Raw genomic sequence first — 57,671 nt, 5'->3', positions numbered from 1 at the left:
GCGCGTTTAATAGCTGTTGTTAATTTACGTTGATATTTAGAAGATGTTCCAGTTACACGGCGAGGTAAAATTTTTCCACGCTCAGAAATGAAACGTTTTAAAAGATCAACATCTTTATAGTCGATATGTGTAATGCCGTTCGCTGTAAAATAGCACACTTTACGGCGTTTTGCACGACCTTTACGAGCTCCACCTGCTGCCATTAAAATTCCCTCCTTATGCATGAAAATTTATTTTACTTTTATTCAGCGCTCAACGCTTCTTCTTTTCTTTATTTAGAACGGAAGATCATCGTCTGATATGTCAATTGGTAAACCATCATCTTTAAATGGATCATCATCAATATTGAAATCATTTGGACGTTGATTTGGGCTAGGATTGAAGCCTGAGCCAGATGAACGCTGGCCGCCATAACCCGCTCCAGGACCGTAATTTCCACCGCTTGGAGGTGGACCCCCAAATCCGCCAAATCCATAAGGGTCTGGTGAACCGCCGCCTTGACTTGCACCTTTAGGCTCCAAAAATTGCACGCTTTCTGCCACAACTTCCGTTACATACACTCGACGACCATCTTGTCCATCATAACTGCGGGTTTGCAAACGGCCATCCACTCCAGCTAAGCTGCCTTTTTTCAAATAGTTTGCTACATTCTCAGCTTGACGCCGCCACACTACGCAGTTGATAAAATCAGCCTCCCGTTCACCTTGCTGATTGGTAAATGGACGATTAACAGCGAGTGTAAATTGGGCAACAGCTACTCCATTTGGAGTATAACGCAATTCTGGATCCCTCGTTAACCTGCCTACAAGCACAACGCGGTTCAACATCAGAAACACCCCTTAATGAATATTAAAACAAATCCGTTTCTTACTCTTCTTCACGTACTGCGATATGACGAATGATGTCTTCGCTGATTTTCGCCAAGCGGTCAAATTCATCGATCGCTTGTGGTTTAGCAACAACGTTTACAAGCATATAATATCCTTCACGGAAATCTTTAATTTCGTATGCTAAACGACGTTTGCCCATTTCAGTAAATTTCACGATTTCAGCGCCTTGATCTTTTAAGATATCGTTAAAACGATCAACGACAGCTTTTTTCGTTTCATCATCAACATTAGGGCGAACAATGTACATAATTTCGTACTTGCGCATTCTCTTCACCTCCTCTTGGACTAAACGGCTCCTATTTGTAAAGGAGCAAGGAGCAATCGATTTACATAATTACTCACGAAACAAAATTATAACATGATTGGCAAACCGATGCAAGAAGACAAGCTATTAAGAAGTTCGTAATTTATACATTAAACCTGAAGTGCATAATGTCTCCATCTTGAACGACGTAATCTTTTCCTTCAAGGCGGACTTTTCCTGCTTCACGGGCTGCCTGCATCGATCCTGCTGCCAGTAGATCTTCAAACGAAACCGTCTCAGCACGAATAAAGCCGCGTTCAAAATCACTATGAATAATGCCGGCACATTGTGGTGCTTTCATACCTTTTTTAAATGTCCACGCACGCACTTCTTGTTCACCTGCTGTAAAATAAGTAGCTAATCCAAGCAATGAATAAGCAGCTTTTATTAACTGATCCAAACCAGATTCTTTAATGCCGAGCTCTTCAAGGAACATTTTCTTTTCTTCTCCATCGAGTTCAGCAATTTCTGCTTCAATTTTCGCACAGATGACAATTACTTCTGCATTATCGTTTTTTGCATATTCCCGTACTTGTTGAACATATTCATTGCCAGAAGGATCAACGATATCCTCTTCGCCAACATTGGCAACATATAACATCGGTTTAATCGTTAACAAATGCAAATGTTTCACGATCTTCATCTGTTCTTCTGTAAATTCAATCGTTCTCGCCATTTTCCCTTGCTCGAACGCTTCTTTCAGCTTGACAAGCACTTCATATTCAAGAGCGGCATCTTTATCTTTTTGCTTCGCCAATTTTCCAACGCGGTCGATACGCTTGTCCACTGTTTCAAGATCAGCTAAGATCAACTCTAAATTAATCGTTTCAATATCGGCAATCGGATCAACTTTCCCAGCAACATGGGTAATTTCATCATCAGCAAAACAACGGACAACATGACAAATGGCATCTACTTGACGGATATGTGATAAAAATTTATTTCCTAACCCTTCACCTTTGCTCGCACCTTTTACAATACCGGCAATATCGGTAAACTCAAACGCTGTTGGCACCGTTTTTTTCGGCTTTACTAATTCTGTTAATTTATTTAAACGCTCATCTGGCACTTCCACAATCCCGACATTCGGGTCAATCGTACAAAACGGGTAATTGGCTGATTCTGCCCCCGCTTGTGTAATCGCATTAAAAAGCGTTGACTTCCCGACGTTTGGAAGACCAACGATTCCGGCTGTTAAACCCATGTATTTTTCACTCCTTAAGAAATCAATCGTTCTAACTATTCTTAACAATTATAGAAACTGTCGTGAAAATAAGCAAGCTTAAAAAAGCTGCCCCACATAGATGAGACAGCCAAACTTGCTGCATTTAATTAAACAGAAAATTTACTTCCTAACAGACAATCATTTCGTTTAAAAGAAAGAATGAACATTCAATAAAAAGAAATGCCTTCTTTTTAACCATTATTTTCCTCTTCATGTTTAACAAGAATCTTTTTTAACTTTCGGGTAAATTCTTTTCGGGGTAATAATACACTATGGTTGCACCCTTCACATTTAATGCGTATATCCATCCCAAGACGGATAATTTTCCAACGGTTTGTGCCGCAAGGGTGTTGTTTTTTCATTTCCACTATATCGTATAAACCAAAATTTTTATCAACCATTTTGCTCCCCCTTCACGTATTTCCGAACATTTGACCCCTATTTAAATTTTACTATAGACTTATTATTCCGGCAAATATATTGGAATCAATTGGTTAAAAAGATATCTATTCCTATTTATCAAAATTTTTGTTTGTAATCGGATATAGTAAAAGGGATGCAAGCAAATACAGATTTAACAACCCATATAATGGATAAAGAACAGCAATTAAAGTGGAGAAACCAAATGTCGTAAATGGAACCATGATTAACAAAATTAAAAGCGCTATGCTCCATAATGGAATTTCCATCTTTTTTCGAAAACGGCTTGCTAATCCAACAACTCCTGTGGCAGCCGTTGTATAAATTGCACTCCATAATATGATGGACATAATAACTAAAACCATATTGTGATTGTTTTTTAATATAGCAAATAGTGGGATTTCATAAAGTGCAATATCTGAAGAGATTTCCGTTAATATTTCATTATATATAAATGAAATTCCTCCAAGAATAAGCCCACTGCCAATGCTTGCAATCCATATTTCTCCTTTTCTTTTAATCTCCTTGCCAATAGCGGCTAATACTGCGACGAGCGGCATAATATTTAATGCCGTAAACGTAAAGGCTGCCGGCCAATTGTTTTGTTTTGACCAATCAATATAAAACATTTGGCCATCTTTTATAAAATACGTTAGTAATATTGTGATGAGGCCAATCACAAGCGCTGGTGTTATAAAAGCATTGATTGACACCATTCCTTGGAGATCCCATATAAATAGTAATACTAATAATGCGACCGTAATTGCAATGCCAGCCCAAAACGGCAATGAAAACGCTTCTAGTGTAGCCCCGCCTCCCGCTAACATAACGACTGTCACTGAAAATAAATAGAAAACGAGCATGATATCGTAAATTGCGGCAATTCTTTTTCCTAATACAGTTTCAAGGAGGGGCAAAAAATGTACGGTCTTCTTTTCGTAACTGATTTTCATAATAATATAACAACAGATTGAAAATAATACAGTAAATAAAATAATAGCAAGTCCACTTTCATGGCCAAAAAACTGCCAAATCTCTCTCCCTGAAGCATAACCAGCGCCAATCATTGTCCCCATAATGAGAAACATCCATCTCAATCCGGCCTTCCACATCGTACTACCCCTTTCGAACATAAATTTCGAATTTATATGTATAGGAACTTCATAATTTCCGTATACTGTTACTATTATTAATGAGGAGTGAAACCTATGAATCTTAAACCAAAGTTTTTTGAAAAAAAAGAACCCTCCTCTTACCGTATTTATTATGAAGAGCAAAACGCTCCTTTCTATATAGGAAATCAGTTAGTGAAATTTTTGCCAGAACATTTAACACAACCGCTTGTTATTGCATGTATTGGAACCGATCGTTCCACTGGGGATGCGCTTGGACCAATCACTGGAACTTTGCTTCAAGAAAGAAAACCTTCTCACTTTCATGTATACGGTACTCTGGAGAATCCTATTCACGCTGTTAATCTTGAGGAACAATTGGAAATGATTTATCAACAACACGAAAATCCTTTTATTATCGGAATTGATGCTTGCCTTGGAAAGTTAAAAAGCGTGGGTGATGTAACGATCAATTTTGGAGCTTTAAAACCGGGAGCTGGAGTAAATAAGCAGCTGCCGCCTGTAGGGGATATTCATTTAACAGGTATTGTAAATGTTAGCGGATTTATGGAGTTTTTTGTTTTACAAAATACAAGACTGCACCTTGTCATGAAAATGGCGCAAACGATTGCCAATGGAATTATGGAAGCAGATCAGTTACTTGATGCAAAAAATACGCAAAGATAATTAATGGATCTTTGCGTATTTTTATTTTTTATCGTGTTGAGAAGCAAAATCTTCTTTAAAAAACCATTTATAAAACATTCTTGAGGAGAAATATGTTACAAACAATGTAATGTAACTATAATACCACTTCCACTTTACATACTTGATTAAAGTCGTGTACTTTTCAAGAATAACTTCAATAATGGTAACAATTGCAGTATGAATATTAATGTATAAAAACTTTATTAGTTTGCTCTTGTTTTCCGGATAATAAATATTAAACAGAGCACAAAGGGAAGGATAAAAGAAATACTCAAACGAAAAACTGCCTTTATATGCTTTAGGAAATTCTCTAACAGGATATTTGATAAGACCACTTTCAGCAACAACTAGACCAAACAACCAGGTAATACTTTGCTTATAAAAAAATGTGACAATAGCGTTTCTAATTTTATGAATTGGGACTAATTTGGCGACAAGTAAAGCGCAAAAAAGCCAAATAAACACTAATAAACCTTTGTCTCTAGACATAAAAATCACTCCCCTTTCTACATTAAAATGTCCAAAAAGGGAGATTTAATACTTAGCAGTATGGATGGAAATAAAATTTTACAAAAATAACTGTTGATAAAAGTATTGACCGGTAACAATAACAGCAACAACTAAAATGGCCGGGAGCATATTGGCAACACGAACCCGGGTAATTTCAAGCATGTTCAAGCCAATGGCCAAAATCATAATACCGCCTGCTGCTGTCATTTCCGTAATAAATCCATCCATGATTGGCGCGGGAACCCACTTTTCAATTTGTGTTGCAAATAAAGCGATGAATCCTTGGTAAATCATGACTGGGAAAGCGGAAAATAAAACGCCAATCCCAAATGTTGTCGTAAGGACAATACTAGTAAAACCATCTAACAATGATTTTGTATATAAAACTTGATGATCCCCTCTTAATCCACTGTCAAGCGCACCAATAATAGCCATGGCTCCAATGACAAAAATTAATGTTGCAGACACAAAACCTTTTGCAATACCGCCTTCTTCTTTTGTCCCAATCCGTTTTTCAATCCATAAACCAAGGGCATTTAGTTTCCCATCTAAATCGAATAGTTCTCCAATGATACTGCCAAATAAAAGGCTTAAAATAACGATTAAAAATTGCTCGCTTTTTAGCCCCATTTGAATACCTAAAATTGCTACTGCTAGGCCAATCGATTGCAATACTAATGTTTTTATTTTTTCTGGTATGCGGTGCAAAATTTTTCCGAGAAATGTTCCAACGATAATAGCTACACCATTAACTATTGTCCCCAATAAAACCATGTTTTTCTCTCTCCCTAAACGAAATATGCTGTACGAATCTCCTCTATAGCGCAAACAAATTGTTCGACTTCAGCAATTGTGTTATATATGCCAAAGCTTGCACGGATCGCTCCCCCCGTATGAATCGACCCAATTGATTGATGAGCAAGCGGTGAACAATGAAGCCCTGCTCGAACCGCTATGTTGTAATGTTGGTCTAAAATTAATGCAACCTCTTGGCTATCAATGCCATCTATATTAAAAGAAACTACACCTAGTCTTTTCACGCCTTCATCAGGTCCATAGACGGTTACACCTTCAATTTTTTTCAAACGAGACACACATTCTTCTGCGAGCATTTGTTCATGATGAAAAATTTGCTCAAGTCCAACTTTTTTAATATGAAGTAAGCCTGCCAAAAGACCGGCAATCCCCGGTGTATTTAAAGTTCCGCTCTCAAGTCTTTCAGGATATTCTTCAGGCTGTTCTAACCGTTCGGAAAAATGGCCTGTCCCACCTGTGAAAAGAGGCTTTAAATCGATTTTATTATTAATTAAAAGCGCACCTGTTCCTTGAGGCCCCATTAATCCTTTATGCCCAGGAAAAGCTAATAAGTCAATATTCATATCAGTCATATGAATCGGTAAAATGCCTGCTGTTTGTGATGCATCAACCATAAAAGTGAGCTGATGTTTCTTGCAAATTTCCCCTAGCTTTTCAATCGGAATAATTGCACCCGTCAAGTTGGAACCATGAGTGGCAACGAGCAGTTTCGTCCTCGCGTTTATCGCTTTTTCAACATCTTCTAAATTGATTCTTCCGTTTTGGTCTGGTTGTATGTAAGTAATTTCAACGCCAACTTCACGTTTTAAACGTTCAAGCGGCCGACGCACTGAATTATGTTCGTAAGAAGTTGTAATAATATGATCACCTTGTTCAAAAGATAAACCAAAAATTCCTTGGTTTAATGCAGCTGTTGCATTTTGCGTAAAAATAACTCTGTTAGGGTCCGCAAGGCCAAAAAATTGAGCCAGCTCCCTTCGTGTTTCAAAAATTTTTTTAGCAGCAGCATTGGCTAATTTATGCCCACCTCTACCTGGATTTGCACCATAAACTGTTAACGCTTCAATGACAGCATCGGTCACTTCTTGTGGTTTTGGAAAAGAAGTCGCAGCATGATCAAAATAAATCATTATTGTCCCCCCTATGCTGCAATACTCGTTCTAACGTTTTTTTATAATAAAAACAAATCATCTTCAATTATTAAGAAACGTACAATTATTCTAAAAATTAAAAGCCCATCTTGCAATGATGTTTGGCCAGCATAAGCTCGGATAAACTGGCTTTGCTTAAGCTAAATAACAAAAAATAAAAACCACCGAAACGATGGCTTCATCGATTAATCTTTTTCTAGTATCTCTAAAATACGGTTTAAATCTTCTTCTGAATAAAATTCAATTTCAATTTTCCCTTTATTTTTCGTTCTCTTGATCGCAACTGCCGTTCCAAATCGGTCACGAAGGCGGGATTCTTGTTGTTTAATAAAAATATCTTTTTGTTTGTCTTTCTTTTTTGTTTCACGTGGAACATTTTCATTTAACCGTTGAACGATTTGTTCTACTTGACGAACATTTAAATTTTCTTTTCTTATTTTTTCTACGAGCGGCATCATATGATCTTTATTTTTTAAAGCTAATAATGTCCTCCCGTGACCCATTGTTAGTTCCCCGTTAGAAATTAATGTTTTGATCGGTGCTGGTAATGCTAATAAACGGATATGATTAGCGATATATGGCCGGCTTTTGCCAAGGCGTTTTGCAAGTTCTTCTTGGGTCATATTGAGTTGTTCTAACAATGTTTGATAAGCTTGGGCTTCCTCAATCGGATTTAAATCTTCCCGTTGTAAGTTTTCAATCAATGCAAGCTCCATCATTTGCTGTTCCGTATAATCTTTTACAATAACAGGAATTGTATCAAGTCCTGCTTCTTTAGCAGCCCGAAATCGCCTTTCACCAACAACTATATCATAGCCTTTAATGCTTTTTCTTACGACAATTGGCTGTATGATCCCATGAGTTTTAATCGATTCCTTTAATTCTTTTATTGCATCTGGGTCAAATGTTTTTCGTGGTTGATAAGGATTTGGCCTAACTTCTTTAATTTTGACTTGTTGAACTTTATCTGTTGGATCTAGAATATCTCCAACTTGTTCAGGGAGCAAGGCGCCAATTCCTTTTCCTAATCCTTTCCCTAACCCTTTTCCTAATCCTTTAGCCATTTGCGATCACTTCCTTCGCGAAGTCTAAATATACTTCTGCCCCTCTTGATTTAGGGTCATAAATAATAATCGGTTTTCCATGGCTTGGCGCTTCACTTAAACGAATATTTCGCGGAATGATAGATTGATAGACACGATCTTGAAAATATTTTTTTACTTCATCAATAACTTGAATGCCAAGATTGGTTCTTGCATCAAACATCGTTAACAGAACACCGTCAATTTTTAAAGATTGGTTTAAATGTTTTTGAACGAGTCTAACTGTATTCAATAATTGACTTAGACCTTCGAGAGCGTAATATTCACATTGGACTGGAATAATAACGGAGTCTGCGGCTGTTAATGCATTTATTGTTAATAAACCTAATGAAGGTGGGCAATCAATAATGATGTAGTCATATTCATCTGCAAGTGATTCAAGTGCTCTTTTTAATCTTACTTCCCGCGAAATCGTCGGCACTAATTCGATTTCCGCACCTGCCAGTTGAATCGTTGATGGCATTATGTATAAATTTTCTACATTTGTAGGAAGGACTATTGATTTCGCTTCTTCATCTTCTACTAAAACATTATATATACATTGTTCTACATCTGCTTTTTCGACGCCAACCCCGCTAGTAGCATTTCCTTGTGGGTCTATATCAACAAGCAACACTTTTTTTCCTAAATATGCTAGACAAGCGCTTAAGTTTACGGAAGTTGTCGTTTTTCCAACTCCCCCTTTTTGATTAGCTATCGCAATCGTTTTTCCCATTTTTTTGTCACCTTCTTTCCTTTCTTAAGCGGACAATACAACCAATGACCGTTTAAGAAAGTTTGATGCACATAATTTTTTACACTTTTCTATTTTATCATGAATTCTTCTTTTTTTTGTTTGAAAAGTAAAAAAACCCATCTACTTTTTTTAGATGGGTACATGTTTATTTTTTCGGTATTTTTATCGTAAATTGAATATAATCTTCAAACTCTTCTTCATGGCTATCTATTTTCATGCCTGTACTGGCTACCATATTTAATGATTGCCGAATCGTATTCATAGCGATTCTTGCATCTTTGCTAAATGCTCTACGTTTTGGCTTTGGTTTTTTCGTTTTATTTTCGAGCAATTTGACAACGCGGTCTTCTGTTTGTTTTACATTGAGCTGTCTTTCAATAATCTCTGTGAGTAGTTTTTCTTGCAATTCCGGATCTTTCAGTGGAATAAGCGCTCTTGCGTGTCTTTCTGTTATTTTCTTTTGCAACAAAGCATCTTGAATTGACTCTGGCAGCTTAAGTAAGCGAAGTTTATTAGCAATCGTAGACTGCCCTTTCCCTAACCGTTGTGCCAGCGCTTCTTGTGTCAAATTATGTAATTCTAGCAATCTAGCATAGGCATATGCTTCTTCAAGTGGAGACAACTCTTCGCGTTGCAGGTTTTCAATTAAGGCGACGGAAGCTGTTTCCGTATCGTTAAAATCTTTAATAATGGCCGGAATTGTATCCCAGCCAAGCTTCTTAACCGCACGCCAACGTCTTTCTCCGGCGATAATTTCAAACTTTCCATTCTCAAATTCCCTTACAACAATCGGTTGAATAATCCCATGCGTGCGAATCGTCTGCATTAATTCATCAATTTTTTCATCAACAAAAATTGTCCGTGGTTGAAAACGATTTGGGACAATATCTTGTATAGGAATACGTTTCACTTCTTCGTGATCAGTTATTAATTGTTCTTTTTCATCCAATTCATTTGTCCCCAAATTTTTTTCCCCTAAACCAAAAAAACGTGAAAAAGGGTGTTTCATTTTTCATTACACCGCCTTTTGAAAACTACAAAACAATACAAATGCCATATATTTTATTCTCTATATAAACAACAAATCCTGCAACAAAAAATTGCCAAAAAGTTTATAAAAATGAATGTTTCACGTGGAACATTTTTCTATTCGATCGGGTTCCGATTTGGAGTGCCCGGCTTTCTCGGGTATTTATTTGGTGTTTTCCGCTCTTTCTTAATAATAGCAATATTTCGCTCACTATTTTCTATTGGCAGCTGAAAATGATGAATGTCCAATACAGTACCTCCTAAAATGTCCACCGCTTTTTTTCCGGCTTCCATTTCTTCGGCGAAATTTGCTCCTTTCATTGCGATGAAATAACCACCAACTTTAACTAATGGCAAACATAATTCACTTAATACAGACATCCGGGCGACCGCCCTAGCCATTACGACATCAAATGACTCTCTCATTTTCGGATCTTTCGCAAATGTTTCAGCTCGATCATGATAAAAAGATACGTTTTCCAATTGCAATTTATTAGCCAATTCATTTAAAAACGAAATTCTTTTTTGTAATGAGTCTACGATTGATACAGAAAGATGCGGAAAACAAATTTTCAAAGGGATGCTAGGAAAGCCTGCGCCAGCCCCAACATCACAGAGCCGATAATCTTTCGAAAAATCAAAGTAAAATGCAGCTGTAATTGAATCATAAAAATGTTTTAAATAAACGCCGGGCTCATCTGTAATAGCCGTTAAATTCATTTTCTCGTTCCATTCAACGAGCATGCGATAATAAAGATCGAATTGTTCCAATTGCTTTGAAGTTAATAAAATTCCTTTCTCAGCAAGACTATTTTGAAATAATCCAATATCCATTTCCGATCCCCTTGTATTGAAGTAAATACTGTAGGTTTTTAGGACTGTCCAAAAAACTTTCTAGACAGCCCACTCCCCTAACCTATCAAAAAGAACAAACTAACTCTTGATTCTAGCAATTTTTCCTTGTTCCAAATAAACTAATAAAATTGAAATATCAGCTGGATTTACTCCAGAAATTCTTGATGCTTGTCCAACGGATAGCGGGCGAATTTCCGATAATTTTTGCCGTGCTTCTGTTGCAATACCGGAAATGGCATTGTAGTCGATATCGGCTGGAATTTTTTTATCCTCCATTTTCTTCATCCGCTCGACTTGCTGCAATGATTTTTCAATGTATCCGGAATATTTTATTTGAATTTCAACTTGCTCGGCAACATCTGCACTGACAGGTAATTCCGGAGGTACAATTTTCATTAAATGTTCATAATTAATTTCCGGCCGCTTTAATAAATCAGCTGCTTTTACTGCATCTTTAAGCGGCGTACCGCCGACTTGTTTCAGTAATTCTTGAACTTCCTCCGTCGGCTTGATCGTGATATTTTCTAGTCGATTTTTTTCCATTTCAATTTGTGCTTTTTTATCTAAAAAGCGTTGATAACGTTCTTCAGAAATTAAACCAACTTTATAACCAATTTCCGTTAGACGCAAATCAGCATTATCGTGGCGAAGCAATAATCGATATTCAGCACGTGAAGTTAATAGACGGTAAGGCTCATTCGTTCCTTTTGTAACTAAATCATCAATGAGAACGCCAATATAAGCTTGAGAACGATCAAGAATGACCTGCTCTTTATTAAATATTTTACATGCTGCATTAATACCAGCCATTAATCCTTGAGCTGCTGCTTCTTCATAACCGGAAGTTCCGTTAATTTGGCCAGCGGTATATAAATTTTCAATTAACTTTGTTTCTAATGTTGGCCATAATTGTGTCGGTACAACTGCATCATATTCAATCGCATAACCAGCTCTCATCATCTCAGCATTTTCTAAGCCAATAATTGTTTTAAGCATCTTCGTTTGCACTTCTTCAGGCAAGCTAGTTGAAAAACCTTGAACATATACTTCTTCTGTATTTCTACCTTCTGGCTCTAGGAAAATTTGGTGGCGTGGTTTATCACTAAAACGAACGATTTTATCTTCAATTGACGGACAATAGCGCGGCCCTCTTCCTTCGATCACCCCAGAAAACATTGGAGAACGATGCAAATTATCATTAATAATTTGATGAGTTTCTTGAGTCGTATACGTTAACCAGCAAGGAATTTGGTCGGTAATATATTCAGTCGTTTCATACGAAAATGCCTGCAGTTTTTCGTCCCCAGGCTGAATTTCTGTTTTGCTATAGTCAATCGAATCACTTTTAATTCGAGGTGGTGTACCTGTTTTAAAACGAACGAGCTCAAATCCGAGTTCTTTCAAATGCTTTGATAAATTTAATGAAGGACGTTGATTGTTCGGCCCGCTTTCATAAGCTAGATCACCAATAATAATCCTTCCTCTTAAAAATGTCCCCGTCGTAAGAATAACTGCTTTTGCATAATACATCGCACCAGTTTCAGTAACGACACCTTTACATACGTTATCCTCAACAATGAGTCGATCAACCATCGACTGTCTTAATGTTATATTTTTTTCTTTTTCAAGTGTATGCTTCATTTCCCGTTGATATTGTTGTTTGTCCGCCTGTGCACGTAAAGCACGAACAGCAGGGCCTTTCCCGGTATTTAACATTCGCATTTGAATATGTGTTTTATCAATATTGCGCCCCATTTCACCACCAAGGGCATCTATTTCACGAACAACAATCCCTTTTGCAGGTCCCCCGATGGAAGGATTACAAGGCATAAACGCAACCATATCTAAATTTAATGTTAAGATGAGGGTCTTCGCACCCATCCTAGCTGCAGCAAGACCGGCTTCACATCCAGCATGCCCAGCACCAACAACAATGACATCATATGTACCAGCATGATACTCTACCATTCAAATAAACCTCCTACAAAGCAGCGTAAGCTATTTCCCTAAACAAAACTGTGAAAACAACTGGTTAATTAAACTTTCATGAACCGTATCTCCAATAATTTCACCTAAGATTTCCCAAACACGTGTTAAATCGATTTGAATTAAATCGATTGGTACGTCTGAATGTACCGCTTGAATGACATCATCAATTGCTTTTTTCGCTTGATTTAACAGTGCAATGTGGCGTGTATTAGATACGTACGTAATATCTCCGCCTTCTAGTTTCCCTTTAAAAAATAATGATGAAATGGCTTCTTCCAACTCATCGATTCCTTTTTCTTCTTTTAATGAAGTGGAAATAATCGGATAATCTTTTGCCAATTGTTTCACTTCATCAAGATTCAATCGATTTTCTAAATCGATTTTATTTACGATTACAATTACATCCATGCCAGAAACGGCTTCAAACAGCTTCCTGTCCTCATCTGTTAAAGGTTCAGCATTATTCAACACTAATAAAATTAAATCCGCTTCTTTTAATACTTTTCTAGAACGCTCTACGCCGATTCTTTCAACAATATCTTCCGTTTCCCGAATGCCCGCTGTATCGACAAGGCGAAGCGGAACTCCGCGAACATTTACATATTCTTCTATCACATCGCGAGTCGTCCCCGGAATATCAGTAACAATCGCTTTATTTTCATGAACTAGACTATTTAATAGCGATGACTTTCCTACATTCGGACGGCCAATAATCGCAGTTGATAACCCATCGCGCAAAATTTTTCCTTGTTTGGATGTTGCAAGAAGCTTTTCAATTTCCGTTTTAATTTCCGATGCTTTTTCCAATAATAATTGATGTGTCATTTCTTCAACATCATCATACTCTGGATAATCGATGTTTACTTCTACATGCGCCAATGTTTCGAGGATCGTCTGCCTTAAGTTGCGGATTAATTTGGACAATCTTCCTTCCATTTGTCCCATCGCAACTTTCATGGCTCGGTCCGTTTTCGCTCGAATTAAATCCATCACTGCTTCCGCTTGCGATAAATCGATTCTCCCATTTAAAAAAGCTCGTTTCGTAAACTCCCCTGGTTCTGCCAGACGGACCCCTTCATTTAAAACAAGCTCTAATACTCGATTGACAGATACTAAACCCCCGTGGCAGTTGATTTCCACTACATCCTCTCTCGTGAACGTCTTCGGCGCCTTCAAGACGGAAACCATTACCTCTTCTACTTTCTCATTCGTTTCCGGATCAATAATAAATCCATAATGAATCGTATGGCTTTCTACTTCCTCTAAATTTTTTCCCTTAAAAATCCGGTTCGCCGTTTTTATTGCATCAGAACCGCTGATTCGAACGATCGCAATCGCCCCTTCCCCCATTGGCGTTGAGATCGCTGCAATTGTATCCATTTCAAATGACATTTTCTTTCACCTCACTTATTCACACCTTTTGAATATCCGCATCATCTATTTTTATCCACAGTGGATAACTTTTTTTATTTTAAGCAATACATCTAGTTTAACTTATCCACAATCAAGAGCGCAACTGCAAAACTTTTATTTCAGTGATCAGCCCGACAGAAGTTAATTTAAAATAAATGGTGCAAATCATAAAAGTTTATTTTTGTTTAGAAATCAAAATAAAAAATATAATACCAAAACAACCTAAAAAACAAAAAACATGGCAAAAGCTAGATACAAATTCTAGCCTTGCCATGTTTCATTTTCATTTTATCAATTTTCAAATTTACTCCGGAATGATAATGATATGGCGATTTGGTTCAACACCATCAGAAACAGTTGAAACACCTTCAACTTCGCTTAGAACAGAATGAATAATTTTTCTTTCAAAGGATGGCATTGGTTCAAGCACAACTTTTGTCTTCGTCTTTTTAGCTTTTGCAGCTAGTCTTGTTGCTAAATTTTCCAGCGTCTCACGGCGGCGCATCCGGTAATTTTCCGCATCAACAATAACCGTTATATAATCATTTGAATATTTATTAGCAACAATTTGAACTAAATATTGTAATGCGTTTAATGTCTGTCCGCGCTTACCAATTAACTTTGCGATATCAGCACCGGAAATATTTAACGTTAATTCTTTCCCATTTTCAACTGCTTCAACGTCCGCAGTCACACCCATTTGAGCAATAACATTTTCAAGGTACGTTTTCGCTTCTTCCATCGGGTTAATATTAACTTTAAGTTTCACAATTGCAGGCCTTGAACCAAATACACCAAAAATGCCTTTTTTTCCTTCATCTATAATTGAAACTTCAACTTTTTCCTTCGCAACGTTCAATTCCTTCAAAGCATTTTCAATCGCTTCATCAACTGTTTGTCCAGTACCGGTAGCCGTCAGTTGTTTCACTTTTTTGCTCCCCCTGTTTGATCCGCTTCAGTTTTATTTGGACCTTTAATAAAATATGTCTGAATAATCATGAAAATATTACCTACAACCCAGTATAACGATAATGCTGCAGGGAATGAAATTGCAAAAATAACGATCATAACCGGCATGACATATAGCATCATTTTCATTTGCGGATTGCTTTCCATGCCTTTCATCATTATTTTTTGCTGTAAAAATGTTGTAATACCAGCAATCAAAGGCAAAATATAATATGGGTCGCTATTACCGAGATCGAACCATAAAAAATTATGATTGGCAATTTCTTCTGTTCTCATAATCGCATGGTAAAAACCGATTAAAATAGGCATTTGAATGAGAAGCGGCAAACAACCTGCCAACGGATTTACACCATGCTTTTGAAATAAAGCCATCGTTTCTTGTTGAAGCTTTTGCTGTGTTTTCGGATCTTTCGAAGCATATTTTTGTTGAAGCGCTTTTAATTCTGGTTGAATGGCCTGCATCGCTTTTGAATTTTGCGTTTGTTTAATCATTAAAGGTAAAATTGCCAAGCGAATAATAATTGTAACAATTATAATAGACAGGCCGTAATTTTCCCCAAACATATTCGCCACATAAACAATTAACCATGATAAGGGATATACAAAATATTTATTCCAAATCCCTTCACTCTCAGGAGTGATTGGTTCATTTATTTGGTTACAGCCTGATAGAACTGCAAGTAAAGCCAAGGCCGCTAATAGCGCAAATTTTTTCTTCAAACTCTCTTCCTCCTTCTGGCGCTTTTATGTATTATGTACAGAGTCATTTTACCATGATTTGTTTAACATTTCCTCTGTAAATCGTGTGAACTCATTGATGTTTCTCTTAAATCTTTTGTGTAAAAGCTTTACCTATTTTTAATACATGGATCAAACTTTTTTTCGTTTCATGATAGTCTAAGCCAGCAGCTGGTTTGCGTGCAATAATGATATAATCCATATTCTGTTTTAATACATTTTTCAAATCAATAAACGTTTGTCTTATATATCTTTTGATTTGATTTCTAACAACTGCCTTGCCAATTTTTCTGCTTACTGACAAACCGATCCTCATTTCCTGCTGATCTTCTTTTTCAAGCATATATATGACAAATTGTCGATTGGCTACCGATGTCCCTTTATTAAAAACAGCTTGAAATTCTTCATTCTTTTTAATTCTATTCCGTTTATTCACATACATTCACTCCGGAGAATTGCTTTTCAAACTTTGTCTTTCTATTAAAAAAACCACTGATGTATTCAGTGGCCTAAGCTGATAATACTTTTCTTCCTTTTCGACGGCGACGAGCTAAAACATTACGTCCATTTTTCGTGCTCATGCGCGCGCGAAAACCATGTACCTTTTTATATTTACGTTTATTTGGTTGATAAGTACGTTTCATATATTTGCACCTCCCTGAGGAAAAACTCTTAAAGACAGTCTTTTTAAGTATAAGGCAAAAAAATAAAAATTGTCAATGTCCAGCAAATTTTTCATCTTCATTTTACTTCTGCGATCAAAAAATTTCCCATAAATTTATTTTCAAACAATCATTCATTAATCATTCATAGCCTTACACATGTGGATATTTTTTTTCGACATTTTTTTGCATTATTCACTAGTTATCTACAACCTTTTCACAAAATATAGTGCTGTTGATAACTTGAATCCACAAGGTATGGTGGTTGTGGATAAATCGATAAACCCCGTTGCATTATAAGGTTTTTTTTGATATTATATTTGTGTTTTCCTGTTGTGTATAAAATAATTTATCCACAACTGTGGATAAGGTGTGAATATAAATATTAACAGCTGTGGGAAATATTTTTCACATCTTTGTGCAAAACGTCGATTTATTGTTTTTCTACTATATAATATATTTATCCATATATGTTGTGGAATTAATATTTATACAATGCTATACATTGATCTTATAATTATGCATTAATATTCATTTCATGATAGCCGAGGGTGTACAAAAGCGAATTTGTAAGTTTTTTATGCCCTCCTTCATTTTTTTAGAACTAACAATTTTAAGGAGGGAGCTGGTCTATAATGGAAAATATCTCTGATTTATGGACCAAGGCTTTGGAAGCAATTCAAACAAAATTAAGCAAACCAAGCTTTGAAACTTGGTTAAAATCAACAAAAGCCCACTCACTAACGAACGATACATTAGTGATCACTGCACCAAATGATTTTGCAAGAGATTGGCTTGAATCCCGCTATTCCAAATTAATTGCTGACACAATTTTTGATATTACTGGGGCAGAGCTAGAAATTAAATTTGTAATCCCACAATCTAAGCAAGAAGATGAACTAATTTTTGAAAACAAGTCCAAAAAGAAAAAAACAGAAGAACAATTTGAAGAAATGCCCCAAAGTATGCTGAATCCCAAATATACGTTCGATACGTTTGTCATTGGTGCCGGCAACCGTTTTGCCCATGCTGCTTCATTAGCAGTAGCAGAAGCACCAGCAAAAGCTTATAACCCTTTGTTTATTTACGGAGGGGTCGGACTCGGCAAAACACACCTAATGCATGCCATTGGCCATTATGTACTTGAACATAATCCGAATGCAAAAGTCGTTTACCTTTCATCAGAAAAATTTACCAATGAATTTATTAACTCGATCCGCGACAATAAAGCAATTGATTTTCGCAATAAATATCGTAAAGTCGACGTTTTGCTAATAGATGATATTCAATTTTTGGCCGGAAAAGAATCAACTCAAGAAGAATTTTTCCATACTTTTAATACTCTGCATGAGGAAAGCAAACAAATTGTTATTTCCAGCGACCGCCCTCCGAAAGAAATACCGACGCTTGAAGACCGCTTGCGTTCAAGGTTTGAATGGGGCTTAATTACTGATATTGCTCCACCTGATTTGGAAACTAGAATTGCAATCTTACGAAAAAAAGCGAAAGCAGAAGGTTTAGACATTTCTAATGAAGTGATGATCTATATCGCGAATCAAATTGATACAAACATTCGCGAGCTGGAAGGTGCGCTCATTCGTGTTGTTGCATATTCTTCTTTAATTAACAAAGACATAAATGTTGAATTGGCCAAAGAAGCACTGAAAGATATTATTCCGGGAACAAAGCCAAAAGTGATTACTATTCAAGATATTCAACGTGTTGTTGGCGAATTTTATCATGTGAAATTTGAAGACTTTAAAGCGAAGAAAAGAACGAAATCCGTCGCCTTTCCACGTCAAATCGCAATGTATCTTTCTCGGGAGCTCACGGATTCATCCCTGCCAAAAATCGGAGAAGAATTTGGTGGACGAGATCATACAACGGTCATTCATGCCCATGAAAAAATTTCAAAACTGTTACAAACAGATGTTGAGTTGCAGAGAAGAATCCAAGAGATACAAGATAAATTAAAAATGTAGCATCTATGGACATTGTGAATAACTTAAACGCATGTATAGACAGTCTATCCACATGTGGATAGGCTCTTATACTGTTTTATCAACTTAGTTATCCACAAATCCACAGAGGCTACTATTAGTATTACTTTATTTTTATTTTTATAAACTAAATATTATGCCAACCGTATTGGTAAATTTACTAAATTAGGAGGCATTACATAAAATGCATTTTACGATTCAAAGAAATAAGTTAGTAGAGGCCGTTAATGATGTGATGAAAGCTGTATCGTCCAAAACAACGATTCCCATCTTAACAGGGATTAAAATTACGGCTCTTGAAGATGGAGTTACCTTAACAGGAAGCAACTCTGACATATCTATTGAAAGTTTCATTCCAGCTGAAGAAGAAGATTATCAACATGTGGATATTCGAAAAACTGGAAGTATAGTATTACAGGCTAAATTTTTTAGCGAAATCGTTAAAAAGCTTCCAAGTGAAACCGTTGATATTGAAATACAAGAAAATTTATCAGCGAGAATTGTTTCAGGAAGCAGTGAATTCAATTTAATCGGGATGGATCCGGATGAATATCCTCAATTACCGCAAATTTCCGAGCATCATGCTTTTCAAATGCCTATAGATCTTTTAAAACAAATGATTCGACAAACCGTTTTTGCCGTATCAACATCTGAATCACGCCCAATTTTAACCGGTGTAAATTTTCGCATTGAAAATGATGAACTAATCTGTGTAGCTACTGACAGCCACCGTTTAGCGATGCGAAAAGCTCCGATTGAAAGCGGACTGATAAAAAACTTTTCAAGTGTTGTTATTCCAGGCAAAAGTTTGAATGAATTGAATAAAATATTAGAAGAGAAAAATGATACGATTGATATAGTGATTACTGGAAATCAAATATTGTTTAAAACAAAATACTTACTATTTTTCTCAAGACTTTTAGAAGGCAATTATCCAGATACAACAAAGCTTATTCCAATGGATTTTAAAACTGAAATTATTATCAGTGCGAAAGAATTCCTTCAAGCCATCGACCGAGCCTCGTTACTTGCAAGAGAAGGAAAAAATAACGTTGTAAAACTAACGACTTATGAAGAAGACAATCAAATTAAAATTTCGACAATTTTGCCGGAAGTAGGTAAAGTTGAAGAATTTGTTCCTTGCGAATCTCTTTCAGGAGAAGAACTTAAAATTTCCTTTAGTGCGAAATTTATGATGGACGCTTTAAAAGCCCTTGATGCAACAGATGTAAAAATAAGTTTTACAGGAGCGATGCGCCCGTTTTTAATTCGGCCGCTTGATCAAGACTCTATCCTCCAGCTTATTTTGCCTGTAAGGACTTATTAAGTGTGAACTTTTATCGAAAGCTGAACAGGAAACAAAGGGAAGTTCCTGTCAGCTTTCTTTTATCTTCTTTTGACATTTAGTAAAATAAAAGTAAGACAAAATTCGTGCAAAACGACAAAAGGTGGGACATCCATGATGAAAGAAGTTTCCATTTCAACGGAAAATATAACATTGGGGCAATTATTAAAGCTGGCCGGTGTTATTGATACAGGCGGGGCTGTGAAATCTTTTTTAAATGAAAATGAAGTGCTCGTAAATGGAATTCCGGAAAACCGGAGAGGAAAAAAATTATACCATGATGATGAAGTCATTATAAAAGGAATTGGAAACTTTAAAGTAGTTTCTAATTTTACTAACTAGCATGTCAAATAGCATCAGATTGGCCATGCAAAATTTTATTAATTAAGCATGACAACCCAGTTGGGGGTGCCTTTTTTGTTTTTATCTGAACTGACAGTAACGAATTTCCGAAACTATAAAAAAGCTACTATGAAATTTGAAAATCAAGTAAATGTCATCCTCGGCGAAAATGCACAAGGGAAAACAAATTTACTAGAAAGCATTTACGTTTTGGCCATCGCCAAGTCCCATCGCACTTCTAGAGATAAAGAACTTATCAAATGGGATGAAGAATATGCTAAAATAGAAGGAAGGGTCCATAAAAGGACTCAATCTGTATCCCTTGAGTTTATTATTTCTTCAAAAGGGAAAAAAGCAAAAATAAATTCATTGGAGCAAAAAAAATTAAGCAGCTATATTGGAACACTGAATGCAGTGATGTTTGCACCTGAGGATTTAAATCTCGTTAAAGGAAGTCCTCAGGTTCGCCGCCGTTTCATTGATATGGAAATTGGGCAAGTTGCGCCTGTTTATATGCATGAGTTAAACCAATACCAACACATTTTGCAGCAGCGAAACCATTTATTAAAACAATTTCACCACGATTGGGATAAGAATAATATCATGCTCGATATTTTAACATCCCAACTAATAGATGTTGCTGTAAAAATAACGGAACGAAGATTTCAATTTCTCAAGATGCTGCAAAAATGGGCCGAACAAATCCACCATGGCATCTCAAGGGGGCTTGAGTCGCTAAAAATTCAGTATAATCCCTCGGTTGATGTATCAGAGGATATGGATTTGTCAAAAATGGTAGAAGTATATTATGAAAAGTTCGCAAAACTGAAAGAAAAAGAAATAGAGCGAGGGTTGACATTGGCTGGTCCTCACCGTGATGACATGCAGTTTTTTGTCAACGGAAAAGATGTCCAAGTTTACGGGTCGCAAGGTCAACAGCGGACAACAGCTTTATCTGTGAAACTCGCAGAAATTGAATTAATTAAATCAGAAGTGGGAGAATATCCAATTTTGCTTTTGGATGATGTCCTATCAGAATTGGATGATTATCGGCAATCCCACTTATTAAATACGATTCAAGATAAAGTACAAACGTTTGTTACGACAACAAGTGTGGACGGTATCGATCATGAAACTTTGAAAAAAGCAGCTAAATTTTTTATTACTGCCGGCGAGGCGAAAGAGATTTAAGTAAAAGGTGGAACGTTGCTTTGTTTATTCATTTAGGTGAAAATATTATGATACGCCTCAAAGAGATTATAGCCATCATTTCCTATGATTTATTGGCAGAATCGGAAGTTTTAAAAGAATTTGTAGAGCACAATAGAAAAAAACATAAAATCGTCGAAATTTCAGCGGGCACGACAAAATCGATCGTTGTTACAAAAAGTGCGGTTTATCTATCACCACTTGGAGCAGGCACTTTAAAAAGACGATCACATTTATGAAAGTGAAGGTGATTTTAGTGGCCATGGAAGAAAAACAAACTGTAGTTGCACAAAATTATGATGAAAATCAAATCCAGGTGCTCGAAGGCTTAGAAGCCGTTCGAAAACGCCCTGGTATGTATATTGGCTCTACTAGTTCACGCGGGCTTCATCATCTTGTATGGGAAATTGTCGACAATAGTATCGATGAAGCATTGGCAGGATATTGTACGGAAATCAACGTGACCATTGAAGAAGATAATAGCATTACCGTTCAAGATAATGGCCGAGGCATTCCTGTAGGGATTCATGAAAAAATGGGACGTCCGGCTGTAGAAGTCATCATGACCGTTCTTCATGCGGGCGGTAAGTTTGGCGGAGGCGGTTATAAAGTTTCCGGCGGTTTGCACGGTGTTGGTGCATCAGTCGTTAATGCATTATCAACAGAGCTCGAAGTATTTGTGCACCGCGATGGTAAAATCCATTACCAAAAATATAACCGTGGTGTACCTGCATGCGACTTGACTGTTATTGGAGAAACAGATCAAACGGGAACGATTGTTCATTTTAGTCCGGATCCGGAAATTTTCCAAGAAACAACCGTTTACGATTATGATATTTTAGCCACCAGGTTGCGTGAGTTAGCTTTTTTAAACCGTGGATTAACGATCAGCATCGAAGACAAGCGTCCAGAAGGCAAAAAACAAAGCTGGTGCTATGAAGGCGGTATTATTTCCTATGTTGAACATCTAAACCGTTCACGCGAAGTCCTTCATGAAGAGCCTGTCTATTGTATAGGTGAAAAAGACGGAATTACGGTAGAAATCGCGTTGCAATACAATGACAGCTATGTTAGTAATATATATTCTTTCGCCAACAATATTCATACATATGAAGGCGGAACACATGAAGCTGGCTTTAAGGCAGCTTTAACGCGTGTAATAAATGACTATGCAAGAAAAAGCGGAATTTTCAAGGATAATGATCCAAATTTGACCGGTGACGATGTCCGTGAAGGATTAACGACAATCATTTCTGTTAAGCATCCGGACCCGCAATTTGAAGGCCAGACGAAAACAAAGCTTGGAAACAGTGAAGTAAGGGCGATTGTTGATTCAATCTTCTCGGAACAATTTGAAAAATTTTTACTAGAAAACCCATCTGTTGCTAAAAAAATTGTTGAAAAAGGTTTAATGGCTTCAAGAGCGAGAATTGCTGCCAAAAAAGCAAGAGAATTAACTCGCAGAAAAGGTGGGCTTGAAATTTCCAGCTTGCCGGGGAAATTGGCCGACTGCTCTTCACGTGATGCTTCAATTAGTGAGCTTTATATTGTGGAGGGTGATTCAGCAGGCGGTTCGGCAAAATCAGGAAGAGACCGCCATTTCCAAGCGATCTTGCCTTTACGCGGAAAAATTTTAAACGTTGAAAAAGCGCGTCTTGATAAAATTTTGTCAAATAATGAAATTCGTACGATCATTACAGCGCTAGGCACCGGTATCGGTGAAGATTTTGATATAACAAAAGCTAGATACCATAAGATTGTCATTATGACAGACGCTGATGTCGACGGCGCCCATATTCGTACACTATTGTTAACATTCTTCTATCGTTTTATGAGACCGATCATTGAAAACGGTTATGTTTATATTGCCCAGCCACCTTTATATAAAGTTACGCAAGGCAAAAAAATTGTTTACGCTTATAATGACCGGGAATTAGAAAAAGTATTAGCTGAATTGCCGGATCAGCCAAAACCACAAATTCAACGGTATAAAGGTCTTGGTGAAATGAATCCGGATCAGTTATGGGAAACAACCATGGACCCGGCAAATCGGACATTGCTTCAAGTTCATCTTCAAGATGCAATGGAAGCCGATCAAATTTTTGAAATTTTAATGGGCGATCAAGTAGAACCGAGACGTGAGTTTATCCAAGAAAATGCCCGTTATGTTAAAAATCTAGATGTATAGAGAGGAGGGGCCTGAATGCCAGAAGAACGTCAATCGATACAAGAAGTAAATTTGAGTACCGAAATGAAGACATCCTTTTTAGATTATGCGATGAGCGTTATCGTATCCCGTGCATTGCCGGATGTTCGAGATGGCTTAAAACCGGTTCACCGCCGAATTTTGTATGCGATGAATGAACTAGGCAATCATGCGGATAAACCTCATAAAAAATCTGCCCGTATTGTTGGGGATGTCATCGGTAAATATCATCCACATGGCGACTCAGCAGTATATGAAGCAATGGTGCGGATGGCCCAAGATTTTAATATTCGCTATATGTTGGTGGACGGCCATGGCAACTTTGGTTCTGTCGATGGGGATCCGGCAGCAGCGATGCGTTATACAGAAGCGCGCATGTCCAAAATTGCAATGGAAATGGTCCGCGACATCAATAAAGATACAATTGATTTTCAAGACAACTATGATGGATCGGAAAAAGAACCTGTCGTTTTGCCGGCAAGGTTTCCGAATTTAATGGTTAATGGTGCTTCCGGGATTGCTGTAGGTATGGCTACGAATATTCCGCCGCACCAACTAGGCGAAGTCATTGATGGAATTTTAGCACTTAGTCGAAACCGTGATATTACGATTGCTGAATTAATGGAAATTATCCCTGGCCCTGATTTCCCAACAGCCGGTCAAATATTAGGCCGGAGCGGGATTCGTCGCGCTTATGAAACAGGAAAAGGTTCAATTACGATTCGCGCGAAATCAATGATCGAAGAAAAGCCAAACGGCAAACAAGCGATTATCATTACAGAAATTCCATATCAAGTTAATAAAGCAAAGCTCATTGAAAAAATTGCAGAGCTTGTTCATGATAAGAAAATTGAAGGGATTTCCGATTTGCGTGATGAATCTGACCGCAATGGCATGCGAATTGTTATTGAAGTGAAGCGTGATGCCAATGCGAATGTTTTATTAAATAATTTGTACAAACAAACAGCTTTGCAAACGAGCTTTGGCATTAATATGCTTGCGCTTGTAGATGGTCGTCCAAAAGTATTGAATTTAAAACAAATGTTAAGCCATTATCTTGACCATCAAATCGTTGTCATTCGCCGTAGAACAGAATTCGAGTTGAAAAAAGCGGAAGCGCGGGCTCATATTTTAGAAGGATTAAGAATTGCCCTTGACCATATCGATGAAATTATTTCATTAATCCGCAGTTCACAAACAACTGATATTGCTCGAGCTGGATTAATGGAACGATTTAATTTGACGGAAAAGCAAGCGCAGGCGATTTTAGATATGCGTTTGCAACGTCTAACAGGTTTGGAACGGGAAAAAATTGAAGAAGAGTATCAAGAGCTTATTAAACTTATTGCTGAATTAAAAGCTATTTTGGCGGATGAAGAAAAGGTTCTTGATATTATTCGTGAAGAATTGACAGAGATTAAAGAAAGATTTAACGATGAACGCCGTACTGAAATTATTTCTGGCAACTTCGGCGAAATTGACGATGAAGATTTAATTCCTGAACAAAGTGTAGTCATTTCTCTTACTCATAATGGCTATATTAAGCGATTGCCATCTGCCACCTATAAAAGCCAAAGAAGAGGTGGACGCGGTGTTCAGGGAATGGGTACAAATGAAGATGATTTCGTCGAACATTTGCTTTCAACTTCAACCCATAACACCATTTTATTTTTTAGCAATAAGGGGAAAGTTTATCGCCTAAAAGGATATGAAATTCCTGAGTATAGCCGAACAGCAAAAGGTATTCCAATTATTAATTTATTGGAAATTGATAAAGATGAATGGATTAACGCTGTTATTCCAATAGAGGAATTCCATGATGATTGGTATTTATTCTTTGCAACGAAACACGGGGTTGTCAAACGGTCACAGCTTTCACAATTCTCTCATATCCGAAAAGGCGGTTTAATTGCATTGCATCTTCGTGAAGGAGATGAAGTGATTTCCGTTGGTCTGACAGATGGCCGCAAAGAAATTTTGATCGGTACGATGAACGGCATGTTAATTCGTTTTAATGAAACGGATGTCCGTGCAATGAGCAGACAAGCGACTGGTGTAAAAGGCGTGACGCTCAATGAAGACGATCAAGTTATCGGCATGGAAATTATCGAAGGTCATGAAGATGTATTAGTTGTGACGAAAAATGGCTATGGAAAACGAACGCCATTGTCAGAGTACCGGATGCAAAGCCGCGGCGGCAAAGGTATTAAAACGTGCAATATTACTGAGAAAAATGGTCCATTGTCAGCTGTTAAAGCGGTGACAGGCGATGAAGATTTAATGGTTATTACTGAAAGCGGCATAATCATTCGTATACCTGTTGATTCGATATCAGTGACCGGACGGAATACACAAGGAGTTAAATTAATGCGCCTTGATGAAAATGAAGTCGTTTCAACTGTTGCCATTGTGGAACGTTCAACTGAAGAGGACAATCAAGATGCAACTTCAAATCAAGATGATATTTCTGAATAAAGGTGAACATTTATGAAGGTACATCCTAATCAACTAAAGGAAGGTTGTATTCTTGAGAAAGATGTCTTTTCGCTAACCAATTTTCCAATTGTTCCGAGAAAAACAGTGTTATCAGCTGAAACATTGGAAATTATTAAAGCTTTTTTAATTAAAGAAGTTCACGTTGAGCCCATTCTCGCCACAGGGGAGCCTTTTAAGCCAGATCAAGTATTGGAAGCTGATATAGCTATAGCCAAGGATGAAGAAATTCAGGAGTTTAATCCTAGTTTTATTGAGCTTTATTTAAAAGCTGTCTATAGTTATAAAAAGTTTTTTCAAAGATGGCAGTCCGGAATCTCTATTGATATGCCAGCCTTGCGGACTGTCATCGTTCCTGTTATTGAAGAAGCTTTAAAAATGCCAAGAGTGTTATTCACTCTCCACCATTATTCAAATGCAGACAATTTTTTATACCATCATTCCATTAATATAGCGGCCCTGTCGGCTGTATTGGCAAAAACTCTTAATTTACCGAAGGGTGACTGTATTCAAATAGGTTTAGCAGGCGCTTTATGTGATGCCGGCATGGCAAAAATCAATCCAAAAATTATTACTAAAAAGGGTGTGCTTACGCTAGAAGAAATTGATGAATTAAAGAAGCATCCCGTTTATAGTTTTATGATGATCAAAAATATAAATTTGCTTAAAGATGAAGTAAAAAAAGCCGTTTATAAACATCATGAACGAATTGATGGCAGCGGTTATCCGAATGGCATTAGTGGAGATTATTTATCGATTTATGAGCGTATTATTGCGGTTAGCGATGTATACTATTCGGTGACATCAGAACAGCATAACAAAAAAAAGCAATCGCCATTTAAAGCATTAGAATTTATTTTACAAGATCAGTTCGGCAAATTTGATGGAAAAGTAGTTCAAGCATTGACAGAATTAATGACGAACTTTACGACGGGGACGAAAGTACGATTGTCTAATAATAAGATTGGAGAAATCGTATTTATTGAACAGTCGTCTCCAACAAGACCGATGGTCCGATTGATTGAATCAGGAGAGATTATTTATCTAATTCATAATCGTGATCTATATATTGAAGAAGTATTATAAATGAAACGGTTGCCCAAAATTGTCGGCATTTAAAAGTGATTCAAACGGAAGATTTAAATGCCGACACTTATAAGGCAACCTTTTTTTGTTGCAAATAGTCGTTAATGAGAAAAGGAACTTTTATTGCTGTTACATGTAAAAATTGATGAATAAACGGATAATCAAGGCTGTCAAAACTGTAAAGAAGCTCGCTCCACCATTCTGTTTCATACCTTGCAATCATGCTTAAATTGTAAAGAAGTAAATAATGGGTCATCATTTCCGGGAAAAAGAAAAATTGTTTTTTCTCTATTGGTATATGGATTGTTTGTTCAAAACAATTAACTTGAAGCGGTGAAACTTCATTTACGTTCAAAGGTTTACTCAATTGAATTTGAAATTTTTCACTATTTTTGTTTTCAATGATTTGGAAATCTATCGGCAAAACTTGTTTTAAAAAAGTATGAAAACGATCCGATGTCATATGTAAATGGTCTAACATATCCATTGGGATGTGCATTTCCATATCATGCAGACGAGCAATTTTATAACTTTGCATTTTATCAAAAGTTGTTTGGAAAATATGGTTTAACTCCGGAATTCTAGCCAATAGAAATTCCATTGTATATTTTTCTGCATCAAGATTTTGTTTCATGTGAAACATTTTGATGGCAAGCTGGGGAAATAACCCATTTTTTTGAATTTTTACTTCATCTTTTAAAAATTCGTAGTTTCTTTTTTTTCTTTTTCTTGTCGTCACACCATGAGCAAGAACAGTTGATGATTCAGGATAGGCAGGATCAACGGTTAATAGACATGCTTTTAAAAGTTGCACCATTCCATAAAATAATAGTATTGGCTTGATTGAAAATGGCGCTTGATTTGCAAGTTGGTAATAACTTTTTCCATGATCTAAATAATAAATAAATGGATAGCAGTTTTCATAACTTTTTTTCTCAGCATCCTCCATGCCCAATTTTTGATAACAGTGAAGCAAATATTTTTGAGCATTGATCGAAGAATAAAAGATGGACAAAGAGTTCCAAATTATTTCTTGATTATACATTCAAATTGACACCCCCAAAACAAATGCAAGCGCTTAATATATTCAATCTTCCGAAAGCTTTGTCGTTTCCTTGACAGTATTGTGTCCAATTGTTAAGCTACTAATAAATTTTCACGAAAAATCAAATAAGGGAGAAGATTATACGATGTGGGAAACCAAATTTAGCAAGGAAGGATTAACGTTTGATGATGTTTTGTTAATTCCTGCGCGGTCTTCAGTATTGCCAAAAGATGTTGATGTAAGAACTGAGCTTTCAGAAACATTGAAATTAAACATTCCTCTCATTAGTGCGGGAATGGACACTGTGACGGAAGCTGAATTGGCTATTGCCATTGCTCGACAAGGGGGCTTGGGCATTATCCATAAAAACATGTCAATCGAAGAGCAAGCGGACCAAGTCGATAAAGTCAAACGGTCAGAAAGCGGCGTTATTACGAATCCATTTTACCTAACACCTGAACATCAAGTATATGATGCTGAACATTTAATGGGAAAATATCGAATTTCTGGTGTACCGATCGTAAATAATGAAAATGATTTAAAATTGGTCGGTATTTTAACAAATCGCGATCTTCGCTTTATCCAAGATTATTCGATAAAAATCTCTGATGTAATGACAAAAGAAAATTTAGTTACGGCTCCCGTAGGAACAACGCTTGAACAAGCAGAGAAAATTTTGCAAAAATACAAAATTGAAAAACTTCCTTTAGTTGATGATGACGGAACTTTAAAAGGTTTAATTACGATCAAAGATATTGAAAAAGTTATTGAATTCCCGAATTCAGCAAAAGACCGTCATGGACGTTTATTAGTTGGCGCTGCTGTAGGTGTTACTGCAGATACGATGCTTCGCGTAGAGGCGTTAGTAAAAGCAGGCGTTGACGTAATCGTCGTTGATACTGCCCATGGCCATTCGGAAGGTGTTATTAATAAAGTACGTGAAATTCGAGCAGCTTACCCTGATTTAAATATTATTGCAGGTAATGTAGCAACCGGTGAAGCAACGAGAGATTTAATTGAAGCGGGTGCGAATATTATTAAAGTCGGCATTGGTCCTGGTTCCATTTGTACAACCCGTGTAGTTGCCGGTGTAGGTGTACCGCAAATTACAGCCATTTATGACTGTGCAACGGAAGCAAGAAAATACGGTGTTCCAATCATTGGAGATGGTGGTATTAAATATTCTGGCGATATTGTTAAAGCAATCGCTGCTGGTGCCAATGCAGTTATGCTAGGCAGCATTTTTGCCGGAACAACTGAAAGCCCAGGAGAAACTGAAATTTATCAAGGCCGCCGCTTTAAAGTTTATCGCGGCATGGGTTCTGTTGGTGCGATGGAACGTGGAAGCAAAGATCGCTATTTCCAAGAAGACAATCAAAAATTTGTTCCTGAAGGAATTGAAGGTCGTGTGCCATATAAAGGACCTCTAGCTGATATAGTGTACCAATTAGTAGGTGGATTGCGCTCCGGCATGGGTTATTGTGGTGCAAAAGACTTAGAAACATTAAGAGAAAATGGGCAGTTTATCCGTATGACAGGCGCTGGTTTAAGAGAAAGCCATCCACATGATGTGCAAATAACAAAAGAAGCGCCAAACTATTCTGTTTAAAAGAATAGGAATATCAAGGTTCGTATTGATGTAGAAAAAAATACCAACCTACTTTTGGAAACAGAGGAGCTTTTCCTCTGTTTTTTTGTTCTTAAATTTGATAGAATAGCCGATGGAGTGGAAACTTTGTTTTAATAAGCATGGGATTAAGTACTGGAGGGAATTAAGTTGAACAAACATCTTAGAAACAAATGTGTTCTATATAGCTTGCTTGTAATGCTAATATTTACAACATTCTTTGCCAATTTTCCGACAAAAGCGAGCGCAGTAGAGCTTGGACTAGAAGCGGAAGCAGCAATTTTAATTGATGCCAAATCCGGAAAAATATTATATGAACTAAATGCCGATCAAACATTACCTCCAGCAAGTATGTCAAAAATGATGACAGAGTATTTATTATTAGAGGCTATCCATCAGAAAAAAGTAAGCTGGGATCAAGAAGTATCTATTTCTGATTATGTATATAAAATCTCACAAAATCGTAGTCTATCAAATGTACCACTTAGGAAAGATATAAAATATACAGTAAAAGAGCTTTATGAATCAATGGCGATTTATTCAGCTAATGGTTCAACGATTGCCCTTGCGGAAACAATTGCTGGATCAGAAACTAATTTCGTTAAAATGATGAATGACAAAGCAAAAGAGCTTGGAATGAAAGATTTTAAGTTTGTGAATTCAACAGGCTTAAATAATAAAGATTTATTAGGGATGCATCCGAAAGGGACAGGCGAAACAGAAGAAAATATGATGTCAGCCCGTGCGACAGCTACACTTGCCTACCATTTGATCAATGATTACCCTGAAGTATTAGAAACAGCGAGCATTCCTGTAAAGAAATTTACAAAAGGAATCGATGGCGAAGGAATTACGATGTTGAACTGGAATGCGATGTTGCCTGACATTCCTGGTTATTTGCAGCAGTTTGCATATCAAGGCGTTGATGGTTTGAAAACTGGTTCTACAGAACTTGCTGGCTATTGCTTTACTGGAACAGCTGTCCGCAATGGAATGCGTTTAATTAGTGTTGTCATGCGCACGAAGTCACAATATGCACGTTTTGAAGAAACGAAAAAACTATTTGACTATGGATTTAGCAATTTTGTAGAAAAAGAGCTGTTTCCAGAGGGCTATCAACTGAAAAAACAAAGTACATTAAAGGTCACTAAAGGAAAAGAGCATGAAGTTGAAATTGCTGCTAAAGAGCCGCTAACAACGGTTATTAAAGTCAATGAAGAGGAGCTTTACGAACCAAAGCTTATTTTAGATGAAAAAGCACTTTCTAAAGATGGCACTTTAGTGGCACCGGTTAAAAAAGGCCAAAAGGTCGGATATTTAACATATGAATACAAAGGTGAAAATAATTTTGGATATTTATTTGACGACGGTGGTCTTCATGAAACAGTCGATGTAGTAACTCAGGCAAAAGTCGAAAAAGCAAATTGGTTTGTCTTATCAATGAGGGCTATTGGTGGATTTTTTGTAGATATTTGGAGTAGTGTAGCAAGCGGAATTAAAGGCTTGTTTTAAATAAAAAAATAATCTATTTTATTGAATCTATAAAATCAACGAAGAATATATAAGTATTCCTAGTTGATTTTATGGATTTTTTTCTATTTTTTTTCAAATAAAAATAGGAATTTCAAGAATTTTAGGTTAAAATAATGGACAGGCCATCTTTTGTGCATGATAAAATAAAAAAAGTTAATCATGAATAATTACATATATGTAGGAGGAATTGTAAAAATGTCTCAAAATGTTGGAACAGAACGTGTAAAACGTGGAATGGCGGAAATGCAAAAAGGCGGCGTTATTATGGACGTTGTCAATGCGGAACAAGCTAAAATTGCTGAAGCTGCAGGAGCGGTTGCTGTTATGGCTCTCGAGCGCGTACCAGCAGATATTCGTGCAGCTGGCGGTGTTGCGCGTATGGCAGATCCAACAATTATTGAAGAAGTTATGAACGCTGTGTCAATTCCTGTTATGGCAAAAGCTCGGATCGGTCATTATGTAGAAGCTCGTGTATTGGAATCTTTGGGCGTAGACTATATTGATGAAAGTGAAGTTTTAACACCTGCTGACGAAGTATTTCATATTAATAAACGTGAATTTACAGTACCATTTGTGTGCGGTTGCCGTGATTTAGGTGAAGCATTACGCCGTATTGGTGAAGGTGCATCTATGCTTCGTACAAAAGGCGAACCTGGAACGGGAAATATTGTAGAAGCTGTTCGCCATATGCGTATGGTTCAATCACAAATTCGTCAAGTTGTTTCAATGTCTGAAGATGAATTAATGGCTTATGCAAAAAATATTCAAGCTCCATATGAACTTGTGCTTCAAGTGAAACGTGAAGGAAAACTTCCAGTTGTTAACTTTGCAGCCGGCGGTGTTGCAACACCAGCAGATGCAGCATTAATGATGCACTTAGGAGCAGATGGTGTATTTGTAGGATCAGGTATTTTTAAATCTGAAAATCCAGAAAAGTTTGCACGTGCTATTGTAGAAGCTACTACACACTATGAAGACTACGCATTAATTGCTGAGCTTTCTAAAGGATTAGGTACAGCAATGAAAGGTATTGAAATTTCATCATTACAACCAAGCGAACGCATGCAAGAACGCGGCTGGTAATTAGAAAAGCGGAAGCGACCGTTTAGCGCCGATAAGACTGGACTGAGCCGGAGGAGATAAAGGAAACACTGCGAGGGACGAGCAGATGTTGACTTATCGTACGGAGGTGAAGGAAGTCTCGTAAGGCGCTGGTGACTGGAGCTGGACAAATAAAGCGGAAGCGACCGTTTAGCGACGTACAAACTGGAAGACTTCGCAATGAGATAAAGGAAACACTGCGAGGAAACGAGCAGATGTTGACTTATCGTAGTGGAGAAGTCTGAAGTTTGCGGAGTCGCTGGTCGGTTGAGCTGGCCAGATCTAATCCTGTTAGATTGTATTATTTATTTTTTTATTTTTGCGACAACAAAAGGGGCTATGCTACATGGTTAAAATAGGGGTTTTAGCTCTGCAAGGGGCTGTAAGAGAGCATATACAAGCAATAGAAGCTGTTGGTGCCGAGGCAGTGGCAATTAAAAAAGTTGAACAATTGCAAGACATCGATGGTCTTATACTCCCTGGTGGAGAAAGCACGACCATGAGACGATTAATCGATAAATACGGATTTTTCGAGCCATTAAAAAAATTTGGCGAAAGCGGAAAGCCAATTTGGGGAACTTGCGCCGGTTTGATTTTAATGGCTACGAAAATTGCCGGACAAGAAGATGCTCATTTAGGATTAATTGATATGACCGTTGAGCGCAATGCTTTTGGCCGTCAAGTAGACAGTTTTGAAGCAAGCTTGACGATCACTGATATTGCCGATGATTTTATTGGTGTTTTCATCCGAGCACCTAGAATTCTTGAAGTCGGCAATGATGTTGAAATTATTTGCAAACACCATGACAAAATTGTTGCAGTACGACAAGGCCATTACCTCGCTTGTTCTTTCCATCCGGAATTAACTGATGACCACCGTATGGCTCAATATTTTGTTAAAATGGTTAAAGAAGCAAAAGAAAAATTAGCTGTATAATAGCAGAGAAATTGTGGTAAAATGATAGTGTAATGATTAATATAACAGAACGGCAAGTTTAATAAAGAACAGCGTTGATGGGAACTAGTAGCAAGAAAGCTTTTTTAAGAGAGTCGGTGGTTGGTGCAAACCGATAAAAGCCTCTTGTGAATCCATCCCTGAGCAAAGTATGGAACAGCTTTCGAGCTTAGTAAATACTTTCGGTTTAACAACCGTTATCATAGTGAGTGGAAAAAAGCTATGCTTTTTTCAATCAGGGTGGCAACGCGGGTATACTCTCGTCCCTATTTATAGGGACGGGAGTTTTTTATTTTAAAAAAAAGAGGAGGTAATGAATATGCTTGATATGAAATTTCTACGTGAAAATTTTGCGGAAATTAAAGAAAAACTGAAATTTCGTGGCGAAGATTTAGGTGATTTGGATCGCTTTGGTGAGTTAGATGTCAGACGGCGCGAACTTATTGCAGAAGGAGAAATGTTAAAAAACAAACGGAATGAAGTTTCTAAACAAATTTCTGTATTAAAAAGAGAAAAGAAAGATGCCGATCATTTGATTGTGGAAATGAGAGAAGTTGGCGATCGTATTAAAGTTATTGATGACGAGCTTCGTGTTGTTGAGGAGTCATTGCAGAAACTATTATTATCCATCCCGAATATTCCTCATGAAACAGTGCCTGTAGGAGAGTCTGAAGATGATAATGTCGAAGTACGCAAATGGGGAGAAATTCGCCAATTTGCTTTTGATCCAAAACCTCATTGGGATATTGCGAATGAACTTGGTATATTAGATTTTGAACGAGCAGCAAAAGTGACTGGCAGCCGCTTTGTTTTTTATAAAGGGTTAGGTGCTCGTTTGGAGCGCGCACTTATCAATTTTATGATGGATTATCATTCCGAACACCATGGTTATGAGGAAGTGATCCCGCCTTATATCGTAAACCGTGATAGCATGACCGGAACCGGACAATTGCCGAAATTTGAGGAAGATGCTTTTAAAATTGACAATGAAGATTACTTCTTAATCCCAACTGCAGAAGTTCCAGTAACAAATTTACATCGCGATGAAATTTTGGATGCTAATGATTTGCCAATTGCTTATTGCGGTTATAGCGCTTGTTTCCGTTCTGAAGCAGGTTCTGCTGGCCGTGATACGCGCGGTTTAATTCGCCAACATCAATTTAATAAAGTCGAACTTGTTCGTTTTGTAAAACCTGAAGATTCTTATGAGGAATTGGAAAAATTGACTGGCCATGCAGAGAAAATTTTACAGCTCTTAGGGCTTCCTTACCGCGTTATGAGCATGTGTACAGCAGATCTTGGTTTTACTGCAGCAAAAAAATATGATATTGAAGTATGGCTTCCAAGTTATAACACTTATCGTGAGATTTCTTCATGCAGTAATTTTGAAGCATTCCAAGCACGACGAGCTAATATTCGATTCCGTCGTGAACAGGGTGCGAAACCAGAGCATGTTCATACACTGAATGGTTCAGGACTTGCCATTGGCCGTACAGTTGCGGCTATTTTGGAAAACTACCAACAAGAAGATGGCAGTGTGATCATTCCAGAAATATTAAGACCGTATATGGGAAATATTGAAGTAATTAAGCCGAAAAATGATTAAGATGTCTTTAGACTTGTTTGTGGGTGGCCATTGCTATAGGGATATATGGCTGCCCTTCAATTTTTATGATCACCTTTTCTCCTTAGTCCCATTATCGTATACAAATTTTACTTTATATTTGTGAAGGATCCTAGATGTTGCACGATTTTTGCCTTGTGCATGAAAGATAGTTTGACAATTTGAATGTCTAGAGGATAGCAAAAACCGCAAGATTTGACTGTGATTTTAAATCTCCATTCTTATCTAAAGACTAACGATACTTCAGAAAATGACATGGGAATTTATCGTGACTCCCCTTCGCTATACTGGATATGTCCTTCAATCACCGTGTTTGTTCCCCCCTAAATTTTTTAGAAACGAAAGCATAACATGTTGTTTTTCTATACATTTATCTGTAATTTTATGCTGACAAATGAGTATTCTTACCTTAAAAAAACAGTTACCTTTTTTTGGTAGAATTCATGTGTTACAAACTTTTTATGGTACCAATTACAGGAAAAACACGGGGAAAAAATGTTTAAAAATAAGAAGAGTAAAGTTTTATTAATGATATCTACTGTACTTTTATTCCTCACAGTCATGAGTTTTTCACCGGAATTTGTCATACGATTGAATTTATTGTTACGCTTGCATCCTATTCAAAGTTTAACTGTTAGTATTGAAGATAGAGGCTATGACTACTCCTATCAGTGTTATATGTACAGAGTGAGTGGGTATGATCCATACGAATGGTTTGTACCAGATGAATTTAAAGGTTCAGCAGGTGATTTTTGGTACGTTAAAAAAACTAAGATTGGGTTATATTATGTTTATCGAGGAGCTTATCATCCATGATTGGATCCACGAAGAGAAACCCTTTAGCAATTATGAAAATATGAGAACATGGAAGAGTAACACATTAAGACATGATAAAAGTACGATCTGTAAAGGTATTTAGAAATAATTTGTGAGAAACGAAATAATGGATGAGAAAAAAGGAATAGACCAATATTCTAGAATGGTATTTCGGAATTCCTTTGTCGATTAGACAAATTACTACAAAAATTTTTTTATCAAAGAAATTTGACAATCAGTATTTCCTATGATATATTTTTTATTGTCTGAAATGGAGGAATACCCAAGTCTGGCTGAAGGGGTCGGTCTTGAAAACCGAGAGGCGGGTCAAACCGCGCGGGGGTTCGAATCCCTCTTCCTCCGCCATATACATACAAAGCTAACAACAATCGTTGCTGTTTAGCAACGGTTTTTTTATTTTTTCCAATCTTTTAATCTATTTGACATTGTTTTGTAACAAAAAAATGGTAGAATCTAGGGGTTGTAAGTATCGAAATTTGGAGGGGTTGATGAATTGAAAACAAAGATTATGACAGGCATCCTTTCTAGCACATTAGCATTAAGTGTCTTTTTACCAAATGTACACGCAGAGTCAACCATTAAAGAGATGAAAGATATACGCATTTTTATTAATGATGCTCCTATAAAATTTGATGTGCCACCCGCTATTAAAGATGAACGGACATTAGTGCCTCTAAGGGCAATCTTTGAAGCAATGGATGCGAATGTTCAATGGGATGAAAAGACGAAGACTATTTCTGCTATAAAAAATGAAAGATTTATTCGATTAGCCATTGATTCAGATGTTGCACAAGTTGATGGAGAAGACTATAAGCTTGATGTTTCAGCGACGATTTATAAAAACCGGACACTTGTCCCTTTACGTTTTGTAGGGGAAGCTTTTGATGGAACAGTCGTTTGGGATGAAAAGTTGAGAAAAATATCGATTACTTTGCCAGAAACGACGTACGAAAAAATTGAAGCACCAGTTTATGTAAATGATAAAGTTGTAGATTTTGGATCATTTGCGAGAATTGTTCGAAATGGCGTTACTTTTCTTCCATTAGATGCAGTGTTAAACAATGTATCAGAGGATTTAACTTGGGAAAGAAATGGTAATGAAATTACTATTTATTGGAATGATTCAACGATTAAGCTTTTCAAAGATCAAAATTACGCATTTATAGATAATGAACTAATAGAAATACCAAACTCAATATTTGAATATGAAAATATGCTTGTGATGCCAATCAGTATTATTCCAAAAGTATTTGGCGGGTATTCACATTATGATGCAGTTACAAGAGAAATCTATATTTATATTAATCCGGCAAAATTTAAACATGAATTTTTAGAGAAAGAAGAATTATTGTTTTCAAAGCCTACTAATGTTGATGGTGCAACGTTTGTTGGAAACCGCAGGATCATGGTTAGTGACAACCCAGAAAATTTAAATGAACGAACTATACCTGAAGAAAATGCAACATTATGGCATGATGAAGTGCAAAGTGAGAAAAATGCAGTCGATCACCGTGTATTTGGATGGCATATTAACGAGTTCAATGAACCTGTTACAATTGCCATTACAATTGAAAATTTATCATCTACGAATGAAATAGAAGTTGTCGACCTAAAAGGTATTAATCGAAAAACAATTAATGGATGGGTTAATTATGATGTAGGTTTGCCAATTGCTGAACGAGCTTTAAGTGGCAAAATGACCTCTGTGAAAATGGAACGTTCTGTTGTAAAGGAAGGAGAAAATATTCTTATAAAATCTTTTGAAGTTCCAAAAGCGAATACTCTAGGTTTTCTGTATGACTTTTATGTTAGGAAAAAAGCGGGAACTGGTCAACTCCATTATAAAATTAGAACGGTTATAAGCAAAAATGGAACAGATGTCACAACGATTTTAGAAGAGCCAGTTGCCATTGATCAAACAGCCCGCCACCCTCGAGGTGTTTGGAAAAGTTCACAACTAGAGACGGAATTGCCAGTTTATAAAGCAGGTAGTGAAGTTGTAGCTTATCAAATTTCTAATGGTGCTACTGACCATTTAATGACCCCTGAAAACGGATTAGGCGATCCAGAGGAAATGGTTAAAAATCCAGGGCATTACGGTGCTTCTTATATCGTGAAAATTCCAATTGTTAATGAAACAGGAAGTTCACAGACTATTAGAGTAAGAGCAGGTGCCCGCGGTGGCATTTATAATGGAGCTGTCAAAATTGATGGCAAAGTGTATTTAATTCCAACGCTAAAACCATTGACGGAAATTGCAAATATTATTGATTATGTCATCGATGATAAAGAAAGCGGCATGATACAACTTGAATTCATGCACGCTGGAGGCGCGGCATTACCGCTAGCCATTGAATTATTGACAATTGATGAGATTTCAGATGAAGAGGAAGATGAGCAACAAGGCGAACAGGAAGATGAACAGGAAACAATGGAACCTAATCCTAACGAGGAGCTTGAGGAACAAAACGAGTTAGTAGAATAATTGAATGACCTTCAAAAAGAAAAGCCATAGGTGTACGCAAACAAAACGTACACTTATGGCTTTTTTAAACTTTAAATTTATTGATTTCTTTTTGCAGTGTTTGAGCCATTTCGCTAAGCGATGTTGTTGCAGAAGTGATTTCTTCAATGGAATTAAGCGTTTCATCTGAAGACGCAGCGATTTCTTTGTATTTTTTAGATGATTCTCTCGCAATTTGTGCCAGTTCTTCAATTGTTGCTGTTACTTCTTGAGATCCTGCTGAAAGTTGTTCAGAAATTGAAGAGACTTCTTCAATTTGAATGCTAACGTCGGAAATTGCTTTCGAAATGGCTGAGAACATATCACCAGCATTTTGGACGACTGTTGTACCTCTTTCTACTTCTTCCGTACCTTTTGCCATCTGTTCAACTGCTAATCTGGTTTGTTCTTGAATTTCTTCAATTAATTTCGCTATTTGATTTGCTGAGTTTCTAGATTGTTCAGCGAGTTTGCGCACTTCATCTGCAACAACAGCAAAGCCTCGTCCGTGCTCACCAGCTCTTGCCGATTCAATGGCTGCATTTAATGCCAACAAGTTTGTTTGGTCGGCAATGCCTGTAATAACTTCAATAATTTTGCCTATTTCTTGTGAACGTTCTCCTAATTTTTGAATAACAACTGATGAATCATTAACAGATTCGCGGATAGTTGCCATTTGTTGGACAACATTTTGAATAACTTCATTTCCGTCATTTGTTTTTTGAGAAACATCAGCGGTTGAATCTGCAACACTGGAAGCCGCTTCAGCAATTCGTTGAATTCCTATAGCCATTTCCTCAACGGCAGTTGCACCTTCTTCGGCTCCTTTTACTTGGAATTCAGAACCTGCAGAAACTTCTTGAATAAAGGATGAAATTTGTTTAGCTGCCTTTGCAGTTTGTTCAGCATTGGCATTTACTTGTTCCGTAGCTGCGGCAACATGTTGGGCATGATAACCAACTTGTCGGACTAAATGAGATAAATTTTTTGTCATTGTTGTTACTTCTTTTGCAAGAACCCCTAACTCATCTCGATTTTTAACTTGAATGGAATCATTCATTAAATTTCCAGTGGCGATCTCTTTGACATTAGCATTGATTTTTTCAAGCGGTTTTTTAATCATTTGCGTTAAAACATAGGCAACAATAATTCCAAATAAAATCGCTGAAACGATGACGATCAACATTAAATTTCTACCGGCATTGTATGTATGATCACCTTCGCTGACAGAATTAAGCGCTCCTTCATGTTTAAAAGCTACTAAAGTATTAAGCTGAGCTTGTATTTCTTGAAAAGCTTTATCGGCAGCATTGATCGTTGCGGTAATTTCCTCTTCGTTTATATTAGTGTCTCTGTTATAAATATCTATTTGTTTTCCCATTAATAAAAAGTTATTATGAATGGATTTATATTCTTGCAACTCTTTTTTCAAAATTTCAAAATGTCCACGGTCCTCCTTGAGGATAATCGTCTTTTCATAATTATTAAGTTCATTTTCTATATTAGCTATCGTTTTCTCCATTTCAGATAATAGTTTTTGAGAAATTTCATCGTCCGCATTAATAAGATATTTAAATTCTAATGTAAGAAGATGCTCGGTAAAATATCTTATTTTATTAATGCTTTCAACACCAGGCATCCAGCTAGTTGTAATTTCTTTCATTTCGTTATTAAGATTGTCCATTCCTTTTACACCAATAAATCCAGTACCGATAATCATCAATTGGAGTAAAATAAAACCAGTATACAATTTCCTGCCTACAGGCCATTTCATACGATCTGCCCTCCCATTCGATGTTCTGATATATTTATTATTATAAACTGAATTATAGGCAATTGTTACTACTATATTTGAAGATATAAAGAAGGATTAGAAAATTAAAATTATTTTATAATAGGATAACAGAAAGGATCAACTAGAACAAAAAGAAAAACGTAAAAAATTAGCCACTTAACTGATATAACGTTGGAGTATAAAAATTAATGAAGGTTAAAATAATATAGAAATAAAAAATGATAAACAAAGAATGAATGAAAAATTGATAAGTACGCAAATGCTCCAGAAAAGCAATAACTTAAAAGACGCAAAGTCAGGGGGAAAATGGAGACCTTTTAAAAATAGGTGGAGTAAGTAACTCCACCTGATTTTATCTATCCTATTAAAAAATGTAAATTAGTTTTTCTTTATTTGTTACTTTGTTGAACGGCCTTTCCCACTTTCAAACCTTCCAATTGAGGATTTTTAATCACTAAATCCCCAGCTTTTAGGCCTTCTTCAATAACTACAAGTTCATCGGTTTCCATGCCTGTTTTTACTTCTTGCATCTTAGCCTTGCCGTTTTTAACAACCCATACAGCATCCCCACCGTTTTCTGTTGGGAAAAGGACAACCTTTGGCACAGCTAGTTTATTTTCTTGTACCAATGTTGTAAAAACGACATCAAGTGCATAGCCTGGGCGCAATTCAGGTGATTCCTTTTGATCAGGTACAACGGTTACTTTTACTTTTTGCTCTGTTAAACCGAGCGCCGATATTTTTTCCTCTGCTGCCGGAGCTATTGATTTTACTTGTCCTTTAAAGGAATAATCGCCATTTTTTCTTTTTTGAATAAGTTCAACGATCATTCCTTCTTTGACATTGATAACATCTTCCGTTAAAAGATACACTTCTACTTCGAGATTATTATCATCACTTAATGTCATTAATGGGGTTTGCGGAGTCACCATCGCCCCTTCTTTTACAGACAGTTCTTTTATGACAGCATCCACTGGTGCCATAATTTTTTTAGAACTGAGTAAATACTCGAGGTGAGCAATTTGCTCATTCACAGATTCCCGCAATCCTTTATAATATTGGGAAGTGCCTGGCATCGGTTCTGCCTGCTCTTCAATTAACTTTAATGCTTGCTCCTGTTGCAGGAGGGCATTTTCAAGCTGTTTAACTTTATTTTCTGCATCATCAAGCTCTTGTTTAGATACAGCCCCGCTGTCATATAAAGATTTTATTTTTTCATAATTATTTTTACCAATCTCGAGTTGGCGTTTTGTTTCCTCAATCATTAATTGCTGCTGTTTAACTTGTGCAGAGTACGGGCTTTTATATGCTTGTTTTTCCTGACCTTTAATGCTTTCGAGCTGTGCCTGCAGTTGTCTAAGTTGAAATTCAAGATCTTTTGCCTCAATCTCAGCGAGCACCTCTCCTTTTTTGACCTTTTGTCCTTCCTTTACATGCATTTTTACGATTTTCCCGCTAATCTCACTAAAAATTGGCTGCTCTAGAGAGGAGGTTACTATCCCTTCCTCTTTAAATTCTTGTGCAACCGTTTGTTCTTTGACTTCAAGTAGCTCTGTATGAAGGGGTTTTGTTTGAGAATATGCAAAATAACTGCCAATCCCGAGTACTAAAATTGCTGTAATAATCCATTTTATATGGGTTTCCATAACCGTCCCTCCCGATTTTCGGAAATCGAAGTCTATATATGAAATTGTAAACTACCCTCATGTTTCATTCTCTTTCTTTTAAAACGGAAACAAGGTCAAGCTGTTTAATTTTGCGCGAAACGGAACGTTGTGAAATCCAAATAGCGAAAATGGTGCCTAGTAAAGCTTGAACAATCGCATCAGGGTAAGTAACGTCAGGCATTGTAAATAAATCACTGCTCAAGCTTTTGGATAATACTTTATTAATTAGGTTTGCAAAAGGGATCCCTGCCAATATGCCAGCAAAGCCGATCAACCACTGTTCTACGGAGATAACCTCCATCACCTCTCGGGGCGTCATGCCTAAAACACGCAAGGAGGCAAGCTCTCTTTTTCTTTCTGCCAAAGAAATAATACTAGAGTTATAGACGATGGAAAAACCTGTAATAATTGAAATAATAGCCATAACTCCTAGCATGTATGATGTCAATTCCATGAGTTCGTTGTATTTTTCAATAGATTGTTGTCTAATCTCGATTGTGCTCACAAACTTTGATGTTTCATATTTATTTTTCATCTCTTCTATAAACCTCGGGTCAATCGAAAGAAGTGCAGAAGTCACCATTTCACCTTGCTTTAACAAGTCAATCAATACATTTTGATTTAAATAGACATTTGCACCGATGAATTGCGGAATTATTTTTTCTACTTTCATTTTCATTTCCGTATCCTTTGCCATAATGCTGTCGATTTGAATGACATCACCGGCTTGAATACCAAGCTCCTTTGCCACTTGTTCAGAAACCATCATGCCTGTTTTAGGAATCTCTAAACGCTTGCCCTCTTTATCAAAGACATTATAAAGTGTTGAGTTTTCTATAATTCCAAGAGCAACGACATCCATTTTATGATTTAAAAATTTTAAAGAGACCGGCACCTCCAAAAAAGGTTCCACTAGCTTGATCCCTTCTAAATTTTGCAGTTCCCGGATTGTTTCTGTTCGTGGAAGCGGTTTGGAAAATGTTAATTTCACATCCTGCTTTTGTACCTTTGTAAACTGGTCTAAAATCATCCTGTCGGCCATAGTGCCGAGTGAAAAAAAGGAAGCCATCAAGCTGAACGTAAAAACAATACCGATAAACGTAAATAGGCTGCGGTTTCTATTTCTTAATATATTCCGAATGGCCATACGTCCTTGAACATTAAAAAGACGTAGTATCCCTGGGATTTTTTCAATCCAAGCTTTTTTTGTAATAATAGGAATAGGCGGACGCATCGCTTCTGCGGGCTGAAGCTTCGTAACTCCGCGAGCTCCTTGAAAGGCAGCAGCCATACTAAATAAAATCGCCAAGACAATACCAATCAAAAAATATTTCAGTGAAAATTGTGATTGGAGGCTTGGTAAACTAAAAAAGTCTTGATATAGATCGATCATACTTGTTGAAAGGGCGGTTCCAAACAATCCGCCTAAAACGCCACCGATGGTTCCGATAAACAGCCCATAGCTCAAATAGTGAATCAATATTTCTCTATTTCCATAGCCAAAGGCCTTCATTGTCCCTATTTGTCCCCTTTGAGATTCAACGAGCCGCTTCACCATGATATACAAAATAATGGCTGCAATAATAAGAAAAACGAATGGAATGCTTGCCGCCATTTTTTCTAAACCTTCCAGCTCCTGTGAGAGCATCGCTTCGCTCATTTGATCTTCGGCGGCGTAAAGGGCCTCAAGTTCATATGGTTCCAACGCTGTTTTAAGATTCTCTTTTACATCATCAAATTCGAAGCCGGGCTCTAGTGTAAAAGAAACATCATTCACTAATCCTTTTTGGTCAAACAACATTTCCATATCCTCATAAGGTACATAAGCTACTTCAAACGTTCTCGGATCCGAAGCGATGCTTTGCAGGTCTTTTAGTGCATAAACATACTCTGGACTTTGTCCACTTCCTGTAATTGCAAGTTCAACCCGTTTCCCCTCAATTGCTACATTGATTTTTTGTCCAATTTCTAATTGATGGGCATCAGAAAATTTTTCACCTAAAATAATTTGTCGGTGATTTGCTTCTGGAAGTGAGCCTCTAATGAGATGAATGCCGTTTAACTTATTTCCCTCAAGGTGATTTAAAGAAATGAGTCTGAGATAAATATTTTCTGTGGTGTCTGGCATTAACACTCTGACATCTTTGACAAGCCGGCCTTCCACTACATCAATGCCTTCAATATTGGAAAGCGCCTCAACTTTTTCGTAGGGAACCGCTTTAACTTGTGCAAAACCATCAGCAAAGTGATATTTCTTATAAAACTCATCTTTTGCCATAAATAAATTATCTTTTGCTGTTGACATCGATGTATAAGTTGTTAGTCCGATTGCGATGACAATGATACAAGCAATATAAGCAATTTTATTTTCCATCATATCTCTAAACATTTTTCGCCAGAGCATTACCAGGTCACCTCCTCCGGTTCAGAAGGATGTTCGTTCACCTGAATCTTTTCTAATCTTCCATCTTTAATATAAAAAACGCGGTCTGCCATGGCAGCGATACCAGCATTATGGGTAATTATCATCACTGTTTTACCGTAATTTTTGTTAAAATCTCGCAAAAGCTTTAGTACTTGTATGCCTGTTGAAAAGTCAAGGGCTCCCGTTGGCTCATCACATAGTAAAATTTCAGGGTTTTTGGCGACAGCCCTTGCAATTGCAACCCTTTGTTGTTCTCCTCCTGATAGTTGCGCCGGGAAATGGTTGGCACGTTCGCCTAAGCCAACTTGCTGCAAAACTTCCATCGGTTCAAGAGGATTTTTAGCAATTTGGGTCGACAATAAAACATTTTCATAGGCCGTTAAATTTGGCATGAGATTATAAAATTGAAAAACAAAGCCAACCGCATTGCGCCGATATTCCGTTAATGTTTTTTCGTTAACATGATGGAGCGGCTGATCGTGAAAATAAATTTCTCCTGAGCTAGCTGTGTCCATGCCGCCAATGAGATTAATCATCGTACTTTTCCCAGATCCGCTTGGACCGAGAACGACAATGAATTCTCCTTTATAGATTTCAAAACTGACATCTTTCAGGGCTTGGACAGTAACCTCACCCATTTGGTAGACTTTTGATACATTTTTTGCCTTAAGTAATACTGTCACTAGCCTCCCCCTCCTTTCAAAGGTTGGAGTTTCAAATATATACAATCCTTACTTTTACGATATCTTAAAAACTGGCAGCTGTTTGTTAATTTTTTCTAACATTTCACCAATGACCATTTTTTCTCCGAGAAAACTCTCGTGAGCGTTTGTTCTGAAAGCTTGTTTACTCCAACAGACTTTTCTCATAAAGGTTTTGATTCTAGTGGCTATTCCAAGAACGGTAAAACTTGAATCGAAAGATTTGCGATTTTTTGGCTGAAAATATTCAGTAGTTTAATAGAGTTATAGTATTTATATGTCACATCCAATAATTAGGGTCTCTTATTGAGCATCAAAATAAATCTGAAAGGTATACAGAGAGAGTGCTTTTACTGGGATATTATAGGATGACTGAGGGTTTACAATTTGGTCATTTTCTTTATAATAAGTATGTGACAATAATTTTATATATGGCCCCGTAGCTCAGTGGATAGAGCGTCGGTTTCCTAAACCGTGCGTCGGAGGTTCGAATCCTCTCGGGGCCGTTAGTAAAACCCCTTGCATCTTGCAAGGGGTTTTTGTGTGTTTTCGTATGGATCTATTTCTATTTCACTTCAAGAAACGACATAGAGCATACAGGAAAAATATCGCTTAACTTATAAAGAAACATTTTTCACTTACTCTTTTATTTCAAATACTTTACTTCCATCAAGAGCACGTTTATAGGTTTGATTATAATGTTCCATAATGTCATTTCCTGACGTACTACCTTCTGTGGAAAATGCATGATTAAGTCCTTTACCACGTAATAAAATTTCACTATATTCAGGGTAATGAACAACATCAGTTTGATCGATGCGGGACCATACTTCAATGTCAAGGATTGTGATTCCTTTCTCGCCAGCAATAAATTCCGTTTGAAGTCCGCTGCCGCTAGGTTTCGTTATGATATCACCTTGCTTAATAGGAATTTCTTTTCTGTTCGTTTTCATAAAACCTTCACCTTCTAAAACGAGGTACATTTCATCTACATCTGAATGACTATGTAAACGGTTGCCACTTGAATTAGAAGGCAAGTGATAAATTTGAGCAAATAACCGATCAGAACCTAAAAATCCCGCCAACCATGTAAACTTTCCATCCCCTTTTTGTTTTGAACATTTTTCAAATAAAGGAGTATTTGGCTCTTTGTAATTTATAATAGGAGGCACCCAACCATCCTGTATAAATTCTGTGTCCCTATCCTCAAAAAAATGGTTCAATTCTTCAATAATTTTATTTTCTTCTAACTGATGCTTATTTATATTTAAAGTCCCGACTTTAGCACAATAAATAGAACACGTTCTTTGTACAAATTCTAAAACATCAGGAGTACAGTTTGGGATAACAGTCACAATAGCTTTTTTTGAATTATTTGAAAGCATATCGACATGGGAACTAAATGCTTTATGAAGCCATTTGTTAATATCAAACCATTGAACTCTTGGATTTCCCTCAGGAATTGTAAGCAATCCTTCGACAGTTTTACCTTTTCCATCTAAAAACAATTCCCAAGCTAAATCTACTCGAATGATTTCGAAAGAAGACTTTATTTTACTAAGTAATGTTGGCTGATTTTTCATGTCAAACCCATATAGAATTAGACTTTTCATAAAATCTCTCCATTTTTACAAATTTTCTGACATTATATTTAGGATTGTATTTGTTATATTTTGGCAAGTCAATTGATTTTTTTCACCATTATTATTCGGTTGTTCATAACTAGAAACGCTGAAAATAAAATGTGTGTTATGTTAAACTCTTCATAACATTAATTGTTTTTAAAGCTTTATTAGTAGGTGAACACGATGTCAATAAAAAAACGATTATTATTATCGAATATTGGGATGATTGTCATTCCGATTGCTGGTTTTATAATCATTGAGGTAATCTTAAGCCATTTGATGTTTTCCGTTTATAAAGGTAACTTGCAAGATGTAGATTTCCAACTTTTCTTTAAATTGAGATTTATTGTGATTGTACTCATTTTAGTTATAACGAATGGATTCTTAACATATTTCGTCTCTAGAAGCATCATTAAACCGATTAAAAAACTAACGATTGCAGCTAGGAAAATTAGTGAAGGTGATTTAGAGTTTAGTGTTGCATCTGAAAAGAAGGATGAACTTGGTGAGCTTTCCAACACTTTTGAAATGATGAGACTTCGCTTAAAGCAAGCAAAAGCAGATCAAGAAAAATATGAACGCAACCGAAAAGAGCTCATTGCGAGCATTTCCCACGACTTATTTACACCTTTAACATCGATTAAAGGCTATGTAAAAGGTGTTCAAGATGGGGTTGCCAATACGCCAGAAAAATTAGAACGGTATATGAACACCATTTATAAAACGGCCAACGATATGGAAAAACTGATCGAAAATTTATTCCAATATTCCAAATTAGATCTTGAGTCAATCCCGTTTGAGTTTGATCAAGTTGATTTATATTCTTTTTTCGCCGATTTTATTGAAGAGATTGGCTTTGACTTAGAAAAAGAAGGTGGAACGGCCAGTCTTCATGCTAATAAAAATGAAAATTTTATAGTGGAAGCCGATCGTGAACAGTTAAGGCGAGTTGTCACTAATATCATCCAAAATAGCTTGAAATATATGAATAAGGAACGGAAGAAAATTGATGTCTATTTAACTTCTGACGACGAGAAAGTTACAGTTGAAATTAAAGATAATGGATCTGGAATCGCCCAAGAAGATCTTCCATATATTTTTGAAAGTTTTTACCGGACAGATGCATCAAGAAATTCCTCAACAGGCGGCAGTGGTCTAGGGCTTGCCATCGTGAAAAAAATTATTGAAGAACATAGAGGCAAAGTTTGGGCTGATAGCGAACAAGGGGTAGGTACAAGCATTTGTTTTACACTTAAAAAAGTGTCATCATCACAAAATGACCAATGAAGTTTGACAAAGGGAATAACATTGCTTATTTCTATCCATGTTTTCTGAACGAGAAATGTTTACCTAATTGTTGTGTGTTGAAAATACGTAATTGTCAAAGCGCAGGTTTAACCTTAAATTTTTCAATTTTCTATTGTAATGATTTCAATTCGGTAGAAAGGAGGAGGCAAGGTGGAATTTTCAGATACTTGTATGTCCCGTATCTGATAGATTCCTCCCTGACAGATGTTGAATGATGTTTTTATAATCAGGGGACCCTTGCTAATTTTTAATGAAAAAAATTTTAATTATTGAAGATGAAATGCAAATAGCTCAATTAGAAAGAGACTATTTAGAAGTTAGTGGTTACTCTTGCGAAATAGCAACATCTGGTGAAGAAGGCTTAAAGATGGCTGAAAAAAACAAATATGACCTTATTATTTTAGATTTAATGTTATCAGGGATCGATGGATTTGAAGTCTGCAGGCAATTACGGGAAAAGCTCGATATTCCAATCTTAATGGTTTCTGCGAGAAAAGAAGATATTGATAAAATACGCGGATTCGATCGAGGTGCGGATGATTATATCCAGAAACCTTTTAATCCAAGTGAACTTGTCGCAAGGGTGAAAGCTCACATATCAAGGTATGAACGGCTCGTAGGTAAAAATAATGATCGAAATGAAATTCATATAAAAGGACTGCACATTGACTTTAATTCACGACGGATTTTTGTCAATGGAGAGGAAAAAGATTTACGGGCAAAGGAATTTGATTTATTAGCATTGTTCGCATCAAATCCTGATCGTGTGTTTACGAAAGAAGAATTATTTGAGAGAATCTGGGGAATGGACTCGGCTTATGGAGATATTTCAACCGTAACCGTCCATATTCGAAAAATAAGAGAAAAAATTGAGGAAGACCCATCTAACCCGAAATATATTCAAACGATATGGGGAGTGGGCTATCGGTTTAAAAAATAATAAGAGTATTAAAGGATTTCAAAACAGTTCTTAACATATGGTTCACTTTTAGGATTTCCACTTTAGGAAGTCCTTTTTTTATGATTTAAGAAATAGTTAAGAATTGTTTAAGAGGGAATTAATTTTTATTTATTATGATGGTTTTAACAAATAAACAACATATAAAACAGTGCGAGCTAGTTCTTAAAATAAATCGAAAGGGGTTATTGGTCATGAAAAAATTAGGACCGAAAAGCATGAAGTATTTAAAAATGATTCATGTTTTATTAGTAGTATTATTTTTTGGAGGAATTCTTAGTTCTTTATCGATAAATCTTACGATTGATTTTTCAACCTACGATGAGACTTTGCTAGCTTATAAAAACATTATTATCATTAGCGATCAAATCATTAGATTTGGTGCAGTAGGAACTTTATTAATAGGTTTCGTGTATGGGTTCTTTACAAATTGGGGCTTTTTTAAACATAGATGGGTTGGCGTTAAATTTGTTCTTTATATGGTACAAACGATTGTCGGAATTTTCATTGTCGATCATTTAATGATGGCTAATATGAATTTACTTGAAACTCAAAAAGAAATGGCATTAACGAATCCTGTTTTTATTCAAAACCATGAATGGAGGCTCTATGCTGTTTACTTTCAAATAGCGGTTACGGTTTTCATTTTTATAATTTCTTATTTAAAACCATGGAAAAAGAAGACGAATGTCAACATAAAAAGCGTAGCATAATTCTTTACAATATTTGCGTCTGTGCCCACGAAGGGAACAGATGTTTTTTTATTTGGATAAAAATAAGACAAGGATCAAGCGTTAGAAAAATGGTGAAATGGATTCCGATAAATTTTGTATGAAAAATATCAAGTCAATCAAAAATTTTAAAGATATGATGGACTTGTAAAGGAGGGAAATGGATGTTACAACAATTTAATCATTTAATGGATTATATCGAAGCCCATTTAACGGAAGATATCTCTGATACAGATATTTCTAAAATTGTAGGAACATCATCTTATCATTTCAAAAGAATGTTTTCGTATATCGCAGGGATGTCATTGAATGAATATATCAAAAATAGGAGATTGTCCGTTGCGAATGAGGAATTAATAAACGGCGAAAAGGTTACAGATGTTGCTTATAAATATGGCTATCAATCTGTCGAAGGATTTTCCCGAGCCTTTCGGGAATGGAGCGGTTTTTTGCCTTCGGAAGTAGCGAAAAACAAAATTCAAAAAACATTTCCCAAATTTTCTTTTTTTATAGATATTAGAGGAGGAAAATCAATGGAATTCAAAATTGAGAAAAAAGAAAAATTTAATGTAGTCGGTGTATCGAAAAGAGTGCCGATTCAATTTGAAGGTGTTAACCAAGCCATCTTAGAACTGGCACAATCAATTAAAGAAAAACAAAGAAATGAAATGCATCAATTAGCTGATTTATATCCGTATCAAGTATTAAATGTATCTTATGATTTTGATGAAGGGTACTTAGAGGAAAAAGGGCATCTAACTCATATGATTGGATTTGCAACAACAAAAGACAATCCATTTGATGATTTAGAGCAAATTACAATTGAAGAAAGCTTATGGGCGATTTTCCCTGTTCAAGGGCCATTTCCTTCTGTGATGCAAGAAACAATGGCGAGGATTTACTCAGAATGGTTGCCTTCTTCTGATTATGAATTAGTAGATCTTCCTGGGATTTCTTTCACGAAACATAAAGAGACAATGGAAAATGTTTATAGTGAAATTTGGGTACCGGTAAAGAAAAAAGATAGCAAGTGAACAATATTTTAACAAGAACTAACAAAACCCCCTCCTAATAACATGTAATATTCGATAATAAACAATAATAAAAGTCAAAATTTCTATTCCTGAATCGACATCTTTTTTAAAAGAGGTATAGTACCCTTACTTTAGGAGGGGAAAGCGATGTATAAAACGATTACGTTGCGAATTTCACAGGAAGAAGTTAAAAAAATAGAGGAACTAAGAGAACGCCATTACCAGAAGTTTCAAACATCAATTAGTCAAAGCCAGCTGATACGAAATTTAATCAATGAAAAATATAATGAACAACAAAAGGCGGAAGACCGTGAAAAAGAAAATTTATTCCATGAAAAAGAGCAAGCCCATAAAAGGGACATGACAATCGTTGACCGCTTGCGCGAACGCCGCTGGGGGAGATTTAGATAGCCCTCATTTTCAGTCACTATAAAAAATATAAAAAGAGAGCTTTCAAATAAATGGTTTTTTAACAATCAATTCGTAAGCTCTCTTTTTTTATTTTACGATTGACGCTTCACAATATTGAAGTTCGATTGGATGAGCAGCCAATTTTGCGGAAATGGCAATCCTAATTTCCAATAGCTTACTCCACGAAGACCTAACTCTTTTACTAAATTAAATTTAGCTTGAATGGAACGGGCATCTTCAAACCAAACTTTATGTTCCCTTCCTTGTTGGTCGCGGTAATTAAAATGTGGGGCTTGTGCGTTATAATCATATTGAATGGCCACGTTATGTTCTCTAGCAAGCCTAATAGCAGCCTGCGGGCTAATTGCTCTAGCATATTCTTCCCCTGGTCTAAATGGAAGTGTCCAATCATAGCCATACAAATTTTGCCCCATCATAATTTTAGACGGAGGAATTTCAGTTATCGCATACTGCAACACTTGCCGAACTGGCCCAATCGGAGAAACAGGCATTGGCGGTCCACCGCTATATCCCCATTCATATGTCATGATAATAACAAAGTCTACGATTTCACCATGAGCCCTATAGTCATGAGCTTCATACCATTCCCCTTTTTGAGTGGCACTTGTTTTTGGAGCTAGAGCTGTAGATAATAAAAATCCTTCTGGAAGCTGTTGTTTAACTTTTCGCAAAAATTGATTATAGGCTTCACGGTCTCTAGGACGAAGGAACTCCATATCAAAATGAATATCTCTAAAACCATATTTATTGGCAGTAGCAATGATATTGTTTAGCAACCTGTTTTGAACGTCCTCATTATTTAAAATGATGGCTCCTAATTCATTGCTAAATTGCCCTTCTTCTAAGTTCGTGACGACCATCATGAGAGTGACATTGTTTTGTCTGGCGATGGCCGGAAAATCATCTAATGGAGGTTCTTTCAAACTGCCGTCTCGTTGGATATTAAAACTGAAAGGTGCTAAGTACGTTAGAAATGGTGCGTGCTTTCTTGCTGCTTGTTCTAATTGAGGACTAACCGTATCTCCCATTGGTTCAATATAGGCATTAAATTCCCCATTTCTTTTCGGTCCTTCAGGGATATACAACCTTAATCCTACGGTTAATGGTTGGTTTATATTTATGTTGTTCACTTGGGCAAGCCTTTGATAACTAATTCCGAATCTTTGAGCTATAGAGAATAAAGTATCGCCGGGTTGTACCCAGTAAAATTGGCCAACGATCGGAATGACGAGCGCTTGGCCAACGACAAGTGTTTCTTGTAATGATATTTCATTTGCCTGGGCAATTGCTTGCGGTGTCGTGCCGTATGCTTGGGATATTCCGAACAGTGATTGATTTGGCTGAACTACATGAATTTGCATAAACTCCCCTCCTTTTTTCATCACTTATACCTATGCATTTTGTTAAGCAATCATGCTTTTTACAGAAATCGAAGTGCTGGTTATACTAATATGAGGAGACCAAATAAAGCAATTGAATTTTTCTCTATCTTCTCTATTCAAAATAAAATTAAGCTATTATATAGAAATAAGTTTAAAAGGAAGAAGAACATGACGGAATTCGATGATCAATATTATATGAAAATAGCTATAGAAGAGGCTAATAAAGCGGAATCTATCGGAGAAGTTCCGATTGGTGCGGTCATTGTTAAAGATGGCACCATCATAGCAAGAGCACACAATTTACGCGAAAGTGAACAAAGAGCGATTGCTCATGCGGAGTTGTTGGCTATTGATGAGGCATGCAAAAAATTAGGGACTTGGAGACTTACAGGAACAACTTTATATGTCACGTTAGAACCGTGTCCGATGTGCGCAGGTGCAATTGTTCTATCAAGGGTTGATCGAGTTGTCTTTGGTGCTTTTGATCCAAAAGGTGGCTGCGTAGGCACATTGATGAACTTAGTGCAGGATGACCGTTTTAATCACATAGCAGAAGTAAAAAGCGGAGTTCTTGAGGAAGAATGCTCTTTTTTGCTAAGTAATTTTTTTAAAAAGCTGCGAGAAAGAAAAAAACAGCAAAAGGAAACTGAATGTAAAAATAATCCTTGTTAATTGTTCAAACAATTACCACCCCCCTGCTTGTTGATTTTTAATAAAAAACACTATATACTTAGGTTGTCGTGCTAAGCGGGGAGGTAGCGGTGCCCTGTACTCGCAATCCGCTGTAGCGAGGCTGAATCCCTTCTCGAGGTTGGTAGCTGTAAGGCCTGCCTTAAGTAAGTGGCGTTGAAGCCTGGGTCCTACGCAACGGGAACCCACGAACCCTGTCAGGTCCGGAAGGAAGCAGCAGTAAGTGGATCATCCCGTGTGCCGTAGGGTTGCCTGGGCCGAGCTAACTGCTTAAGTAACGCTTATGGCTGCCATATCGACAGAAGGTGCACGACACTTACATAGCTAAGTGATCAAGACAGGATGTCCAAATGCTTTATTTTTTGCGTTTGGCATCCTTTTTTATTTTCTTGGAAGGGGATTTTCACTATTCTGTTTGGAAATCCTCTTATTTTTTTAAGAAAATGAAAAAAGAGAAGATTGTAATTAAGGTTGATAGATTTCTCCACAATTTAATATTAGCAAAAGAACAGGTCATATTATGGGGTGAGAAAAGATAGAAGAAAATGTCTAATAGTATTTAAATTTCAATAAACAGCTTCCAATTGACTAAAGGCCCTATCAATAAATGTTTTTGATGAAAAATTGTAAAATAGCAAGTATTCCTCAAACTTTTGGAAAAATACTCTTGAATCAGGTATAATTATCTTCGGAAAAACTGTGTAAAAAATGGCTGAAAAGGGGGTATGGGAAATGGCTTATCAAGCATTATATAGGGTTTGGCGACCACAAGTTTTTCATGATGTTGTCGGTCAAGAGCATATAACGAGAACATTGCAAAATGCACTTATTCAAGAAAAATTTTCCCATGCTTACTTATTTTCAGGCCCACGCGGCACCGGCAAGACGAGTGCTGCAAAAATTTTGGCTAAAGCTGTAAACTGTGAGAAAGCACCGACAAGCGAACCGTGCAATGAATGTGCTGCATGTAAAGGAATTATGGACGGTTCGATCTCCGATGTGATTGAAATTGATGCAGCTTCCAATAACGGTGTTGAAGAAATCCGTGATATTCGCGATAAAGTAAAATACGCGCCGAGCGCTGTTCGTTATAAAGTATATATTATCGATGAGGTTCATATGCTTTCCATTGGAGCTTTCAATGCTTTGTTAAAGACATTGGAAGAGCCTCCAAAACATGTTATTTTTATTTTAGCTACAACAGAGCCGCATAAAATACCACTTACTATTATATCTCGTTGTCAGCGCTTTGAATTTAAGCGTATCCCGCATCAAGCGATGGTTGAGCGGATGCGAGAAATCACAGACTCGCTAAATATTGCGACTGAAGATCAGGCATTGCCTTTGATTGCCAAAGCTGCTGAAGGAGGCATGCGTGATGCTTTAAGCTTGCTTGACCAAGCGATTTCTTTTAGCGGAGATAAAATTACTGCAGATGATGTTTTATCAATCACAGGAGCGGTTTCTCAGCAATTTTTAACAGAAGCAGCCCAAAGCTTGTTAAATCATGATGTCGTTGGAGCTCTTTATACAGTTGATCAATTGATTAAACACGGCAAGGAACCAACCCGATTTATTGAAGATCTTATTTTTTATTTTAGGGACATGTTGTTATATCAAACAGCTCCTCATTTGGAAGGGATGTTTGAGCGGGCAGTCGTTGATGATACGTTTAAAAAAATTGCTAGTGAAACATCAGCTAGTCATATTTACAAAATTATTCATCAACTGAATGAAAGCCAACAAGAAATGAAATGGACAAATCATCCTAGAATATTTTTAGAGTTGGCTCTCGTAAAAATATGTCAGCTGCAAAAAGATACGCCGAGTGTTTCCAATGATCAATTAGGAATGCTCATAGAGCGGATAAATCGGTTAGAAGCGGAACTGAATGAGTGGAAAGAAAAAGGATTTACTGCTGAAAAGCAAAAATATCCAGAAGAAAATTTACAAGACAAAGAAAAAAGAGCAATGAAAACGTCCACCATGAGGCAAACGAAAGCATCCGTTGGGATTATTAAGGAGATGCTAAAAAACGCCACGAAACAAGATTTGAATTGGCTATCCAATCAATGGGGAATGTTCCTTGAAAAATTAAAAGCTCGCGAAATAGCTGCCCAAGCAGTCGTTCTTGATGCAAAAGTTGTTGCTGCTTCAAAAACTGCTTTCGTTCTAGCCTTTAAGCACGAATTTCATTGTCAAATGGCGGCTAGTCAAAAACGAAATATAATAGAAAAAGTTCTAAAAGAAACGACTGGGCTTGATTTAAAAATGCATGCCATTACAAATGAAGAATGGGAAGCTATTAAGGAAGCTTATATTAGGGAACAAAAAAATGAAAGTGCTGAAGAAACACAAGAAGAAGATCCGTTAATTGCAGAAGCAAAAAAATTATTTGGTTCTGATTTAATTGAAATAAAGGATTAAAGGGAGGTTTCACTCAATGCGTGGTGGAATGGGAAATATGAATAATATGATGAAACAAGTACAAAAAATGCAAAAGAAAATCCAACAGTCACAAGAAGAACTATTAGCGATGGTTTTTGAAGGAACTGCCGGCGGCGGTATGGTTACTGTAACTGTGACAGGCGGAAAAGTCGTGAAAGAAGTAAAGATTAAAGAAGAAGTTGTTGATCCTGATGACATCGAAATGCTTCAAGACCTTATTGTTGCTGCAACAAATGATGCATTGAAGAAAGTTGATGAAAAGGCGAATGAAACAATGGGTCAATTTACGAAAGGATTAAACATCCCTGGTTTATTTTAATGTTTAAATTGGGTTAGCTGAAGAAATAGAGGAGATAAAAAATTATGTATTACCCTGAACCGATTGCAAAGCTTATTGACAGCTTTATGAAATTGCCAGGTATCGGACCAAAAACGGCCGTTCGTCTGGCTTTTTTTGTATTAAAAATGAAAGAAGAAGATGTATTGGATTTTGGAAAGGCGTTAGTAAATGCCAAGAGAAATCTGATGCATTGTTCTGTTTGTTTTAATATTACAGACAAAGATCCTTGCTCTATTTGTAATGATCAATATCGCGATCGTAGTATTATCTGTGTTGTTCAAGACCCGAAAGATGTTATTGCAATGGAAAAAATGAAAGAATATCATGGACTTTACCATGTGTTGCACGGCGCAATTTCACCGATGGATGGCATCGGACCGGAAGATATTAAAATAGCAGAACTATTAAAGCGCCTGCAAAATGAAGAAATAAAAGAAATTATTCTCGCTACAAATCCGAATATTGAAGGTGAAGCAACGGCTATGTATATTTCACGTTTAGTCAAACCATCTGGAATTCGCATTACTAGAATAGCTCATGGTTTACCAGTAGGCGGAGATCTAGAATATGCCGACGAAGTAACCTTATCCAAAGCATTGGAAGGACGACGTGAATTATAGGAACTAGGGGGATTTGTAGATGTTTTTTCGCCGGAAAGGAAAACTTAAAAAAGAAACGGATCAAAAACTATGGGAATCATTAAATCAACTAAAAGAAGAATGGATGAGAAATAAAATATTAGTAGAAAAAAGTATTGATCCGAATGTAAAGCTTATTAATGACTTGAAAATTACTGAAGCAAAATACTTCTATTTAGTTAGAGAAGCAAAAATCCGCAACTTAACAGCCAATTATAAATAAATTGTCTATCAATTGTACTTTTTAGCATGTTCCTTTCATACAAATGATAATAGCCAATTGGACAAAGTATGAAAGGGGAAAAAATAATGGATGTAAATACATTTGAACCAATCACTATTGTCGTCATTCTTGGCGGTTTGATTGGTCTAATGTTAATATTAGGAGCCCCGATCAAGCCCATCCGATTGGTAGGTAGGGGGCTTATAAAAGTTATGCTTGGGGCATTAGGTCTTTTTATTATTAATTCTTTTGGTACATTCATCGGTTTTCATATTCCAATTAACTTCGTTACAGCTGCAATTTCTGGTTTTTTAGGTATTCCTGGAATGGCAGCTTTGTTGGCTATTGATCAAATCGTTCTGTAAAAAGGGGCTGGATGAGATATGAGGTTCAGGCCTCTTTTTATTTTTGAATACATCACCATTATAATTTTTTATATAAAAATTATTGACTTTATATTTGGAAGGTGCTATATTATAAAAGCTGCTTGTTAAAAACGTTCACAAAATGTTCATAAATTCGACGTAATAACTTGTTGAATAACTCTAATGACAAGCGGCCATTCTATAAAAGAAGAAATTAAAAAAATATTATTAACTGTTGACTTCTATGAAATAATGTAATATAATAATTAATGTCGTTGAGATAAACGATAAAAACGATGTTCTTTGAAAACTAAACAAAATGTCAAGCGTGCGGCAATGTTGAATGTTTTATTCAACGGCCAAGTCAATTTTT

At 36.6% G+C, this 57,671-nt stretch carries 53 protein-coding genes, 2 tRNA genes, 1 other RNA gene and 1 other annotated feature (1 of these 57 running past the window's edge); of the genes, 30 read left to right on the top strand and 26 right to left on the bottom strand.

The annotated features are described in order from the left end of the window. The 6 genes from rpsR to HR057_RS11445 form a co-directional block, all read right to left on the bottom strand. On the bottom strand, window positions 1–203 hold the 5' portion of the coding sequence (gene rpsR, locus HR057_RS11470) for a 30S ribosomal protein S18 (RefSeq protein WP_173731578.1). The gene continues 37 nt to the left of window position 1, outside the view; only the first 203 of its 240 coding nucleotides appear in the window; the start codon lies at window positions 201–203; its stop codon lies beyond the left edge, outside the window. Between the two features lie 72 nt (window positions 204–275). Beyond that, on the bottom strand, window positions 276–827 hold the full coding sequence (gene ssb, locus HR057_RS11465; RefSeq protein ID WP_173731577.1) for a single-stranded DNA-binding protein: 552 nt from the start codon (window positions 825–827) through the stop codon (window positions 276–278). Window positions 828–867: 40 nt separating this feature from the next. Next, a complete protein-coding gene (gene rpsF / locus HR057_RS11460; protein ID WP_173731576.1) occupies window positions 868–1,155 on the bottom strand; it encodes a 30S ribosomal protein S6 in 288 nt (95 codons plus the stop codon). A 142-nt stretch (window positions 1,156–1,297) separates the two neighbouring features. Beyond that, complete coding sequence (gene ychF, locus HR057_RS11455; protein ID WP_173731575.1) at window positions 1,298–2,398, bottom strand: redox-regulated ATPase YchF; 1,101 nt, start codon at window positions 2,396–2,398, stop codon at window positions 1,298–1,300. A gap of 212 nt (window positions 2,399–2,610) precedes the next feature. Then, entirely contained in the window at window positions 2,611–2,820 is a 210-nt protein-coding gene (locus HR057_RS11450; RefSeq protein WP_173731574.1) for a DUF951 domain-containing protein, read from the bottom strand. Window positions 2,821–2,931: 111 nt separating this feature from the next. Then, window positions 2,932–3,951: a YkvI family membrane protein gene (locus tag HR057_RS11445; protein WP_173731573.1), complete on the bottom strand. Its 1,020-nt coding sequence runs from the start codon at window positions 3,949–3,951 to the stop codon at window positions 2,932–2,934. A 96-nt stretch (window positions 3,952–4,047) separates the two neighbouring features. Between HR057_RS11445 and yyaC the strand changes: the two genes are divergently transcribed. After that, on the top strand, window positions 4,048–4,638 hold the full coding sequence (yyaC, locus tag HR057_RS11440; RefSeq protein WP_173731572.1) for a spore protease YyaC: 591 nt from the start codon (window positions 4,048–4,050) through the stop codon (window positions 4,636–4,638). Between the two features lie 21 nt (window positions 4,639–4,659). Here yyaC and HR057_RS11435 read toward each other — a convergent pair whose 3' ends face one another. The 13 genes from HR057_RS11435 to rpmH all read right to left on the bottom strand — a co-directional run bounded on the left by HR057_RS11435 (window position 4,660) and on the right by rpmH (window position 16,612). Next, the gene (locus HR057_RS11435) at window positions 4,660–5,148 is read right to left on the bottom strand and encodes a CBO0543 family protein (RefSeq protein ID WP_173731571.1); all 489 of its coding nucleotides are present in this window, start codon (window positions 5,146–5,148) and stop codon (window positions 4,660–4,662) included. 78 nt (window positions 5,149–5,226) lie between these two features. Then, window positions 5,227–5,943: a DUF554 domain-containing protein gene (locus HR057_RS11430; RefSeq protein ID WP_173731570.1), complete on the bottom strand. Its 717-nt coding sequence runs from the start codon at window positions 5,941–5,943 to the stop codon at window positions 5,227–5,229. A gap of 14 nt (window positions 5,944–5,957) precedes the next feature. Beyond that, a complete protein-coding gene (locus HR057_RS11425; protein ID WP_173731569.1) occupies window positions 5,958–7,115 on the bottom strand; it encodes an aminotransferase class V-fold PLP-dependent enzyme in 1,158 nt (385 codons plus the stop codon). A gap of 206 nt (window positions 7,116–7,321) precedes the next feature. Next, window positions 7,322–8,200, bottom strand: coding sequence for a ParB/RepB/Spo0J family partition protein (locus tag HR057_RS11420; protein ID WP_173731568.1), 879 nt, complete (start codon window positions 8,198–8,200; stop codon window positions 7,322–7,324). Next, window positions 8,193–8,954, bottom strand: a complete 762-nt coding sequence (locus HR057_RS11415) for a ParA family protein (RefSeq protein WP_173731567.1) — start codon at window positions 8,952–8,954, stop codon at window positions 8,193–8,195. The genes HR057_RS11420 and HR057_RS11415 overlap by 8 nt, the downstream gene beginning before the upstream one ends. Before the next feature lie 166 nt (window positions 8,955–9,120). Further along, the gene (gene noc / locus HR057_RS11410; RefSeq protein WP_173731566.1) at window positions 9,121–9,984 is read right to left on the bottom strand and encodes a nucleoid occlusion protein; all 864 of its coding nucleotides are present in this window, start codon (window positions 9,982–9,984) and stop codon (window positions 9,121–9,123) included. 137 nt (window positions 9,985–10,121) lie between these two features. Further along, on the bottom strand, window positions 10,122–10,838 hold the full coding sequence (gene rsmG, locus HR057_RS11405; RefSeq protein ID WP_173731565.1) for a 16S rRNA (guanine(527)-N(7))-methyltransferase RsmG: 717 nt from the start codon (window positions 10,836–10,838) through the stop codon (window positions 10,122–10,124). Window positions 10,839–10,937: 99 nt separating this feature from the next. After that, window positions 10,938–12,827, bottom strand: coding sequence for a tRNA uridine-5-carboxymethylaminomethyl(34) synthesis enzyme MnmG (gene mnmG, locus HR057_RS11400; protein WP_173731564.1), 1,890 nt, complete (start codon window positions 12,825–12,827; stop codon window positions 10,938–10,940). A gap of 30 nt (window positions 12,828–12,857) precedes the next feature. After that, window positions 12,858–14,240 (bottom strand): tRNA uridine-5-carboxymethylaminomethyl(34) synthesis GTPase MnmE, encoded by a 1,383-nt coding sequence (gene mnmE / locus HR057_RS11395; RefSeq protein ID WP_196237926.1) that lies wholly within the window; start codon window positions 14,238–14,240, stop codon window positions 12,858–12,860. Between the two features lie 325 nt (window positions 14,241–14,565). After that, a complete protein-coding gene (gene jag / locus HR057_RS11390) occupies window positions 14,566–15,189 on the bottom strand; it encodes an RNA-binding cell elongation regulator Jag/EloR (protein ID WP_173731563.1) in 624 nt (207 codons plus the stop codon). After that, complete coding sequence (spoIIIJ, locus tag HR057_RS11385; protein ID WP_173731562.1) at window positions 15,186–15,950, bottom strand: YidC family membrane integrase SpoIIIJ; 765 nt, start codon at window positions 15,948–15,950, stop codon at window positions 15,186–15,188. Before spoIIIJ ends, jag begins: the two co-directional genes overlap by 4 nt. A gap of 106 nt (window positions 15,951–16,056) precedes the next feature. After that, the gene (rnpA, locus tag HR057_RS11380; protein WP_173731561.1) at window positions 16,057–16,404 is read right to left on the bottom strand and encodes a ribonuclease P protein component; all 348 of its coding nucleotides are present in this window, start codon (window positions 16,402–16,404) and stop codon (window positions 16,057–16,059) included. Window positions 16,405–16,477: 73 nt separating this feature from the next. Then, window positions 16,478–16,612: a 50S ribosomal protein L34 gene (gene rpmH / locus HR057_RS11375; RefSeq protein WP_173731560.1), complete on the bottom strand. Its 135-nt coding sequence runs from the start codon at window positions 16,610–16,612 to the stop codon at window positions 16,478–16,480. 653 nt (window positions 16,613–17,265) lie between these two features. Here rpmH and dnaA point away from each other — a divergent pair. The 8 genes from dnaA (at window position 17,266) to HR057_RS11335 (ending at window position 27,311) form a co-directional block, all read left to right on the top strand. Continuing rightward, window positions 17,266–18,612: a chromosomal replication initiator protein DnaA gene (dnaA, locus tag HR057_RS11370; RefSeq protein WP_173731559.1), complete on the top strand. Its 1,347-nt coding sequence runs from the start codon at window positions 17,266–17,268 to the stop codon at window positions 18,610–18,612. A gap of 202 nt (window positions 18,613–18,814) precedes the next feature. Then, window positions 18,815–19,957: a DNA polymerase III subunit beta gene (gene dnaN, locus HR057_RS11365; protein ID WP_173731558.1), complete on the top strand. Its 1,143-nt coding sequence runs from the start codon at window positions 18,815–18,817 to the stop codon at window positions 19,955–19,957. Between the two features lie 135 nt (window positions 19,958–20,092). After that, window positions 20,093–20,317, top strand: coding sequence for a S4 domain-containing protein YaaA (yaaA, locus tag HR057_RS11360; protein WP_173731608.1), 225 nt, complete (start codon window positions 20,093–20,095; stop codon window positions 20,315–20,317). Between the two features lie 75 nt (window positions 20,318–20,392). Beyond that, on the top strand, window positions 20,393–21,508 hold the full coding sequence (gene recF / locus HR057_RS11355; protein ID WP_173731557.1) for a DNA replication/repair protein RecF: 1,116 nt from the start codon (window positions 20,393–20,395) through the stop codon (window positions 21,506–21,508). 20 nt (window positions 21,509–21,528) lie between these two features. Then, a complete protein-coding gene (remB, locus tag HR057_RS11350) occupies window positions 21,529–21,765 on the top strand; it encodes an extracellular matrix regulator RemB (RefSeq protein WP_173731556.1) in 237 nt (78 codons plus the stop codon). A 23-nt stretch (window positions 21,766–21,788) separates the two neighbouring features. Then, window positions 21,789–23,714: a DNA topoisomerase (ATP-hydrolyzing) subunit B gene (gene gyrB / locus HR057_RS11345; protein ID WP_173731555.1), complete on the top strand. Its 1,926-nt coding sequence runs from the start codon at window positions 21,789–21,791 to the stop codon at window positions 23,712–23,714. 15 nt (window positions 23,715–23,729) lie between these two features. Next, window positions 23,730–26,207: a DNA gyrase subunit A gene (gyrA, locus tag HR057_RS11340; RefSeq protein ID WP_173731554.1), complete on the top strand. Its 2,478-nt coding sequence runs from the start codon at window positions 23,730–23,732 to the stop codon at window positions 26,205–26,207. A 12-nt stretch (window positions 26,208–26,219) separates the two neighbouring features. Then, window positions 26,220–27,311: an HD-GYP domain-containing protein gene (locus tag HR057_RS11335; RefSeq protein WP_173731553.1), complete on the top strand. Its 1,092-nt coding sequence runs from the start codon at window positions 26,220–26,222 to the stop codon at window positions 27,309–27,311. A 67-nt stretch (window positions 27,312–27,378) separates the two neighbouring features. Here the strand turns inward: HR057_RS11335 and HR057_RS11330 are convergent, their stop codons facing one another. Then, the gene (locus tag HR057_RS11330; RefSeq protein ID WP_173731552.1) at window positions 27,379–28,356 is read right to left on the bottom strand and encodes a YaaC family protein; all 978 of its coding nucleotides are present in this window, start codon (window positions 28,354–28,356) and stop codon (window positions 27,379–27,381) included. A gap of 145 nt (window positions 28,357–28,501) precedes the next feature. On the opposite strand from HR057_RS11330, the gene guaB reads away from it, so the two are divergent. From guaB to HR057_RS11290, 8 genes are all read left to right on the top strand, one after another. Continuing rightward, window positions 28,502–29,965 carry an IMP dehydrogenase gene (gene guaB / locus HR057_RS11325; RefSeq protein ID WP_173731551.1) on the top strand — a complete coding sequence of 488 codons (1,464 nt, stop codon included), beginning with the start codon at window positions 28,502–28,504 and terminating at the stop codon, window positions 29,963–29,965. Window positions 29,966–30,181: 216 nt separating this feature from the next. Next, window positions 30,182–31,495, top strand: coding sequence for a serine hydrolase (locus HR057_RS11320; protein WP_173731607.1), 1,314 nt, complete (start codon window positions 30,182–30,184; stop codon window positions 31,493–31,495). Between the two features lie 216 nt (window positions 31,496–31,711). Continuing rightward, window positions 31,712–32,599 (top strand): pyridoxal 5'-phosphate synthase lyase subunit PdxS, encoded by an 888-nt coding sequence (gene pdxS, locus HR057_RS11315; RefSeq protein ID WP_173731550.1) that lies wholly within the window; start codon window positions 31,712–31,714, stop codon window positions 32,597–32,599. Window positions 32,600–32,963: 364 nt separating this feature from the next. Continuing rightward, complete coding sequence (gene pdxT / locus HR057_RS11310; protein ID WP_173731549.1) at window positions 32,964–33,554, top strand: pyridoxal 5'-phosphate synthase glutaminase subunit PdxT; 591 nt, start codon at window positions 32,964–32,966, stop codon at window positions 33,552–33,554. 65 nt (window positions 33,555–33,619) lie between these two features. Beyond that, window positions 33,620–33,843 (top strand) — a binding site (T-box leader). 48 nt (window positions 33,844–33,891) lie between these two features. Beyond that, the gene (serS, locus tag HR057_RS11305) at window positions 33,892–35,178 is read left to right on the top strand and encodes a serine--tRNA ligase (protein ID WP_173731548.1); all 1,287 of its coding nucleotides are present in this window, start codon (window positions 33,892–33,894) and stop codon (window positions 35,176–35,178) included. Between the two features lie 546 nt (window positions 35,179–35,724). Then, window positions 35,725–36,012 (top strand): hypothetical protein, encoded by a 288-nt coding sequence (locus HR057_RS11300; RefSeq protein WP_173731547.1) that lies wholly within the window; start codon window positions 35,725–35,727, stop codon window positions 36,010–36,012. Window positions 36,013–36,285: 273 nt separating this feature from the next. Then, window positions 36,286–36,378 (top strand) — tRNA-Ser (locus HR057_RS11295). A 148-nt stretch (window positions 36,379–36,526) separates the two neighbouring features. After that, window positions 36,527–38,518 (top strand): stalk domain-containing protein, encoded by a 1,992-nt coding sequence (locus HR057_RS11290; protein WP_173731546.1) that lies wholly within the window; start codon window positions 36,527–36,529, stop codon window positions 38,516–38,518. A 64-nt stretch (window positions 38,519–38,582) separates the two neighbouring features. On the opposite strand, the gene HR057_RS11285 is transcribed toward HR057_RS11290, so the two are convergent. The 4 genes from HR057_RS11285 to HR057_RS11270 all read right to left on the bottom strand — a co-directional run bounded on the left by HR057_RS11285 (window position 38,583) and on the right by HR057_RS11270 (window position 45,106). Next, entirely contained in the window at window positions 38,583–40,310 is a 1,728-nt protein-coding gene (locus HR057_RS11285) for a methyl-accepting chemotaxis protein (protein ID WP_173731545.1), read from the bottom strand. A gap of 410 nt (window positions 40,311–40,720) precedes the next feature. Then, a complete protein-coding gene (locus HR057_RS11280; RefSeq protein WP_173731544.1) occupies window positions 40,721–41,977 on the bottom strand; it encodes an efflux RND transporter periplasmic adaptor subunit in 1,257 nt (418 codons plus the stop codon). A 64-nt stretch (window positions 41,978–42,041) separates the two neighbouring features. Further along, window positions 42,042–44,402, bottom strand: coding sequence for an ABC transporter permease (locus HR057_RS11275; protein ID WP_173731543.1), 2,361 nt, complete (start codon window positions 44,400–44,402; stop codon window positions 42,042–42,044). After that, window positions 44,402–45,106 (bottom strand): ABC transporter ATP-binding protein, encoded by a 705-nt coding sequence (locus tag HR057_RS11270; protein WP_329955876.1) that lies wholly within the window; start codon window positions 45,104–45,106, stop codon window positions 44,402–44,404. The genes HR057_RS11275 and HR057_RS11270 overlap by 1 nt, the downstream gene beginning before the upstream one ends. A 451-nt stretch (window positions 45,107–45,557) precedes the next feature. On the opposite strand from HR057_RS11270, the gene HR057_RS11265 reads away from it, so the two are divergent. After that, a tRNA-Arg gene (locus tag HR057_RS11265) sits at window positions 45,558–45,630 on the top strand. A gap of 132 nt (window positions 45,631–45,762) precedes the next feature. Here HR057_RS11265 and HR057_RS11260 read toward each other — a convergent pair. Further along, the gene (locus HR057_RS11260; RefSeq protein WP_173731542.1) at window positions 45,763–46,737 is read right to left on the bottom strand and encodes a cupin domain-containing protein; all 975 of its coding nucleotides are present in this window, start codon (window positions 46,735–46,737) and stop codon (window positions 45,763–45,765) included. Window positions 46,738–46,932: 195 nt separating this feature from the next. On the opposite strand from HR057_RS11260, the gene HR057_RS11255 reads away from it, so the two are divergent. From HR057_RS11255 to HR057_RS11235, 5 genes are all read left to right on the top strand, one after another. Then, the gene (locus HR057_RS11255; protein WP_173731541.1) at window positions 46,933–48,036 is read left to right on the top strand and encodes a sensor histidine kinase; all 1,104 of its coding nucleotides are present in this window, start codon (window positions 46,933–46,935) and stop codon (window positions 48,034–48,036) included. Between the two features lie 271 nt (window positions 48,037–48,307). Next, window positions 48,308–48,997, top strand: coding sequence for a response regulator transcription factor (locus tag HR057_RS11250; RefSeq protein ID WP_173731540.1), 690 nt, complete (start codon window positions 48,308–48,310; stop codon window positions 48,995–48,997). 212 nt (window positions 48,998–49,209) lie between these two features. Further along, complete coding sequence (locus HR057_RS11245; RefSeq protein ID WP_173731539.1) at window positions 49,210–49,728, top strand: DUF2269 family protein; 519 nt, start codon at window positions 49,210–49,212, stop codon at window positions 49,726–49,728. Between the two features lie 182 nt (window positions 49,729–49,910). Next, window positions 49,911–50,780 carry an AraC family transcriptional regulator gene (locus tag HR057_RS11240; RefSeq protein ID WP_173731538.1) on the top strand — a complete coding sequence of 290 codons (870 nt, stop codon included), beginning with the start codon at window positions 49,911–49,913 and terminating at the stop codon, window positions 50,778–50,780. Between the two features lie 147 nt (window positions 50,781–50,927). Then, window positions 50,928–51,191 (top strand): hypothetical protein, encoded by a 264-nt coding sequence (locus HR057_RS11235; protein WP_173731537.1) that lies wholly within the window; start codon window positions 50,928–50,930, stop codon window positions 51,189–51,191. A gap of 92 nt (window positions 51,192–51,283) precedes the next feature. Here HR057_RS11235 and HR057_RS11230 read toward each other — a convergent pair whose 3' ends face one another. Continuing rightward, complete coding sequence (locus HR057_RS11230) at window positions 51,284–52,573, bottom strand: glycoside hydrolase family 18 protein (RefSeq protein ID WP_173731536.1); 1,290 nt, start codon at window positions 52,571–52,573, stop codon at window positions 51,284–51,286. A 189-nt stretch (window positions 52,574–52,762) separates the two neighbouring features. On the opposite strand from HR057_RS11230, the gene tadA reads away from it, so the two are divergent. From tadA to HR057_RS11195, 7 genes are all read left to right on the top strand, one after another. Beyond that, window positions 52,763–53,266: a tRNA adenosine(34) deaminase TadA gene (gene tadA, locus HR057_RS11225; protein WP_173731535.1), complete on the top strand. Its 504-nt coding sequence runs from the start codon at window positions 52,763–52,765 to the stop codon at window positions 53,264–53,266. Between the two features lie 66 nt (window positions 53,267–53,332). Continuing rightward, window positions 53,333–53,597, top strand: an RNA gene (ffs, locus tag HR057_RS11220) — signal recognition particle sRNA large type. 419 nt (window positions 53,598–54,016) lie between these two features. Beyond that, complete coding sequence (dnaX, locus tag HR057_RS11215; protein ID WP_173731534.1) at window positions 54,017–55,711, top strand: DNA polymerase III subunit gamma/tau; 1,695 nt, start codon at window positions 54,017–54,019, stop codon at window positions 55,709–55,711. A gap of 16 nt (window positions 55,712–55,727) precedes the next feature. Then, window positions 55,728–56,051: a YbaB/EbfC family nucleoid-associated protein gene (locus HR057_RS11210; RefSeq protein ID WP_173731533.1), complete on the top strand. Its 324-nt coding sequence runs from the start codon at window positions 55,728–55,730 to the stop codon at window positions 56,049–56,051. A 44-nt stretch (window positions 56,052–56,095) separates the two neighbouring features. Further along, window positions 56,096–56,692 carry a recombination mediator RecR gene (recR, locus tag HR057_RS11205; protein ID WP_173731532.1) on the top strand — a complete coding sequence of 199 codons (597 nt, stop codon included), beginning with the start codon at window positions 56,096–56,098 and terminating at the stop codon, window positions 56,690–56,692. 19 nt (window positions 56,693–56,711) lie between these two features. Then, window positions 56,712–56,933: a YaaL family protein gene (locus HR057_RS11200; protein ID WP_173731531.1), complete on the top strand. Its 222-nt coding sequence runs from the start codon at window positions 56,712–56,714 to the stop codon at window positions 56,931–56,933. Window positions 56,934–57,019: 86 nt separating this feature from the next. After that, window positions 57,020–57,298: a pro-sigmaK processing inhibitor BofA family protein gene (locus HR057_RS11195; protein ID WP_230474436.1), complete on the top strand. Its 279-nt coding sequence runs from the start codon at window positions 57,020–57,022 to the stop codon at window positions 57,296–57,298. Window positions 57,299–57,671 lie beyond the last annotated feature (373 nt).

The organism is Calidifontibacillus erzurumensis, assembly GCF_013303125.1.
GTDB lineage: Bacteria > Bacillota > Bacilli > Bacillales > Bacillaceae_J > Calidifontibacillus > Calidifontibacillus erzurumensis.
Note: the sequence above shows the minus strand (reverse complement) of the source record. Positions and strands in the feature narration are given on the sequence as shown.

What these genes read in the sequence shown, in the direction of transcription:
- HR057_RS11195 (WP_230474436.1), top strand. Translation starts at nt 57,020, where the DNA reads ATGGATGTAAATACATTTGAACCAATCACTATTGTCGTCATTCTTGGC.
- HR057_RS11285 (WP_173731545.1), bottom strand. Translation starts at nt 40,310, where the DNA reads ATGAAATGGCCTGTAGGCAGGAAATTGTATACTGGTTTTATTTTACTC.
- HR057_RS11250 (WP_173731540.1), top strand. Translation starts at nt 48,308, where the DNA reads ATGAAAAAAATTTTAATTATTGAAGATGAAATGCAAATAGCTCAATTA.
- rpsF (WP_173731576.1), bottom strand. Translation starts at nt 1,155, where the DNA reads ATGCGCAAGTACGAAATTATGTACATTGTTCGCCCTAATGTTGATGAT.
- HR057_RS11430 (WP_173731570.1), bottom strand. Translation starts at nt 5,943, where the DNA reads ATGGTTTTATTGGGGACAATAGTTAATGGTGTAGCTATTATCGTTGGA.
- HR057_RS11275 (WP_173731543.1), bottom strand. Translation starts at nt 44,402, where the DNA reads ATGCTCTGGCGAAAAATGTTTAGAGATATGATGGAAAATAAAATTGCT.
- HR057_RS11415 (WP_173731567.1), bottom strand. Translation starts at nt 8,954, where the DNA reads ATGGGAAAAACGATTGCGATAGCTAATCAAAAAGGGGGAGTTGGAAAA.
- recR (WP_173731532.1), top strand. Translation starts at nt 56,096, where the DNA reads ATGTATTACCCTGAACCGATTGCAAAGCTTATTGACAGCTTTATGAAA.
- gyrA (WP_173731554.1), top strand. Translation starts at nt 23,730, where the DNA reads ATGCCAGAAGAACGTCAATCGATACAAGAAGTAAATTTGAGTACCGAA.
- HR057_RS11245 (WP_173731539.1), top strand. Translation starts at nt 49,210, where the DNA reads ATGAAAAAATTAGGACCGAAAAGCATGAAGTATTTAAAAATGATTCAT.
- HR057_RS11260 (WP_173731542.1), bottom strand. Translation starts at nt 46,737, where the DNA reads ATGAAAAGTCTAATTCTATATGGGTTTGACATGAAAAATCAGCCAACA.
- HR057_RS11240 (WP_173731538.1), top strand. Translation starts at nt 49,911, where the DNA reads ATGTTACAACAATTTAATCATTTAATGGATTATATCGAAGCCCATTTA.
- HR057_RS11230 (WP_173731536.1), bottom strand. Translation starts at nt 52,573, where the DNA reads ATGCAAATTCATGTAGTTCAGCCAAATCAATCACTGTTCGGAATATCC.
- HR057_RS11255 (WP_173731541.1), top strand. Translation starts at nt 46,933, where the DNA reads ATGTCAATAAAAAAACGATTATTATTATCGAATATTGGGATGATTGTC.
- dnaA (WP_173731559.1), top strand. Translation starts at nt 17,266, where the DNA reads ATGGAAAATATCTCTGATTTATGGACCAAGGCTTTGGAAGCAATTCAA.
- guaB (WP_173731551.1), top strand. Translation starts at nt 28,502, where the DNA reads ATGTGGGAAACCAAATTTAGCAAGGAAGGATTAACGTTTGATGATGTT.
- HR057_RS11300 (WP_173731547.1), top strand. Translation starts at nt 35,725, where the DNA reads ATGATATCTACTGTACTTTTATTCCTCACAGTCATGAGTTTTTCACCG.
- HR057_RS11420 (WP_173731568.1), bottom strand. Translation starts at nt 8,200, where the DNA reads ATGGCTAAAGGATTAGGAAAAGGGTTAGGGAAAGGATTAGGAAAAGGA.
- HR057_RS11330 (WP_173731552.1), bottom strand. Translation starts at nt 28,356, where the DNA reads ATGTATAATCAAGAAATAATTTGGAACTCTTTGTCCATCTTTTATTCT.
- HR057_RS11235 (WP_173731537.1), top strand. Translation starts at nt 50,928, where the DNA reads ATGTATAAAACGATTACGTTGCGAATTTCACAGGAAGAAGTTAAAAAA.
- tadA (WP_173731535.1), top strand. Translation starts at nt 52,763, where the DNA reads ATGACGGAATTCGATGATCAATATTATATGAAAATAGCTATAGAAGAG.
- HR057_RS11320 (WP_173731607.1), top strand. Translation starts at nt 30,182, where the DNA reads ATGCTAATATTTACAACATTCTTTGCCAATTTTCCGACAAAAGCGAGC.
- HR057_RS11425 (WP_173731569.1), bottom strand. Translation starts at nt 7,115, where the DNA reads ATGATTTATTTTGATCATGCTGCGACTTCTTTTCCAAAACCACAAGAA.
- noc (WP_173731566.1), bottom strand. Translation starts at nt 9,984, where the DNA reads ATGAAACACCCTTTTTCACGTTTTTTTGGTTTAGGGGAAAAAAATTTG.
- yyaC (WP_173731572.1), top strand. Translation starts at nt 4,048, where the DNA reads ATGAATCTTAAACCAAAGTTTTTTGAAAAAAAAGAACCCTCCTCTTAC.
- HR057_RS11210 (WP_173731533.1), top strand. Translation starts at nt 55,728, where the DNA reads ATGCGTGGTGGAATGGGAAATATGAATAATATGATGAAACAAGTACAA.
- HR057_RS11335 (WP_173731553.1), top strand. Translation starts at nt 26,220, where the DNA reads ATGAAGGTACATCCTAATCAACTAAAGGAAGGTTGTATTCTTGAGAAA.
- HR057_RS11435 (WP_173731571.1), bottom strand. Translation starts at nt 5,148, where the DNA reads ATGTCTAGAGACAAAGGTTTATTAGTGTTTATTTGGCTTTTTTGCGCT.
- rpmH (WP_173731560.1), bottom strand. Translation starts at nt 16,612, where the DNA reads ATGAAACGTACTTATCAACCAAATAAACGTAAATATAAAAAGGTACAT.
- dnaX (WP_173731534.1), top strand. Translation starts at nt 54,017, where the DNA reads ATGGCTTATCAAGCATTATATAGGGTTTGGCGACCACAAGTTTTTCAT.
- yaaA (WP_173731608.1), top strand. Translation starts at nt 20,093, where the DNA reads ATGAAAGAAGTTTCCATTTCAACGGAAAATATAACATTGGGGCAATTA.
- pdxT (WP_173731549.1), top strand. Translation starts at nt 32,964, where the DNA reads ATGGTTAAAATAGGGGTTTTAGCTCTGCAAGGGGCTGTAAGAGAGCAT.
- HR057_RS11280 (WP_173731544.1), bottom strand. Translation starts at nt 41,977, where the DNA reads ATGGAAACCCATATAAAATGGATTATTACAGCAATTTTAGTACTCGGG.
- ssb (WP_173731577.1), bottom strand. Translation starts at nt 827, where the DNA reads ATGTTGAACCGCGTTGTGCTTGTAGGCAGGTTAACGAGGGATCCAGAA.
- dnaN (WP_173731558.1), top strand. Translation starts at nt 18,815, where the DNA reads ATGCATTTTACGATTCAAAGAAATAAGTTAGTAGAGGCCGTTAATGAT.
- rsmG (WP_173731565.1), bottom strand. Translation starts at nt 10,838, where the DNA reads ATGGATATTGGATTATTTCAAAATAGTCTTGCTGAGAAAGGAATTTTA.
- mnmG (WP_173731564.1), bottom strand. Translation starts at nt 12,827, where the DNA reads ATGGTAGAGTATCATGCTGGTACATATGATGTCATTGTTGTTGGTGCT.
- HR057_RS11200 (WP_173731531.1), top strand. Translation starts at nt 56,712, where the DNA reads ATGTTTTTTCGCCGGAAAGGAAAACTTAAAAAAGAAACGGATCAAAAA.
- mnmE (WP_196237926.1), bottom strand. Translation starts at nt 14,240, where the DNA reads ATGTCATTTGAAATGGATACAATTGCAGCGATCTCAACGCCAATGGGG.
- pdxS (WP_173731550.1), top strand. Translation starts at nt 31,712, where the DNA reads ATGTCTCAAAATGTTGGAACAGAACGTGTAAAACGTGGAATGGCGGAA.
- HR057_RS11450 (WP_173731574.1), bottom strand. Translation starts at nt 2,820, where the DNA reads ATGGTTGATAAAAATTTTGGTTTATACGATATAGTGGAAATGAAAAAA.
- ychF (WP_173731575.1), bottom strand. Translation starts at nt 2,398, where the DNA reads ATGGGTTTAACAGCCGGAATCGTTGGTCTTCCAAACGTCGGGAAGTCA.
- gyrB (WP_173731555.1), top strand. Translation starts at nt 21,789, where the DNA reads ATGGAAGAAAAACAAACTGTAGTTGCACAAAATTATGATGAAAATCAA.
- HR057_RS11445 (WP_173731573.1), bottom strand. Translation starts at nt 3,951, where the DNA reads ATGTGGAAGGCCGGATTGAGATGGATGTTTCTCATTATGGGGACAATG.
- serS (WP_173731548.1), top strand. Translation starts at nt 33,892, where the DNA reads ATGCTTGATATGAAATTTCTACGTGAAAATTTTGCGGAAATTAAAGAA.